At 65.3% G+C, this 57535-nt stretch carries 50 protein-coding genes and 2 riboswitches (2 of these 52 cut by a window edge); of the genes, 25 read left to right on the forward strand and 25 right to left on the reverse strand.

Features of this window, described 5'->3' with window-relative positions:
• The 4 genes in view from GVM20_RS10750 to bchF are tightly spaced (at most 3 nt apart) and all read right to left on the reverse strand, a layout consistent with a single transcriptional unit that may run on beyond the window.
• Nucleotides 1–2440, reverse strand: the 5' portion of a protein-coding gene (locus GVM20_RS10750) for a magnesium chelatase subunit H (RefSeq protein WP_166547195.1). The gene continues 1202 nt to the left of window position 1, outside the view; 2440 of the gene's 3642 nt are visible here — the first part of the coding sequence; it begins with the start codon at nucleotides 2438–2440; its stop codon lies off the left edge, out of view.
• On the reverse strand, nucleotides 2430–4001 hold the full coding sequence (bchB, locus tag GVM20_RS10755) for a ferredoxin:protochlorophyllide reductase (ATP-dependent) subunit B (RefSeq protein ID WP_166547196.1): 1572 nt from the start codon (nucleotides 3999–4001) through the stop codon (nucleotides 2430–2432). Before bchB ends, GVM20_RS10750 begins: the two co-directional genes overlap by 11 nt.
• Before the next feature lie 3 nt (nucleotides 4002–4004).
• Nucleotides 4005–5318, reverse strand: coding sequence for a ferredoxin:protochlorophyllide reductase (ATP-dependent) subunit N (locus tag GVM20_RS10760; protein ID WP_234031959.1), 1314 nt, complete (start codon nucleotides 5316–5318; stop codon nucleotides 4005–4007).
• Complete coding sequence (gene bchF, locus GVM20_RS10765; protein WP_166547197.1) at nucleotides 5315–5863, reverse strand: 2-vinyl bacteriochlorophyllide hydratase; 549 nt, start codon at nucleotides 5861–5863, stop codon at nucleotides 5315–5317. The genes GVM20_RS10760 and bchF overlap by 4 nt, the downstream gene beginning before the upstream one ends.
• Nucleotides 5864–6104: 241 nt before the next feature.
• Here bchF and GVM20_RS10770 point away from each other — a divergent pair, with 241 nt between their 5' ends.
• The 7 genes from GVM20_RS10770 (at nucleotide 6105) to GVM20_RS10800 (ending at nucleotide 13026) form a co-directional block, all read left to right on the forward strand.
• Nucleotides 6105–7001: a cobalamin B12-binding domain-containing protein gene (locus GVM20_RS10770; protein ID WP_234031960.1), complete on the forward strand. Its 897-nt coding sequence runs from the start codon at nucleotides 6105–6107 to the stop codon at nucleotides 6999–7001.
• 12 nt (nucleotides 7002–7013) lie between these two features.
• Nucleotides 7014–8435 (forward strand): transcriptional regulator PpsR, encoded by a 1422-nt coding sequence (gene ppsR, locus GVM20_RS10775; RefSeq protein WP_166547198.1) that lies wholly within the window; start codon nucleotides 7014–7016, stop codon nucleotides 8433–8435.
• Nucleotides 8436–8694: 259 nt separating this feature from the next.
• A complete protein-coding gene (gene chlG / locus GVM20_RS10780; protein WP_166547199.1) occupies nucleotides 8695–9633 on the forward strand; it encodes a chlorophyll synthase ChlG in 939 nt (312 codons plus the stop codon).
• On the forward strand, nucleotides 9633–10991 hold the full coding sequence (locus tag GVM20_RS10785) for a BCD family MFS transporter (protein ID WP_166547200.1): 1359 nt from the start codon (nucleotides 9633–9635) through the stop codon (nucleotides 10989–10991). Before chlG ends, GVM20_RS10785 begins: the two co-directional genes overlap by 1 nt.
• Complete coding sequence (locus GVM20_RS10790) at nucleotides 10988–12181, forward strand: geranylgeranyl diphosphate reductase (protein WP_166547201.1); 1194 nt, start codon at nucleotides 10988–10990, stop codon at nucleotides 12179–12181. The genes GVM20_RS10785 and GVM20_RS10790 overlap by 4 nt, the downstream gene beginning before the upstream one ends.
• Nucleotides 12182–12245: 64 nt before the next feature.
• Nucleotides 12246–12719: a TspO/MBR family protein gene (locus GVM20_RS10795; RefSeq protein ID WP_353653143.1), complete on the forward strand. Its 474-nt coding sequence runs from the start codon at nucleotides 12246–12248 to the stop codon at nucleotides 12717–12719.
• 25 nt (nucleotides 12720–12744) lie between these two features.
• Nucleotides 12745–13026, forward strand: coding sequence for a hypothetical protein (locus GVM20_RS10800; RefSeq protein WP_166547203.1), 282 nt, complete (start codon nucleotides 12745–12747; stop codon nucleotides 13024–13026).
• Nucleotides 13027–13153: 127 nt separating this feature from the next.
• On the opposite strand, the gene pufM is transcribed toward GVM20_RS10800, so the two are convergent.
• The 9 genes from pufM to GVM20_RS10845 all read right to left on the reverse strand — a co-directional run bounded on the left by pufM (nucleotide 13154) and on the right by GVM20_RS10845 (nucleotide 21866).
• Nucleotides 13154–14128 carry a photosynthetic reaction center subunit M gene (pufM, locus tag GVM20_RS10805; protein WP_166547204.1) on the reverse strand — a complete coding sequence of 325 codons (975 nt, stop codon included), beginning with the start codon at nucleotides 14126–14128 and terminating at the stop codon, nucleotides 13154–13156.
• Nucleotides 14129–14142: 14 nt separating this feature from the next.
• A complete protein-coding gene (pufL, locus tag GVM20_RS10810) occupies nucleotides 14143–14967 on the reverse strand; it encodes a photosynthetic reaction center subunit L (protein ID WP_160761935.1) in 825 nt (274 codons plus the stop codon).
• A gap of 99 nt (nucleotides 14968–15066) precedes the next feature.
• Complete coding sequence (gene pufA / locus GVM20_RS10815; RefSeq protein ID WP_160761936.1) at nucleotides 15067–15261, reverse strand: light-harvesting antenna LH1, alpha subunit; 195 nt, start codon at nucleotides 15259–15261, stop codon at nucleotides 15067–15069.
• Nucleotides 15262–15337: 76 nt separating this feature from the next.
• Entirely contained in the window at nucleotides 15338–15478 is a 141-nt protein-coding gene (pufB, locus tag GVM20_RS10820; protein WP_160761937.1) for a light-harvesting antenna LH1, beta subunit, read from the reverse strand.
• A 171-nt stretch (nucleotides 15479–15649) separates the two neighbouring features.
• Nucleotides 15650–17110 (reverse strand): chlorophyllide a reductase subunit Z, encoded by a 1461-nt coding sequence (gene bchZ, locus GVM20_RS10825; RefSeq protein ID WP_166547205.1) that lies wholly within the window; start codon nucleotides 17108–17110, stop codon nucleotides 15650–15652.
• Nucleotides 17107–18657, reverse strand: a complete 1551-nt coding sequence (gene bchY / locus GVM20_RS10830; RefSeq protein WP_166547206.1) for a chlorophyllide a reductase subunit Y — start codon at nucleotides 18655–18657, stop codon at nucleotides 17107–17109. The genes bchZ and bchY overlap by 4 nt, the downstream gene beginning before the upstream one ends.
• A 4-nt stretch (nucleotides 18658–18661) precedes the next feature.
• Nucleotides 18662–19672 carry a chlorophyllide a reductase iron protein subunit X gene (locus tag GVM20_RS10835; protein ID WP_199799560.1) on the reverse strand — a complete coding sequence of 337 codons (1011 nt, stop codon included), beginning with the start codon at nucleotides 19670–19672 and terminating at the stop codon, nucleotides 18662–18664.
• Complete coding sequence (gene bchC, locus GVM20_RS10840) at nucleotides 19666–20613, reverse strand: chlorophyll synthesis pathway protein BchC (protein WP_166547208.1); 948 nt, start codon at nucleotides 20611–20613, stop codon at nucleotides 19666–19668. Before bchC ends, GVM20_RS10835 begins: the two co-directional genes overlap by 7 nt.
• A gap of 128 nt (nucleotides 20614–20741) precedes the next feature.
• Complete coding sequence (locus GVM20_RS10845) at nucleotides 20742–21866, reverse strand: methyltransferase (RefSeq protein ID WP_166547209.1); 1125 nt, start codon at nucleotides 21864–21866, stop codon at nucleotides 20742–20744.
• A 94-nt stretch (nucleotides 21867–21960) separates the two neighbouring features.
• Here GVM20_RS10845 and crtD point away from each other — a divergent pair, with 94 nt between their 5' ends.
• Together crtD and GVM20_RS10855 are read left to right on the forward strand one after the other, a co-directional pair.
• The gene (crtD, locus tag GVM20_RS10850; RefSeq protein WP_166547210.1) at nucleotides 21961–23523 is read left to right on the forward strand and encodes a 1-hydroxycarotenoid 3,4-desaturase CrtD; all 1563 of its coding nucleotides are present in this window, start codon (nucleotides 21961–21963) and stop codon (nucleotides 23521–23523) included.
• Entirely contained in the window at nucleotides 23457–24362 is a 906-nt protein-coding gene (locus GVM20_RS10855; RefSeq protein WP_166547252.1) for a carotenoid 1,2-hydratase family protein, read from the forward strand. Before crtD ends, GVM20_RS10855 begins: the two co-directional genes overlap by 67 nt.
• A 13-nt stretch (nucleotides 24363–24375) precedes the next feature.
• Here GVM20_RS10855 and GVM20_RS10860 read toward each other — a convergent pair whose 3' ends face one another.
• From GVM20_RS10860 to GVM20_RS10885, 6 genes are all read right to left on the reverse strand, one after another.
• Nucleotides 24376–25320 (reverse strand): phosphatase PAP2 family protein, encoded by a 945-nt coding sequence (locus GVM20_RS10860; RefSeq protein ID WP_166547211.1) that lies wholly within the window; start codon nucleotides 25318–25320, stop codon nucleotides 24376–24378.
• 257 nt (nucleotides 25321–25577) lie between these two features.
• The gene (locus GVM20_RS10865) at nucleotides 25578–25745 is read right to left on the reverse strand and encodes a hypothetical protein (protein WP_166547212.1); all 168 of its coding nucleotides are present in this window, start codon (nucleotides 25743–25745) and stop codon (nucleotides 25578–25580) included.
• Complete coding sequence (bchO, locus tag GVM20_RS10870) at nucleotides 25738–26628, reverse strand: alpha/beta fold hydrolase BchO (protein WP_166547213.1); 891 nt, start codon at nucleotides 26626–26628, stop codon at nucleotides 25738–25740. The genes GVM20_RS10865 and bchO overlap by 8 nt, the downstream gene beginning before the upstream one ends.
• Complete coding sequence (locus tag GVM20_RS10875; protein ID WP_166547214.1) at nucleotides 26625–28313, reverse strand: magnesium chelatase subunit D; 1689 nt, start codon at nucleotides 28311–28313, stop codon at nucleotides 26625–26627. Before GVM20_RS10875 ends, bchO begins: the two co-directional genes overlap by 4 nt.
• Nucleotides 28310–29311 carry a magnesium chelatase ATPase subunit I gene (gene bchI / locus GVM20_RS10880; RefSeq protein WP_166547215.1) on the reverse strand — a complete coding sequence of 334 codons (1002 nt, stop codon included), beginning with the start codon at nucleotides 29309–29311 and terminating at the stop codon, nucleotides 28310–28312. The genes GVM20_RS10875 and bchI overlap by 4 nt, the downstream gene beginning before the upstream one ends.
• 67 nt (nucleotides 29312–29378) lie before the next feature.
• Nucleotides 29379–31031, reverse strand: coding sequence for an ABC transporter permease (locus GVM20_RS10885; protein ID WP_353653145.1), 1653 nt, complete (start codon nucleotides 31029–31031; stop codon nucleotides 29379–29381).
• A 47-nt stretch (nucleotides 31032–31078) separates the two neighbouring features.
• Between GVM20_RS10885 and GVM20_RS10890 the strand changes: the two genes are divergently transcribed.
• The 7 genes from GVM20_RS10890 to GVM20_RS10920 all read left to right on the forward strand — a co-directional run bounded on the left by GVM20_RS10890 (nucleotide 31079) and on the right by GVM20_RS10920 (nucleotide 39857).
• Entirely contained in the window at nucleotides 31079–32098 is a 1020-nt protein-coding gene (locus GVM20_RS10890; RefSeq protein ID WP_199799561.1) for an ABC transporter ATP-binding protein, read from the forward strand.
• A gap of 64 nt (nucleotides 32099–32162) precedes the next feature.
• Complete coding sequence (locus tag GVM20_RS10895) at nucleotides 32163–33206, forward strand: Fe(3+) ABC transporter substrate-binding protein (RefSeq protein WP_166547217.1); 1044 nt, start codon at nucleotides 32163–32165, stop codon at nucleotides 33204–33206.
• Between the two features lie 157 nt (nucleotides 33207–33363).
• Nucleotides 33364–34179, forward strand: a complete 816-nt coding sequence (locus tag GVM20_RS10900; protein ID WP_166547218.1) for a ferredoxin--NADP reductase — start codon at nucleotides 33364–33366, stop codon at nucleotides 34177–34179.
• Between the two features lie 56 nt (nucleotides 34180–34235).
• Nucleotides 34236–34634, forward strand: a complete 399-nt coding sequence (locus tag GVM20_RS10905; protein WP_166547219.1) for a hypothetical protein — start codon at nucleotides 34236–34238, stop codon at nucleotides 34632–34634.
• A gap of 202 nt (nucleotides 34635–34836) precedes the next feature.
• Entirely contained in the window at nucleotides 34837–35979 is a 1143-nt protein-coding gene (locus tag GVM20_RS10910; protein WP_166547220.1) for an acyl-CoA dehydrogenase family protein, read from the forward strand.
• A gap of 46 nt (nucleotides 35980–36025) precedes the next feature.
• Nucleotides 36026–38638, forward strand: coding sequence for a methionine synthase (gene metH / locus GVM20_RS10915; protein ID WP_166547221.1), 2613 nt, complete (start codon nucleotides 36026–36028; stop codon nucleotides 38636–38638).
• 31 nt (nucleotides 38639–38669) lie between these two features.
• Nucleotides 38670–39857 (forward strand): serine hydrolase domain-containing protein, encoded by a 1188-nt coding sequence (locus tag GVM20_RS10920; RefSeq protein ID WP_166547222.1) that lies wholly within the window; start codon nucleotides 38670–38672, stop codon nucleotides 39855–39857.
• A gap of 56 nt (nucleotides 39858–39913) precedes the next feature.
• On the opposite strand, the gene GVM20_RS10925 is transcribed toward GVM20_RS10920, so the two are convergent.
• Complete coding sequence (locus GVM20_RS10925; protein ID WP_166547223.1) at nucleotides 39914–41113, reverse strand: cation:proton antiporter; 1200 nt, start codon at nucleotides 41111–41113, stop codon at nucleotides 39914–39916.
• 139 nt (nucleotides 41114–41252) lie between these two features.
• Nucleotides 41253–41351: riboswitch (glycine riboswitch) on the forward strand.
• Nucleotides 41352–41460: riboswitch (glycine riboswitch) on the forward strand.
• Nucleotides 41461–41517: 57 nt separating this feature from the next.
• Between GVM20_RS10925 and gcvT the strand changes: the two genes are divergently transcribed.
• From gcvT to gcvPB, 4 genes are read left to right on the forward strand one after another with little or no spacing between them, the layout of a single operon-like run.
• The gene (gene gcvT, locus GVM20_RS10930; protein ID WP_166547224.1) at nucleotides 41518–42657 is read left to right on the forward strand and encodes a glycine cleavage system aminomethyltransferase GcvT; all 1140 of its coding nucleotides are present in this window, start codon (nucleotides 41518–41520) and stop codon (nucleotides 42655–42657) included.
• A gap of 3 nt (nucleotides 42658–42660) precedes the next feature.
• A complete protein-coding gene (gcvH, locus tag GVM20_RS10935) occupies nucleotides 42661–43029 on the forward strand; it encodes a glycine cleavage system protein GcvH (protein ID WP_160760217.1) in 369 nt (122 codons plus the stop codon).
• 43 nt (nucleotides 43030–43072) lie between these two features.
• Nucleotides 43073–44446: an aminomethyl-transferring glycine dehydrogenase subunit GcvPA gene (gcvPA, locus tag GVM20_RS10940; protein ID WP_166547225.1), complete on the forward strand. Its 1374-nt coding sequence runs from the start codon at nucleotides 43073–43075 to the stop codon at nucleotides 44444–44446.
• The gene (gene gcvPB, locus GVM20_RS10945) at nucleotides 44446–46002 is read left to right on the forward strand and encodes an aminomethyl-transferring glycine dehydrogenase subunit GcvPB (RefSeq protein ID WP_166547226.1); all 1557 of its coding nucleotides are present in this window, start codon (nucleotides 44446–44448) and stop codon (nucleotides 46000–46002) included. The genes gcvPA and gcvPB overlap by 1 nt, the downstream gene beginning before the upstream one ends.
• 30 nt (nucleotides 46003–46032) lie before the next feature.
• Here gcvPB and GVM20_RS10950 read toward each other — a convergent pair whose 3' ends face one another.
• The 3 genes from GVM20_RS10950 to GVM20_RS10960 form a co-directional block, all read right to left on the reverse strand.
• Nucleotides 46033–47346 (reverse strand): lipopolysaccharide biosynthesis protein, encoded by a 1314-nt coding sequence (locus GVM20_RS10950; RefSeq protein ID WP_166547227.1) that lies wholly within the window; start codon nucleotides 47344–47346, stop codon nucleotides 46033–46035.
• Between the two features lie 150 nt (nucleotides 47347–47496).
• Nucleotides 47497–47958, reverse strand: coding sequence for a hypothetical protein (locus GVM20_RS10955; RefSeq protein ID WP_166547228.1), 462 nt, complete (start codon nucleotides 47956–47958; stop codon nucleotides 47497–47499).
• Between the two features lie 5 nt (nucleotides 47959–47963).
• The gene (locus tag GVM20_RS10960; protein ID WP_166547229.1) at nucleotides 47964–49457 is read right to left on the reverse strand and encodes a CoA-acylating methylmalonate-semialdehyde dehydrogenase; all 1494 of its coding nucleotides are present in this window, start codon (nucleotides 49455–49457) and stop codon (nucleotides 47964–47966) included.
• A gap of 137 nt (nucleotides 49458–49594) precedes the next feature.
• Between GVM20_RS10960 and GVM20_RS10965 the strand changes: the two genes are divergently transcribed.
• Nucleotides 49595–50521, forward strand: a complete 927-nt coding sequence (locus tag GVM20_RS10965; RefSeq protein ID WP_166547230.1) for an SMP-30/gluconolactonase/LRE family protein — start codon at nucleotides 49595–49597, stop codon at nucleotides 50519–50521.
• A gap of 27 nt (nucleotides 50522–50548) precedes the next feature.
• On the opposite strand, the gene GVM20_RS10970 is transcribed toward GVM20_RS10965, so the two are convergent.
• Nucleotides 50549–51901 carry a M24 family metallopeptidase gene (locus GVM20_RS10970; protein ID WP_166547231.1) on the reverse strand — a complete coding sequence of 451 codons (1353 nt, stop codon included), beginning with the start codon at nucleotides 51899–51901 and terminating at the stop codon, nucleotides 50549–50551.
• A gap of 57 nt (nucleotides 51902–51958) precedes the next feature.
• Complete coding sequence (locus tag GVM20_RS10975; protein WP_166547232.1) at nucleotides 51959–52744, reverse strand: citryl-CoA lyase; 786 nt, start codon at nucleotides 52742–52744, stop codon at nucleotides 51959–51961.
• Between the two features lie 103 nt (nucleotides 52745–52847).
• Here GVM20_RS10975 and GVM20_RS10980 point away from each other — a divergent pair, with 103 nt between their 5' ends.
• The 4 genes from GVM20_RS10980 to wrbA form a co-directional block, all read left to right on the forward strand.
• The gene (locus GVM20_RS10980) at nucleotides 52848–54008 is read left to right on the forward strand and encodes a CaiB/BaiF CoA transferase family protein (protein WP_166547233.1); all 1161 of its coding nucleotides are present in this window, start codon (nucleotides 52848–52850) and stop codon (nucleotides 54006–54008) included.
• Nucleotides 53989–54819 (forward strand): IclR family transcriptional regulator domain-containing protein, encoded by an 831-nt coding sequence (locus tag GVM20_RS10985; protein ID WP_166547234.1) that lies wholly within the window; start codon nucleotides 53989–53991, stop codon nucleotides 54817–54819. Before GVM20_RS10980 ends, GVM20_RS10985 begins: the two co-directional genes overlap by 20 nt.
• A 347-nt stretch (nucleotides 54820–55166) precedes the next feature.
• Nucleotides 55167–57386, forward strand: coding sequence for a TonB-dependent receptor (locus GVM20_RS10990; protein WP_166547235.1), 2220 nt, complete (start codon nucleotides 55167–55169; stop codon nucleotides 57384–57386).
• A 13-nt stretch (nucleotides 57387–57399) separates the two neighbouring features.
• On the forward strand, nucleotides 57400–57535 hold the 5' portion of the coding sequence (gene wrbA, locus GVM20_RS10995; protein WP_166547236.1) for an NAD(P)H:quinone oxidoreductase. It continues 467 nt past the right edge of the window; 136 of the gene's 603 nt are visible here — the first part of the coding sequence; it begins with the start codon at nucleotides 57400–57402; its stop codon lies off the right edge, out of view.

Raw genomic sequence — 57535 nt, forward strand, 5'->3', positions numbered from 1 at the left:
CGTCGGGGTTCACCACCACATCGCCGCCGGGGGCGGGCTGAACATAACCGCCATCCAGCGCGTGGATCAGCGCGCCCAGTTCGTCCGAGGAATCGAGCTTGGCCGCCAGCACCGCGCGTTCAGGCGTCGGGCCATCAAGGCTCCCGGCTTCCATCATCGCATCAAGCATGTCTTCGCGCTCGATCCCCTGCGGGTTGCGGCCGAGGACATGCAGCCCATGCGGGATCAGCGCCGCTTCCATCTCGTAAAGCCGCGCGGGCAGCTCGCCGATATCGGCATAGGTGATGTCGAGCGCTTCGCACTGATCGGCGACCAGTTGGGCAAGGTCAGCACGCTCTGTGGCATGGTCAGCATCGTCAATCGTGGTGCGCCAGCGTTCGACGGTGGCCTTGAGTTCGACCAGGCCCTTGTACAGCCCGGCCTGCGCGAGCGGCGGGGTAAGATAACTCACCAGCGTCGCGCCAGAGCGGCGCTTGGCCAACATCCCTTCGGACGGGTTGTTGGCGGCGTAGAGGTAGAAATTGGGCGTGTCGCCAATCAGACGATCCGGCCAGCACTTGCCCGACATCCCGGCCTGCTTGCCCGGCATGAATTCGAGCGCGCCGTGCGTGCCGAAATGCAGGATGGCGTGAGCGCCGAAGTCTTCGCGGATCCAGCGGTAGAAGGCGCTGAAGGCGTGGGTGGGGCTGAACGTGCCCTCGAACAGCAACCGCATCGGATCGCCTTCGTAGCCGAAGCCCGGTTGCACGCCGACGAAGACATTGCCGAAATGCGCGCCCTGAATGAGGATGTTGCCGCCATCGGACAGCTGCTTGCCGGGGGCAGGGCCCCATGCGGCCTCGATTTCGGCGAGGTGCTTTTCGCGCCGCACGTGTTCATCGGCCGGGATACGGTGGGCGACGTTGGCATCGGTGCCATAGCGATCGGTATTGCCCTTCAGCAGAGCGTCCCGCATCGCATCGACGCTTTCGGGGACGTCGACCGCATAGCCATCGGCGCTGAGGCGCTGGAGCGTGGCGTAGAGCGATTCGTGCACTGCCATGAAGGCGGCGGTTCCGGTGGCTCCGGCATTGGGCGGGAAGTTGAAGACAACGATGGCGAGCTTGCGGGCCGCACGCTCGCTTTTGCGCAGCTGGATCAGTTTGACCGTGCGAGCAGCCAGCGCCTCGGCGCGTTCCGGGCAGGCCTGCATCGGGCGGGCCTTGTGCGAGGCGGGGCGGGCGCAATTGCGATCGCAGCCAGTGCAGCCCTTGTCCGAATTGCCCGCACGGCCGCCGAACACGCTCGGCACGGTCGAACCGTCAAGTTCCGGCATGGCGACCATCATCGTCGATTCGAGCGGCAGCAGGCCCTGCGGACGGTGCGCCCAATCCTCGATTGTCTGGAACTCGATCGCGTGGGCAGCGAGGTAGGGCAGATCGAGCTTGCCCAGCACGTCGCGTGCGGCCTGCGCATCGGAATAGGCGGGGCCGCCGACGAGGCTGAAGCCGGTGAGGTTCACCACCGCATCCACCGTGGGCTTGCCATCCGGGCCGACGAAGAAGGCTTCGATCGCCGGACGCGCATCGAGCCCGCTGGCGAACACCGGGACAACCTTGAGACCCGCAGCTTCAAAGGCAGCAATCGCGCCGTCATAATGCGCGCAGTCACGGCCGAGCAGGTAGGAACGCAGCAGGATCAGCCCGACCGTGCCGTGCTTGCCTTCCTCGCGCGGGAGCAGGCGCAGGCTTTCGGAAATGCGTTGCTGGGTGCGCGGGTGATAGACCCCGGTCTCAGGATATTCGAGCGGGGCTTCGGCCTTGGTGATCCCGCGGCGATAGAGCCGCTCACCGGCCGCATAGCGGTCGATCAGCGCGCGGACCATGGCGACGACGTTCTCGTCCGAACCGGCCAGCCAATATTGCAGCGTCAGGAAATAGGCGCGCACGTCCTGCGCGGTGCCGGGAATGAAGCGCAGCAGTTTGGGCAGTCGGCGCAGCATCTTCATCTGCCCCGCGCCCGAATTGCCGCCGGGCTTGCCAGCATTGCCGCGCAGCTTCTTCAGCAGTGCGAGCGGGCCCTTGGCCGGCGCGTCCATCCGGTAGGCACCCATCTTGGTCAGGCGGACGACTTCACCCGCCGACATCAGGCACACCATCGCATCGCAATCTTCGCGCCGCGCTTCGAGCGAGGGGAGGATCGCGCGGATGTGATCGTCGAGGAACAGCATCGTCGCGATGACAATGTCGGCTTCGGCGATGGCTGCCTTGCAATGCTCAAGCTCGCCCGCGTCGCTGCCCCATTCGGATGCTGCATGCAGGCTGAGATCGATACCCTCTGCCGCCAGTGCTTCCTCGGCCCGGTCCACTGCGCCTTTGAGGTGATTGTCGAGCGTGACGATCACGACCCGGACAGGCGCGCGGGGGTCCAGCGTGGAAGCGGAGGCGACATTACCGTGCATAATGCGCCTTTGCGTCATAGAGAGTTTCGAGATCGATCTGGCGGCGACCCTCGGCAGCGGCGAAGTTCTCGGTGTTGCGGCGAGCCTTGCCGCGCACGAAGAACGGGATCTTCTTCAGCTCACGCTCGGCCTCGACGGTCCAGAGCGTGCCGTCAGCATCCGCCATTGCAGATGAGGGGATGTCCTCGACCGGCGCTTCCGAGACGGCCTGCACCGATGCCTTGCGGGGTGAGTGCGCTGCGTGATGCGATGCGCCCGCTTCGTCAGAGAATTCGAAGTCCTCGCGGAACATGGTGAGCAGGTGCTCTTCAAGGCCCATCACCAGCGGGTGGACCCAGGTGTCGAAGATCACATTCGCGCCTTCAAAGCCCATCTGCGGCGAATGGCGCGCAGGGAAATCCTGCACGTGGACGGGCGAGCTTATGACCGCACAGGGGATGCCGAACCGCTTGGCGATGTGGCGTTCCATCTGCGTGCCGAGCACCAGTTCGGGCGCAGCGGCAGCGATAGCGTCTTCGACCGCGAGATGATCATCGGTGATCAGCGCCTCGATCCCGCAGCGGGCCGCTTCGGCGCGCACCTCACGGGCGAATTCGCGGCTGTAGCAACCGAGGCCGCAGACTTCGAAGCCCAGTTCCTCGCGAGCGATCCGGGCGGCGGCGACCGCGTGGGTCGCATCGCCGAAGATGAAGACGCGCTTGGAGGTCAGGTAGGTCGAATCGACCGACCGTGACCACCAGGGCATCCGGGAAGAGGTGTCGCCGAGGGCAGGCGTGGGATCTGCACCTGCCAGCTCGGCGACGTCGGCAATGAAGGAGCGGGTGGCTCCCACGCCGATAGGGACGGTCCGCACTGCTGGTTGATCGAAAGTCTTTTCGAGCCAGCGGGCGGCCTCATCTGCGATTTCGGGGTAGAGGACGATGTTGAAATCGGCGTGGCCGATCCGGGTAATGTCCTCCGGGGTGGCACCCAGCGGAGCGACGAGATTGACCTCGACACCCAGCAGGGCAAGAATCTTGCGGATCTCGACGAGATCGTCGCGGTGGCGGAAGCCCAAGGCGGTGGGGCCGAGAATGTTGACGCGGGCCGCACGGCCTTCACGCGGCTCGCGCACCACCGACTTGTCGGCGAGGGTGCGGACGATCTGGTAGAAGGTTTCCGCCGCGCCCCAGTTTTCTTTCCGCTGATAGCTCGGCAATTCGAGCGGGATGACCGGGCAGGGCAGGCCCATGGCCTCGGACAGGCCGGCCGGATCGTCCTGGATCAGTTCAGCGGTGCAGGACGCGCCGACGATGATCGCCTGCGGCTTGAACCGCGCGACCGCTTCGCGTGCGGCATCCTGGAAGATTTGCGCCGTGTCCTTGCCCAGATCGCGGGCTTCGAAGGTGGTGTAGGTGACCGGGGGGCGCTTGCCGCGCCGTTCGATCATCGTGAACAGCAGGTCCGCGTAAGTATCACCTTGCGGTGCGTGCAGCACGTAGTGGAGTTTCTCCATCGCAGTCGCGACGCGCATTGCGCCGACATGCGGGGGGCCTTCATATGTCCAGACAGCCAGTTGCATCGCCTAGACCTCCAGCATGTCCCGGCGCCGCAGCGGCCGGGCAAAGAGTTCGGCGAGATCGGCGGCTTGGTCGAAGCCGTGGATCGGCGAGAAGACGAGTTCGATGGCCCACTTGGTGGTCAGGCCTTCGCCTTCGAGCGGGTTGGCAAGGCCAAGTCCGCATACGGTAATGTCAGGGCGGTCAGCGCGCACACGATCAAGCTGGCGGTCGAGATGCTGGCCTTCGCTGAGGCGCACGTTGGGGCCGAACCTGTCCAGCTCGCGGGCGAGATGCGCGCGGTGCAGATAGGGCGTGCCGACTTCGACCAGCTCCATCCCCAATTCGTCTTGCAGGAAGCGCGCGAGCGGCACTTCGAGCTGCGAGTCGGGCAGGAAGGTGATGCGCTTGCCTTCAAGCTGCGGACGCAGATTGGCGAGCGCGCGGGCAGCGCGGGCGCGGCCGGGGGCGATGACTTGCTCGGTCAGGGCGCGGTCGATGCCGAACGCCTCAGCCGCAGCACGCAGCCAGTCACTTGTACCGTCGACGCCGAACGGGAACAGGGCCTCGATCCGCTGGGCGCCGCGACCTTCGAGCGCCATCGCGGTCTCACCCAGAAAGGGCTGAGCCAGCAGGTAGCGGGTCCCCGGGCCAACGCTCGGCAGGTCGCGGGCGTTGCGGGCGGGCAGACAGCCGACCTTGGCGATACCCATCTCGGCAAACAGGCGCAGGAACTGGTCTTCGACAATGTCGGGGAGGCTGCCGACGATCAGCAGCTCCTTGGGCGCATCGGCGGCAAGGGCAGGCATCACCGGCACCAGCGCTGACAGGCAGGCATCTTCGCCTTGCGTGAAGGTCGTTTCGATCCCGCTGCCCGAATAATTCAGAATGCGAACCCGCGGCATATGCACCGCGCCGAGGCGCTGCGCGGCCTTGGCGAGATCGAGCTTGATCACTTCCGAGGGGCACGAGCCGACGAGGAACAGGGTCTTGATGTCGGGGCGGCGTTCGAGCAGGCGGTTCACCACCCGGTCAAGCTCGTCCTGGGCATCGACCATGCCGGCCAGATCACGCTCTTCCATGATCGCGGTCGCAAAGCGCGGCTCGGCAAAGATCATCACGCCCGCCGCCGATTGCAGCAGGTGGGCGCAGGTGCGTGAGCCGACCACGAGGAAGAAGGCGTCCTGCATCTTGCGGTGCAGCCAGATGATGCCGGTGAGGCCGCAGAACACTTCACGCTGGCCGCGTTCACGCAGAACGGGGCGCGCAGGAGCGATTGCGGGGCCAGTGTCGTGGGCGAGTTCGGCCGCGCAGCCATCAAGGATGTCAGCCACGCTCATGCGGCCACCGCCGTGTTGGACAGCGAGCCCTGAAGGCGCGCCATCCGCAGCTTCCAGATGAACTGGCCAGCGTTGATCACGTAAGCGGCATAACCAGCCAGCGCGACCAGCATCCGCTGCTCCAGCGTGCCGATCTCGCCCAGCAGCAGCACCAGATAAAGGGTGTGCAGCGCCAGCACGAGCATCGAGAACACGTCTTCCCAGAAGAACGCGGGGGCAAACAGCCATTTGCCGAACACCACCTTCTCCCAGATCGAGCCGGTGATCATGATGGTGTAGAGTACCAGTGTCTTGATGACGATTGAGACGTCGGCAGCGAAGGCGCCGTCACCGGTGGTGAGCGTGCGGATCACAAGGCCGAGGCTAACGAGAAACACCAGAAACTGCACCGGGGCCAAGACGCCCTGAACAATGGTCCAGACGGATTGGTCGCGGCGCTGCCGTTCTTCGGCGGTGTAAAGTGCGCCGGTATTGCCCCTCTCGTGGCCCGCCCCCTTCACCGTGGTTCCGGGTTCGACCGGGGATGCTTGATCCGTCCGAGTCATGTGATGCGTTAGCCTTTTCTCTCAGACTCGGAGATTACCCTTTCCAACTTGAGTGTCAACTAGATTGGACGTTTAGTTTTGTTGACGATTACAGATTCCCCGGTAAGGTCATTTGCGCCATGCCGGGAAAAAGCGTATTTAGAGTCGCTGGCCCTTGGGGATCAGGGCTGCTGCCGATCGATGTTGGGTTGGTACACCTCCTGCGGAAGGTTCGTCCGCAAGACCTGGGAGGGTCTGACGAATGGGAGAGTCCAAGGCTTCGAGCATGTTTGGTGCGGGATCGGCGGTCCTGCGGGGGGTCATCTCGGCGCCGCTTGAAGCGGTGCGACGACGCGGTTCTGTTGCCAGCCCCGATCAGCCCGATTCCGTCAATGCGATCATCGAGGGTGAGATCATTCCGCGCCTGTTGATGGCGCACACCAGTTCAGACGCTCAGGCCCGGTCGAAACGATCCCGAACCATTTCTGCGGACGAGGCTTCGCGCTTCGCCGTTTTGCCCTTGCGGCTCGAAGCGGCGAGCCTCCTTGAAGAGGTCGATGCCTTCATCACCAAGGGCGCCAGTGTCGAGACAATCTGCCTCGATCTGCTCGCCCCTGCCGCCCGCAAGCTGGGCGAGATGTGGGAATCGGATGAGTGCGATTTCCTTGATGTTACAATGGGCTTGTGGCGGTTGCAGGAAGTGATGCGCGAAGTCGCAGCACGCTCGCCCGCCGTGATGGGCGGGATGAGCCTCCCTTACTCGGCGCTGTTCTCGCCGATGCCGGGAGACAACCACAATTTCGGCACGCTGATGATCGAGGAAGTCTTCGCTCGCGGCGGCTGGCGCAGCGAAGCGCTGGTCAAGCCTGAGCGGCGCGAATTGCTGGATCGCCTCGCGCGGCAACCCTTCGATCTCATCGGATTGACCCTCGCCCGCGATTGTCCTAGCGCAGCCCTTGGTAACCTCATCAAGGCGGTACGCAACGTATCGGCCAACCCTCATATCATCGTGCTTGTCGGCGGACGAATGATCAACGAAAACCCCGGAGTTGCGATCGAAGTGGGTGCCGATGGTACAGGAGCGGACGCGCTGGCCGCGCTCGAACTGGCGAACTCGCTGATGAAGACCGCTGCTACCCGCCATCTGAACCTGTTGTAGGTTCGATCAGCGATGCTCACCCGCAAACACAGCATTGAAGGCAAGCACCCGTTCGGGAAGGCTGCCGAGCTGTTCAACACCCTTGATGCCGATGCGGCGATGAAGCTGGCGATGGTCGCGGGTGACGTGACGCTGGTTCTGGACGATACGGGTACGATCCTTGATGCGGCGTTTGATCCGCGCGAGTTTCCGGCCTTTTCCGGATGGGTCGGGACCAACTGGATCGAGACGGTGACGGATGAAAGTCGCCCGAAAATCATGGAGATGCTGGCCGCCGCACGGCGCGGCGAAGTGCAGCACTGGCGACAGGTCAATCACCCGTCGCGCGACGGTGATGTGCCGATCCGCTACGCTGTGCTGAGCGTCAATGGCGGCGAGCACCGCATCGCCTTTGGCCGCGATCTGCGTGAAGCGGGCAAGTTGCAGCAGCGGTTGCTTCAAGTCCAGCAGTCGCTCGAACGCGATTACCTCAGGATGCGCCAGCTTGAGTCGCGCTACCGGATGCTGTTCGAACGCTCGACCGAGCCGGTGATGATCGTCGAGGCCGGCACGCTGCGGATCCGCGAGGCGAACCCGGCGGCGCATATGCTGGTCGGCACGCGCATTGGGGGTCTGCCCGGTAAGAAGTTGCTGACTTTCATCGATAAAAATTCGTATGATGCGGTCCAGTCGCTGGTCGGCGCGGCGCTGGTTTCGGACACGGTCAGCCCGGCCCGGATCCGCATCGCCCGCGGCGCGCGCGAAGTGATGGCGACGGTCAATGGGTTTACCCAGGATCGCGGCCAGTTCCTGTTAGTGCGGTTGGTTCCGGCGAGCGATCGTCCGCCCCTGGAATCCTCGCCGGTCCTGGCACTGGTCGACCAGATGCCCGATGCCTTTGTGGTAGCTGACAGTAATCTGGAAATCGTCACCGCAAACGCCGCATTTGTCGAGCTTTTGCAAGCCGCTAGCGTCGATCAACTGCGCGGGCGGCACCTGTCGGAATCGATCGGTCGGCCCGGGATCGACCTCGATCTGATCGAAGGCCAGATCGACCAGCATGGGGCCGCGCGCAATGTCGCGACGATCCTGCGGGTTGGTCACGACATCGAAGGCGAAGCGGTTGAATTGTCAGCGGTTCGCACCTCGGGCGAGGATGGCTATTATGCCTTCGTGATCCGCCCCGTCGGTCGCCGCTTGCGCGATCTGCCGCCCGGTGCGCAGGATATGCCGCGCTCTGTCGAGCAGCTGACCGAGTTGGTTGGGCGGATGTCGTTGAAGGATATCGTCCGCGAAAGCACTGATCTCATTGAGAGATTGTGCATCGAGGCGGCGCTGTCCTATACCTCGGACAATCGCGCATCGGCAGCGGAAATCCTCGGCCTGTCGCGCCAGAGCCTCTATTCCAAGCTGCACCGTTACGGGCTCGGTAATCTGGCTGGCGACGGCGAGTAACGGCAGGCCCGGTAGGGCTTGGCGCCGCACAACTACGCTCAGCACAATCGCCGTGTCGACGTGGCTCTGGATCAGGACAGTACGAGCCTGAGGTAGGGCAGGGCGCGCCCGCACAATCATCCATATCATCCAACCTGACACGTCCGAATTGGACATAGGCTGGACGCATTCATCTAAATGAACGAAAAAATTGGATGATGGCGGGACATAAGTGTCAAAATAATTTGACGCCTATGGTTGTCAGGCATAGCCTTCGATTATGGAGCACTCGGTACCTTCGACTCGCACAGTGCCCAACCCGGCGCCAGGTTCGGGCCTGCGCCCGCGATCGGCGCCCCGGCCGCGCGATGTGCTCGAACTGTTCAAACCCATCACCTGGTTTCCGCCGATGTGGGCCTTCATGTGCGGCGCGGTGTCGTCCGGTGCCGGACTAGATGGCCGCTTATGGTTCGTGGCGGGCGGCGTGTTGCTGGCAGGACCGCTGGTGTGCGGCACGAGCCAGGCGGTCAACGACTGGTTCGACCGCCATGTCGACGCCATCAACGAACCGCACCGCCCGATCCCCTCGGGCCGCATTCCGGGACGCTGGGGGCTGTATATCGCGATCATCGCCACGCTGATTTCGGCGGGCATCGGCTGGCTGCTCGGCCCGCTGGTGTTCATTGCCGGACTCGTGGGTCTCGCCTTTGCCTGGGCCTATTCCGCACCGCCGCTGCGCTTCAAGGCGAACGGCTGGCTTGGCCCGCTGGTGTGCGGGCTGACCTATGAAGGGTTGAGCTGGTTCACCGGCGCTGCCGTCATGCTCGGCGCGATGCCTTCGGCCCACGTCATCGCCGTGCTGGTGCTCTATTCACTCGGCGCGCACGGGATCATGGTGCTGAATGACTTCAAGGCGGTCGAGGGTGACCGCCAGACGGGCCTGACTTCGCTTCCCGTGGTGATGGGCGTGGGCCCTGCGGCAAAGCTGGCCTGCGTCACCATGGCCGCTTCGCAGATCGCGGTGATCGCGCTGCTGGCCGTCTGGGGCTACAGCCTGTCCGCGCTGATCGTGACGGGCGTTCTGGCCGCGCAGATCGCGGCGATGCCCAAACTGATCCGCGATCCGGCGAAATATGCGCCGTGGTATAACGGGGTGGGCGTGACGCTCTATGTGCTGGGGATGCTGGCAGCGGCATTGGGCCTTGGGGGCTACATCTGATGCACGCCCCGCTCGCCGCACCGATGACGAAGAAGGCCGGGTTCGGCTGGTTCGGGATCGTGCGGATTGGGCTTGTGCAGGCCTCGATCGGCGCGCTGGTGATGTTGACCACGGCGGTGCTCAACCGGTTGATGATTGTCGAGTTCCAACTGGCAGCGGCAATCCCCGCCGGGTTGGTCGCCTGGCACTATGCGGTGCAGCTGGGTCGTCCGCTGTGGGGGCACGGGTCCGACAAGGGACGCAGCCGCGTGCCCTGGATCATTGGCGGGCTGGTGGTACTGGCGGCTGGTGCGCTGCTGGCGACGCAGGCTACGCTGATGATGGCGAGCGCCTTCCCCGCCGCCTTCGCGCTGGCCGTGTTCGCCTATGCGCTGATCGGTGTCGGCGTGGGTGCAGGCGGGACTTCGGCGCTGGCGCTGCTCGCGTCCGGTGTCGCGCCGGAACGACGCGCGGCCGCCGCTGCTGTCACGTGGATCATGATGGTGGGCGGTATCGTCGCCTCGGCGATCACAGTGGGCGAATTGCTCAAGCCCTATTCGCCCGAGCGACTGCTCGAAGTGGCGGGCGGACTTGCAGCGGTGACGATTGCCGTGACCGTGCTGGCGACCTTCCGGCTGGAGCGACAGGCGGGCCAATTCCGCGATAGCGCTGAAGACGCTCCCGCGCCCGATTTCCGCGCTGCCCTTGCCGAGATCTGGCATGAGGCCGCGGCGCGGCGCTTTACCATATTCATCTTCGTCTCAATGGTCGCGTTCTCGATGCAGGATCTGATCCTCGAACCCTTCGCGGGTCTGATCTTCGGCCTGTCACCGGGAGAATCGACCAAAACCGTGGGGCAGTTCCACCAGGGCGGCATCCTGATCGGCATGATCATCGCCGGGATCGGCGGCAGTGCCTTTTCGGGCAAGCGGGCCGAGGGGCTGCGTCCCTGGGTGGTGGGCGGCTGCCTCGCGTCAGGGCTGGGGCTGGGCGCGCTCGGACTGGCAGCGGTCAACGGGCCGCCGTGGCCTTTGGGGATCAACCTTTTCGTGCTGGGCTTCGGCAATGGCGTCTTCGCGGTGGCTGCCATCGGATCGATGATGGGCCTCGCCGGTGCAGGTGAGAAGACCCGCGAAGGCGTGCGCATGGGCGTGTGGGGCGCAAGCCAAGCGATCGCCTTCGGGCTCGGCGGGCTGATTGGCGCTCTTGGCCTCGATGTCGCGCGCCGGACGCTCGCGAGTGACGGCGCGGCGTTTCAAGTTGTTTTTGCCGTGGAAGCGGCAGCCTTCGTGCTTGCTGCTCTATTGGCAGTTAAGGCCACCGGCGGGGCCGCAATGCGCGCCGCCATGATCAAGCAGAAGAGGGAGGTCTTCGCATGAACCAGACAATCTATGACGCGGTCATCATCGGCGGCGGTCCGTCCGGCTCGACTGCGGCGACCGATCTCGCGCTGGCCGGCCATTCGGTGCTGCTGATCGAGCGCGGCGGGCGGATCAAGCCGTGCGGCGGCGCGATTCCACCGCGCCTGCTCGCCGATTTCGACATTCCGCAAAGCCTGCTGGTCGCCAAGGCGCGTTCCGCCCGGATGATCGCGCCCTCGGGGCGTGCGGTCGATATGCCGGTGGGCGAGATCGGCTATGTCGGCATGGTCGACCGTGAGGAATTCGATGAAGCCTTGCGTGAACGTGCGCGCCATTCGGGAGCCGAACGCCTGACCGCCACCTTCGAGAAGATCGAGCGTGACGACAAGGCTCACCCCATCGTCACCTTCCGCCGGAGCCGCGGTGCCCCGATCGAAAGCGTGCGCGCCCGCGTGGTGATTGGCGCGGATGGCGCGCGCTCGGCCGTGGCCAAGCAATGCCTGCCGGGGGCTGAGCGCATCCCGTGCGTCTTCGCCTATCACGAGATCATCAAGTCCCCGCCGCGCAACACCGACCAGTTCGATGCCTCGCGCTGCGATGTCTATTATCAGGGCCGCCTTTCGCCCGATTTCTACGCCTGGGTGTTCCCGCATGGCGACACCGCGAGCATCGGGGTGGGCAGCGCCAACAAGGGCTTCAGCCTGCGCGGCGCGATTGCCACGATGCGCGATGATCTGGGGCTGGACCGCTGCGAGACTCTGCGCCGCGAAGGCGCGCCCATCCCCTTGAAGCCACTGAAGCGCTGGGACAATGGTGCGGACGTGATCGTTGCCGGCGATGCAGCGGGCGTCGTTGCGCCTGCTTCGGGTGAGGGCATCTATTACGCGATGGTCGGCGGGCGGTTGGTGGGCGAGGCGGCTGCGGCCTTCCTCAAGACCGGCGAGGCCAAGCACCTGCGTTCCGCGCGCAAGGCCTTCATGAAGGAACACGGCAAGGTGTTCTGGGTGCTCGGGATGATGCAGTATTTCTGGTATTCGTCCGACAAGCGCCGCGAGCGGTTCGTGACCATGTGCGATGACAAGGATGTGCAGGAACTGACCTGGCAGGCATATATGCACAAGAAGCTGGTGCGCGCCAAACCGATGGCGCACATCAAGATTTTCCTCAAAGACACCGCCCACCTGCTGGGCCTGCGTCCTGCGACCTGACCGTATCGGGGCGCTTTCCGTTGCAGGTTGGCGGGTGCGACTCTAAGCTCGTGCAATGAACCGGATGATGATCATTCCCGTGACCGTTGCGACGGGTGCGGCGCTGTGTGTCGCCGCCCTTGGCGCGACCGTGACCGATCTTGGCCCGTGGTATCAGGCGCTGGCCAAGCCCGACTGGAACCCGCCCGATGTGGTCTTCCCGATGGGCTGGACGGTCATTTATGCCTTGATCACGGTCGCCGGGATCACAGCCTGGCGCGCCGCGCCGACATCGGCAGCAGCGGAATGGGTGCTGGGGCTGTTTGCCCTGAACGGCTTTCTCAACATCAGCTGGAGCCTGATCTTCTTCCGCCTCCAGCGGCCCGACTGGGCGTTTTATGAGGTCACCTTGCTGTGGCTCTCGATCCTTGTGATCATCCTCTATTGCGGGCGCTTCTCCAAATCGGCCGCGCTGCTGCTGGTGCCATATCTTGGCTGGGTGACCTTTGCGGGTGCGCTCAATTGGGCGGTGGTGCAACTGAACGCTCCGTTCGGCTGAGGCTGAGGGCGGGGAAGGCGACAGCATGGCGGGCGGAGGCCTTACCGAGATCCTGTTCGAGAGTGGCCATGCGGCTGATGTGATCCTCGGCGTGCTGGCGATCGAGGCGGTGTGGCTGCGCGACTGGAAGCGCTGGAGCTGGAAGGCGATTGTTGGCTTGCTTGGCCCGGCGGCGCTGATCGTGCTGGGCCTGCGCGCGGCGCTCGTGGGAGCCGACTGGTGGTGGATCGCTCTGCCCTTGGCCGCATCCCTGCCGCTCCACCTGATGGATCTGCGCATGAGGTTCAAGGCGGGGCCGCCGCAGTAACGCGCGCGGCGGGCCAACTCCCGCTATCCCAAGACCCCAAATCAAAACCCGGCCGGACCGTGAGGTCCGCGCCGGGTTTGTGTTTGTGCGGTTAGTTGAGGAGCCGGGCCACCAGGGGCCCGGGCCCTTACTTCTGGCCAGCAGCAGCCTGAGCCGCCCCGGTCGGATCGTAGTTGATCGTATCCGGAGCGTAGTAATGCTCTTGCGCCCACAGGTACCAGTTATCGACCACGGTGCCGGTCAGCAGAATGCCGATGCCGCCCGTAAGCGTCGTCAGCACTGCAAACCACCATGCCCAGCGGTGGATCGATTCGAACGTGGCATTGAAGCCCATCACCCAGCGCCAGAACAATGCGCCGCGTTCAGCCGCGGTGCCGCGATCGGTGATCTGTTCGATCTCGCGCTCGCCGCCGTAACGGCCGAGTGCCAGGATCGTCGCGCCGTGCATCGCGAACAGGACGGCCGACCCATACAGGAAGACAATCGAGAGCGCGTGGAACGGGTTGTAGAACAGGTTACCGTAGACCAGCGAGAAGTTGTTGGTCCAATTGAGGTGCTCGAAGATGCCGAACGGCACCGCTTCCGACCAGCTGCCCATCAGCAACGGGCGGATGAAGCCCAGCACCAGGTAAAGCCAGATGGCCGAAGCGAAGGCCCAGGGGATATGCATCCCCATGCCCAGCGCCTTGGCGCGGTTGTAGGTGCGCACCCACCACATCAGGATCGAGACCGTCAGGCTGAAGCCCGCGAGAATCCACCAGCCACCCTTGTCCAGCGGGACGAAGGGGCTGAAGCCGTATTCCGGGCCCGGGGGCGCGAGATAGAGCCAGAAGAATTCGCGCATGAAGGTCTGCGGGCTCCATCCGGCTTGCGCCCAGAAGTTGAGCCCGATGATCATGATCGCCAGCGTACCGAAGGCGAGGCTGATCACCCCGGTGGCGCCCAGATAGACGGGGCCGATCTGGGCCTGGCCCAGCTTGCCCATCCAGTAGTTGTGGCCGACCAGGGCAATGCGCCCTTCGCTGCCGTCGAGGTGCGGGACGCCCATTTCGGGCGGCCCTTGCACCTGGACCTGTGTGAATATGTTTTGATAAGTCGCCATGGTTCAGGTGCTCCTTACGACCAGATCGGAATCTTCTTCCAGAAATCCCAGAATTCGATCCAGCTGCCGACATACAGAGTGCCGGAGATGACGATGCAGATGGCGCTCCAGAACCCGGCGCTGAGCGCCAGGAAGAGCCCCACCCGGTGGATGCCGAGCGTGCCGACCGAGTACCCGATGAAGTCCCGGAAATAGGTATCTTCATATTCAGGCGACTTGACGTCGGTGCCGCCCGAAGGATTGACCGCCGACAGCACCAGACCACCATGCAGAGCGAGGGCGAGCGCGTTCGTGAAGAAGAACGAGATCGCGAGCATGTGCACAGGGTTGTAGTGGAAGTTGCCGAAGGCATATCCGACGTTCGAGACCCACTCGAGGTGCGTCCAGATCCCGTAAGGGAAGCCGTTGCCCCACGCGCCCATCCACAAGGGACGGATGACGTTGAGCGAGACATAAGCGAACACAGCCACGCTGAAGGCGATCGGCACGTGGTAGCTCATGCCGAGCTTGCGGGAGATTTCTGCCTGCCGCAGCACCCACGAAACGAAGGCGACAACGGCGCAACAGGTGATGATCTGCCAGTATCCGCCTTGCGCCATCGGCGCGAGGCTGAGGCCATATTCGACGGGTGGCGGATTGATCGAAATCAGCCACGGGTTGAGAGTCGGACCCTGTGTAGCGGCGGCGAAGATCAGCATGGTGCCCAGAAGGGCGCTGATCGCCGTCGTCACTCCAAAGAATCCGACATAAAACGGCCCGACCCAGAAGTCGAAAAGGTCGCCGCCGATTAATGTGCCACCGCGGACGCGGTATTTCCGCTCGAAACTAAGGAGCGCCATAGGTCCATCCTCCCCGCCAGCGAGGCGGGTGCTATAGGTTTGCCAAAAAGTGTTAGGAGGCAGGCAGGCGAACCTGCCCCCTCACATTTCAAGCAGGAACTATCCCGCCGCCGGAGCTTCCGACGATTCGATAGCTGCCTGAGCCGGTGCGGGCGCGCCGGGAGCGCGCTCGAGCCAGTTGTAGCGATCCGTGCTGAGCAGGATGAAGTGGATGGTGAACGCCAACACGGCGAGACCAACATGGAGCGCGACGAGGGCGCGACGGATGTCAAAGTAGAACCAAACTCTCCACATGGGAAAATTCCTTTCGTTTACCGATCAGATATCTGCACGGCCTGCCGATTGCAGGCAGTGCGCAATCATGATGGAATTAGAGCCAGGGCTTGTAGGCCCACATCAGGGCGTGAGCCACGAGCGCGATCACCACATAAAGGGTGAAGGTGCCCATGAAGCCCTTGTGGATTTCCTGAGCCTCTTCAGGCGTCAGGTGAGTTCCGATACGTTCGTTCATCGGGTTTTCTCCGTTCAGTTGGGTTTGATTGAGAGCCCGAAAGCTCCCTTCGGCGTCCCCGCGTGATCCCCCACGTGGATTGGAGAGCCCCCTCGAAGGGGGCATGGGATTGTGCCGTCGCGGAAAGGCTCCGCATCAGCGACAAAGAGTTGGGAAGGGCGCGCATGATCATCATGCTCCCGCTCCCTCAAGCAGTGCCTCGGCGAGGCAGTCTGCGGAAACTGTGGCGTGCCCGCGGCGCCGCGCGGTCCGTTCGGCCAGATCGCGCAGGCGTTTGGCCGCGGAAATCCGGACCAGCACGGGCTGGGCTTCAACCAGCTGGTCAAGCTTGGTCTTGGCATCGTCGTCCCAGGCCAGTTGCGCTTCATTGCGCGTCGGTGTCGGGTCGACCTTGTCGAGCTCGGTACCAAGCGGGAGGATGTGGAACAGCGCGTCAAACAGCGCATTGCACACTTCCTGCACCAGATAGGTCGCGCCGGAATATCCCATGAAGGGCGTGCCGGTGTGGCGACGGATCGCCGCGCCGGGGAAGCTGGCGGGAATGAACTGCGTGCTCGGTCCGTAGCCGCTGCCTGACTTCTCAGCCAGATACATGCGTTCGTTGTAGCTGCCGAACATCACCAGCGGCGGGTTGCTGTGCAGGGATTCGCGCACAGCGTGGTTGTCGGTCTTCACCCCGGCGCAGCGTGAAGCCGCGATGGTGCAGGGCAGGCCCATGTCCCCTTCAAGGAACTGGCGGATGCCGCGCGCATAGGTGTCATTGGCGACGATGCCGAAGCTCGCGGTGCCGAAGAAGTCCTGCGTCACCGAACGCCACAGATCCCACAAGGGCTTGATCGTGGTGTGCTTCTCGCGCTCGATGAAGGGTTCGGGATCAAGTCCGAGCTCGGCGCCCAGCGCGCGCAGGAACTTGGTGGTCTGGGTGAGGCCGATCGGAGCCTGGAAGTAGGGCCGTTCGAGCGTTTCGCACAGGTTGCGGCCAAACTCGCGGTACATGCAGACGTTCGCGTCGCTCGTGGCGAGGTCGCGGATATCGGCAAGGTGGCTGCCCAAGGGGAACACCGCGCCGACTTCTGCGCCGATGCCTTCGACAAGGCGGCGGATCTCGGCCAGATCGCTTGGCATGTTGAACATGCCATAGCTGGGGCCGATGATGTTGACGCGGGGCTTTTCCCCGTCCTTGCGCACGCGCTTTTCCGGCATCTTCTTGGGGCCGAATTCGGTCCACAGCCAGGTCAGCGCGCGGTCAGCCGATTGCCACTGATCTTCATCGATGGTGCGCGGCAGGAAGCGCTTGATATTGGTGCCTTCGGGCGTGACGCCGCCGCCGATCATCTCGGCGATAGAGCCAGTGACGACCACGCAGGGCAGTTCGGTGTCGAGCGCTTTCCACGCCCGCTTCATCGCGCCTTCGGTGCCGGTCTTGCCCAGCTCTTCCTCACCCAAGCCGGTGACGACGATGGGGAGCTCATGCGGGGGCAGGGCGTCGGTGTAATGGAGGACGCTGGTGACAGGCAGGTTCTCGCAGCCCACCGGGCCGTCGATGATGACCTGTAAGCCCTTCACCGCAGTGAAGACGTAGGTAGCGCCCCAATATCCGCCCGCGCGATCATGGTCGAGGATCAGGGTCATGAGCCGATCGCCTCCGACGCCTTGCGCGCTGCTTCATTGAGGGCAGCGTATTTCTTGCGGAACTTGGGCCGGTCGACCGGGAGGTCTTCCCACACGCCGGCCGCATGTTCGGTGCCGACGCCTTCGAAGAAGTCGCGCATCGCATCGAAGCGCGCCTTGTTGCCCATCGCGGCGTTGATCACCGTGGCGAGGCTGCCAGCCCCTGCCGGACCCATCAGCGGACGGGCGGAGATGAGGTTGGTGAAATAGAGCGAAGGAATTGCGCGCGATTTGGCGTGTTGCACGACCGGCGTCGTACCAATGGCCAGATCAGGGCGGTATTCATCGACTGCCGCAATGTCCTGTTCGAGGCTGGCGCGGAATTGCACATGGGCGCCGCGCGCTTCGAGCCATTCGCGGTCGGCATCCGACCATGTGGTGCGCGGGGTTGCGGTGCCCACGTAGGGCACTTCGGCGCCGCTTTCGATCAGCAGGCGGGCGACCAGCAGCTCGGAGCCCTCATAGCCCGAAACCGTGATCCGGCCCTTGATCGGCATGGCGGACAGCGCACCGCGGCAAGCGGCGATCATGGTGTTCTTGACCGCGTCGACCTTGTCCTGCGGCAGGCCCAGCGTGTCGCCGAGCGATTGCAGCCAGGCGGCAGTGCCATCAGCACCGACCGGAGCCGAACCGATAATCGGGCGTCCGGCCGCTTCGAATTCGCGGATGCTGGCGGTGTAGAAGGGGTGAATTGCGGCGACCACTGCGCAATCGAGCGCCGCATAAAGCTCGCGCCATTCGCGGGTCGGGACAACCGGGCCAGCCGCAAGGCCGAGCGGTGCGAGCATCTGTCCGATCACCACCGGATCAGCCGGGAACATTTCGCCCAGCAACGTCACTGTCGGCAGGTCAGACCGCTCACGCGGCGCAGCGACCGGGCCAGCGGCGACTTCTTCGCGGGCGTAGTTGAGCATGGCGCCTGCCAGCACGTCTTTTGCTTCGGCGTGGGTCGGAATGCCGAAACCCGGAACGTCGATACCGATGATGCGGACGCCGTTGATCGCCTTGCCCAGCAGCCGCAGCGGCACGCCGCTGGCGGTGGGGACGCACAGGTTGGTGACAACAATCGCGTCGTAATTCTCAGGATCGGCGAGGCCTTCGACCGCTTCCTTGATGTCTTCGAACAGTTTGCCGGTGACCAGTGTTTCGCTGGAGAAGGGCACGTAGCCCACGGTCCGGCGCGCGCCGTAGAAGTGCGAGGTGAAGGTCAGGCCGTAAACACAGCAGGCCGAGCCTGACAGCACGGTCGCGGTGCGGCGCATCCGCAGGCCCACACGGAGGCTCCCGAAGGCGGGGCACATCGATTGCGGTTGATCATGCGGGCCCGCCTGCGGGTCGACCGGATAGTCGGCAGCGTAACGATCAAGCACTTCGCTCTTGCCCGCCGAGCGTGCCGCTTCGCGCATCGTCTCTTTCGACGAGCAGGCACCGCCGCTGGCGACCGCGCCGGTATCGAGCTCGATCCGGTCAGGGGCGCGTGAGGCGTTGGGGGGGAAGGCATCGCTCATCGCATCAAGCCTCGTCGTAGATCACTTCGAGGGTCGGGCGGGTTTCGTAGACACCGCCGCGCATGTCGGCCTGTGTGGCGGGGATGAGATCCACGTTGGCACCGGTCACGTCCGCGCTGAACAGGCCGAGCAGGCCGTCCTGCGTCAAAGGTGTCGGGCGCACCGGGGGCGCTTCGGCGACATTGATGGCGAGGTCTTCAAACAGGCTCGCCCATTCGCCGCCGGGGATGCCGATGATCTGGTAGTTCGCGCTCTTGCGGCGGATGTCTTCGTTCGCCGGGATCGCAGTGAGCACCGGGATGCCGACCGCTTCGGCAAACGCGTGGGCTTCGCCCGTACCGTCATCCTTGTTGATGATCATGCCGGCCACGCCGACATTGCCGCCCATCTTGCGGAAATATTCGACCGCCTGGCAGACATTGTTCGCCACGTAGAGGGATTGGAGGTCGTTCGATCCTACCACGATCACCTTCTGGCACATGTCGCGGGCGATCGGCAGGCCGAAGCCGCCGCACACCACGTCGCCGAGGAAATCGAGCAACACGTAGTCAAAGCCCCAGTCGTGGAAGCCCAGCTTTTCAAGCAGCTCGAAGCCGTGGATGATCCCGCGACCGCCGCAACCGCGCCCGACTTCAGGCCCGCCGAGCTCCATCGCGAAGACGCCGTCACGCTGGAAGCACACATCTTCGATGCGGACTTCTTCCCCGGCGGCCTTCTTCTTGGAAGAGGTTTCGATGATCGTCGGGCAGCTTTTGCCGCCAAACAGCAGGCTGGTGGTATCCGACTTGGGATCGCAACCGATCAGCAGCACGCGCTTGCCCTGCTGGGCCATCATGTAGCTGAGGTTGGAGAGCGCGAAGCTCTTGCCGCTGCCGCCCTTGCCGTAAATCGCAATGACCTGGGTTTCAGACTTCACTTCGCCGGTGTGCACCGGATCGGGTTCCATCCCCGCTTCTTCGCGCAGGGCAGCGACTTGATCTTCCAGGGTTCGGGTATCGAGCACAGACATCAGCATTCGCTCCAATCGAGAACCATCTTTAGACAATCGGGGTCGGTGAAGGCCTGCGGATAGGCGTCGAGCGCCTCGCCTGCCGGTCGCCGGTTGGTGACGAGGCCCTTCAGATCGAGCCTCCCACATTCGATCAGTGCCCGCGTTTCGGCGAGGTCGCCGGGCTGCCATTCGGCGGCGACCCGGAAGTGCGCTTCACGCATGAAGGCAGCGGGGAAGGCGAAGCTCACCCGCTCGGAATAGAAGCCGGCCAGCACGATCTCGCCGCCCTTGGCCAGACGCATGACGAGATCGTCGATCAAGCCGGCGTCGCCGCTGGCATCATAGATCGCGTGATAATCGCGGCGGTCGTCCGTCGCCGGATCGATGGCGTTGTAGCCAACCGCGCCAAGGCGGCGGGCCGGGTTGGTTTCCCACACGGTCGGCGCCGTCCCACCCAAGGCCAGCGTTAGCCGGGCGAGCAGGCGGCCCAGCACACCGTGGCCAATGATGAGGTCAGGCAGCGCCTCGCGCCGGGCAAAGCCGCCCTTGATCGCGTGGAGTGCCGTGGCGGCCAGTGCGCACAGCACACCGGATTCGCCGAGATGTTCAGGAATGGGGAGCGCGCGCGCCGAAGGCACGATCACGCGCTTGGCCGTACCGCCAAACAATCCGCGCGCGTCGGTGTAGCAATTGGCGCCGGGTACAAACACCCAGTCGCCGATCCGGGCGCGGGCTTCGGGGCCAGCATCGACGATGCGGCCGACTGATTCGTAGCCAGGCACCAGCGGATAGCCGAGGCCGGGGAAGGGCGGCATGCGACCACTCCACAGCAACTTCTCGGTGCCGGTACTGATTCCGCTGAAGGCAATTTCGATAAGAACGTCTGCGGCTTCCACCGGCTTCATCTCGAGCGACCGAAGCGCAAGGCGCTCCGGAGCTTCAAGAATGACGGCCAGGGTATTCATCGCTTCGTTCTCCCATTTTTCCGGATTCCGCAGCGCGAACGCCGACTCGAAAGTCCGAAAAAAACGTTCTCCCACCTGTTTGCTACGCCTTACAACATTGACTGTCAAACAACTTGGACAATTTATGCTCAGGCCCGGGCAATAATGATGCTTGCGTTGACCGGTTGTGCTGTCGCGACGACCCGAGCCGATGCGAACCCGGCTGCGTGCAGCATCGCGATGATCTCGGCGGGGCTGCGGGGCCGGCCTGAGCCCATCGCCCAGAGGTAGAGGCCGAAAAATGCCTCCCCCATCGGTTCTGCGCCGGGAATCTGCGCCATCGGCTCGGCAATCAGCAGCTGTGCGCCAGGGGCAAGACTGGTGCGGATATTGGCGAGCAGGCTTTGCGCGGGCGCGTCGTCGTGATCGTGCAGGATCCGGATCAGCGAGACCATGTCGTAGCCTTGGGGCATGGAATCCTTGAAAAAATTCCCCGGATGGCCTGTCACGCGGCTCGCCCCAAGCGCTTCGCCGAGCAGCTTGGCGCCGGTCTCGGCCACTTCGGGCAGATCGAACAGACCGAGTGTGAGATGCGGCCAGGCGGCGCCGATATGGCGCAGGAACGCGCCATGCCCGCCGCCGACATCGAGCAGCCGCTCGACATCGCGGAAACCGACCGAGGCCAGCACTTCGTCGGCAACGAAATGCTGCGATGCGGCCATCAGCTGCGAATACTCCGCCGTATCCGTACCGCGCTCGCTCGCCCCGTGGAGTGCGCCTGCATAGGTCCAGAAGCGTGACAGCGCGGTGGGCTCCTGCCGATCGGCGCGCAGCAGGCCCAGCGGATCCGCGAGGTCGGCATAGAGCAGGCGGTGATGGCGCACCATCGCCTGAACGCCGGGATTGCTCGCGAATACAGCACCTTGCTCGCCGAGCATCCACTGGTCAGGCGCAGGCTCCTCGGACAGCATCAACGGGCGGCCAGCGCGCAGCAGGGTCAGCGCCGCGCTTTCTGACAGGTCGATCCGCGCGGCGATCGCGGCAGCGCTGAGCGGGCCGTCCTTCAATACATCGAACAGCCCGCTTTCGACAAAGGCGCGCAAGACCTGCGAATAGGCGAAGCCGGCGAGCAGATCGAAAGCGGCATCAGCGCGGGAGCGGGCGATCCATTTGATGATCGGCAGGCGCGCGGCCCAGTGCTGGAACTTCGGCGAGGCAAACACACGGTTGCGGCGCGTGACATATCCGACCTTGAATGCGGTCCATTTGCTCACTGTCGGGATGTTTCATTGGCCATATGTCTAAATAATTGGACAGACACGCGCGTAAGGTCAATGATAATCGCCGGGTTGACGGGAGCTGAGACAGGTGGACGCGCGAGTCGTCGTGATCGGGGCAGGGATAGGCGGGCTGACCAGCGCCGCCTTGCTTGCGGCGCGCGGGGCCGATGTGACCGTCCTCGAAAAAGAGGCCTGGGTCGGCGGCAAGGCGCGCCGCGTCGCAGTCGACGGGGCCGCCATTGACGGCGGGCCGACCGTCTTCACCTATCGCGACGTGTTCGACGAGGTCTTTGCCGCCTGCGGCACAGCTTTGGAGGATCATGTCACCGTCAACCGCGCCGAAGTGATCGCGCGCCATGCGTGGGATGATAGCGGCCACCTCGATCTCTATGCCGACCGCGACCGCAGCATCGACGCCGTGGGTGCTTTCGCCGGGGCGGAGGCCGCGCGCGGCTATCGCAGCTTCACGGAAGAGGCGGCGCGCATCTTCGCAGTGCTTGAAGACCCGTTCCTGCGCGGCGACAAGGCGTCGACCCCGCTGCCGATGATGTGGCGGATCGGACCGTGGAAGCTGGGCGATATGCTCGCGATGCGGCCGTTCGACGGGATGTGGAACGCGCTGGAAGGCCATTTCAAGGACCCGCGCCTCCAGCAATTGTTCGGACGCTATGCCACCTATTGCGGATCATCCCCCTTTGCCGCGCCCGCCACACTGATGCTGATCGCGCATGTCGAGGCGCGCGGGGTGTGGCTGATTGAGGGCGGGATCCACGCTCTGGCCAAGGCGATCGCAGGCCTTGCCGAAAGACACGGCGCGCGGGTGCGGATCAATGCGGCGGTTGCTGAAGTGCTGACCGCCAACGGGCGCACCAGCGGCGTCAGGCTCGCCTCGGGCGAGGTCATTCCGGCCGATATCGTGATCTGTAACGGCGATCCGGGCGCGCTTGCCACCGGACGCTTCGGGCAAGACGCCACGTGCGCGGTGCCGGCGATTCCGCGGGCGAAGCGCTCGCTCTCCGCGCTCGTGTGGTATGCCCATGCGGAGACCAGCGGCTTCGACCTCACCCACCACAATGTCTTTTTCTCGCGCGACTACGCCCGCGAGTTCCGCGAGATCGGCCTAGGCGGCACGCCGTCAGAGCCGACCGTCTATGTCTGCGCCATCGACCGCGGCGCCAGCGAACATGCGCCGCGCCCACAGGGCCGCGAACGGATCCAGATCATCGTCAACGCCCCCGCCAACGGAGACGTCCACGACTATACCCCCGAGGAGAGAGCCCGATGCACGCAAGCCATGATGGCCACGCTGAAACGCTGCGGCCTGCAGCTGGAGGAGTCCATGCCGCATCAGCTCATGACCCCTCAGGACTGGGAGGGCCTGTTCCCGGCCACGGGCGGCGCCCTCTATGGCAGAGCGTCGCACGGCTGGGCGGCCTCTTTCCAGCGGCAGGGGCCCCGGACCCGTCTGCCCGGTCTTTATTGCACGGGCGGGGCGACCCACCCGGCAGCTGGGGTGCCCATGGCAGCCTTGTCCGGGCAGCTGGCAGCGCGGGTCATCGCGAAGGACCTCGCTTCAATGAGGACATCCCGCCCGGTGGCTATTCCTGGTGGTATGTCGACGCGATCAGTGACGACGGGCAGCACGGGCTGACGATCATCGCGTTCCTCGGGAGCGTGTTTTCACCCTATTACAAGCGCTCCGGGCGGGGCGATCCGCTTGATCACGCCTCGCTCAATGTCGCGCTCTATGGCCCGCAGCACCGCTGGGTGATGACCGAGCGTGGGCGCGGCGCGGTGGAGCGTGACGCCAGCAATCTCGTCATCGGGCCGAGCTCCGTGCGCTGGGATGGTGAGGCGCTGACGATCGACATTGTCGAGGGTGACACCCGCCTGTTCGTCCCGTGGCAGCGCCCGGTGCGCGGACGCGTGCGGGTGTTCCCCGAGGCGCTCAACCGCACCGCCTTCGCGCTCGACGGGGCCGAGAGCCACATCTGGCACTGCCTTGCTCCGCGCGCACGGATCGAAGTGGAGATGAGCTCGCCCGGCATTTCGTGGAGCGGCAAGGCCTATCTCGATCACAATCGCGGCGCAGAGCCGCTCGAGACAGGCTTCAACACCTGGCACTGGTCGCGCGCGCACCTGAACGAAGGGGCATTGGTGTGCTACGAAGGCGAGCGCGGTGATGGTTCGCTGTTTGCCAGCGCCTTGCGGTTCGGCGCGGATGGTGTGCCCGAGCCGGTCGATCTGCCGCCCATCGCCCAATTGCCGCCGAGCAAGTGGCGGGTCGATCGCCGCACCCGCTCGGACATCGGCGTCGCTGAAGTGCGCCGCACGTGGGAGGATACGCCGTTCTACGCCCGCTCCGAACTCGCGTCGCGCTTTGCGGGCGAAGAGGTGGTGGCGGTGCAGGAGAGCCTCGATATGCGGCGGTTTTCTTCGCCGCTCGTGCAGTTCATGCTGCCCTATCGGATGCCGCGGAGGGCCCGTTAAGCCGGGAGCTTGGTCAGCGCAGGCGCGCTGCCTCCTCGGCCTCCAGCGAGCGGAACACCGCCGTCGTGATGGCAATGGCCAGTGCCGTCAGCGCAAGCCCTGCGGCAACGTCGATCCAATAGTGCCAGCGCGTCGCCACAGCTTCGAAGATGATGAAGGTGAACAGCGGCAGGTAGGCGACCCCCAGCCAGCGCACATGCTTCCAAGCGAAGTAAACGAACACGGCGGATGAGGCGACGTGAAGCGAGGGCATGGCCGCCACGGCAGCGAACATGTACTGGCTGCCCTCGCTCGCGATCCACGGCCGCCCGCCTGCCGCCAGGGCCTGGTAACCGCCATACATGTGGACCTGCCGCGCGGTTTCGAGCGCATTGACGCCTGGTTCGTAAAGGAACGGGCCCACCGCCGGCATCACCAGATAGCTCAGTGCGCCGAGGACGTGCACCAGCATGGCGGTGAAGATGACCTTGCGAAACACGATGAAGCACTGCGCCGAATGGACGATGATGCTGCCCGCGAACATCGCCAGAAATGCGAACAAATACAGGTGCTCGCCGACCGGCAAGATCATGTCGGCCCCGCGGTGCACGGCGAAGGCGGCGTCAACCAATGGCCGCAAGGCTTGATCGGTTGTCCAGTAGACATCATCCCACAAGGTGGGGTTGATCAGGCTCATCCAGAGTTTCACATTGAAATGCGCAATCAGGATCACGCCGTAAGCGATTGCCGCGAGGCCATAATAGACCAGCCGCCTGACCTGCTTCGTAACGATCAGGTAGAGCCCGAGCACGCCGATCAGCGACAGCGGCACGCCGTAACTCATGCCGGTGAATTCCAGCGCATCGCTCGCCGGGAGCACGAATGGCAGGTCAAACCGCCAGGCCAGCAGCGTGGCGACCAACAGGAATGACAGCGCAAGAACCAGTTCAGGCAGGCCCGGGACGGATAGCAGATTCACGCGCCGCGAAGCCGCCGGGTTGATCAGATCGTTTGCAAGGCTTCCTGTCAGCGCGTCCATGAAAAACATCGTTTTCCAATAAAGATTTCGAAGAACGATGTTCGAGCGTTTCAGACGCGCTCGCGGGCGCGGCGGTGAACGCGGCCCATGGCCGAAAAGCTGCCGCCTGCCAAAGGAAATTCACATGGGATAGGATGCGATCGGTTCAGGCGTGCACACGTCGCGCTCGCAGCGATCTTCAATCAACGCAAGTTGCGTCAGGGGGCAGGCGGTCCGCCCTCGCGCTCGGCCGCGTCTTTTGCCGCCTTTTCGGCGCGGGTCTTCTTCAGCATGCGGTCCATCTTCACCCACTGCCAGACGCCGAACCCGATCGCGATGCCATAGAACAGCACCAGCTCGATCCATCCGAATGTGCCGCTATCCATGGCGCGCCTCCTGATTGTGCTCGGCGAGGAAGGCGGCGATCAGCGCGGCGGCTTTCTCGGGCGCTTCCTCATGGGCAAGATGGCCGAGACCGGGGAGCACGTCCAGCCGCGCGTTCGCCAGCCAGCTATGGGCGTCCTTCGCCCAGTCGAGCGGGATGGCAGGGTCGTTCGCGCCGTGGATCAGCAGCACCGGATTGCGCACCTCACCCATTCGTAACCGCAGGCCGGGCAGGTCCCAGTTCGCCATCATGGCCAGCGCGCCCCCAGCGTGCGCGGGGTGCTTCAGCAGCGTGCGGTAACAGGCGAGGCCCTCGGCATCGATGTGTGAATGGGTGGAGCGCCACAGGAACTTCTTGGCGCCGCCGACAAGGTCGATGCTCCCGGCAAAGAAACGCGGCACCAGCGGATTGACGAACAACGCTTTGGCGACCGCCGGGAAAATCTGTGCGAGCGCGCCGGGGAAGGGCCGCAGCGCGGAATTGAGGCCGATGATCGGGCCGGTGTAGCCGTGATCGAGCGCCATTTGCAGCGCAATCGCCGCCCCGGCCGAATGGCCGATGATCGCGGTGGGCTGGATGTCGAGCGCCTGCATCAGCCCCGCAATCTCGCCCGCCATTGCCGGCAGGCTCATCGCATAGGCATCATGGCCCGTGGTAAAGGCATGGCGGGGCAGATCGGGGGCGATGACGGTGTGGCTTTGGGCCAGCAGCGGCATCAGCCCGCGCCATGAATGGACCGAAGCGCCGGTGCCGTGGAGGAGGAGGAGCGGCGGGCCGCTCCCCATGCGCTGCACATGCCAGCGCTTGGCGCCAAGGCTCACGAAGTCACTTGCCTCGCGGTGCGGCCAGATCAGGCCCTCGCGGTTCCAGTCGAGGCTGCTCATGCCGCCTTGCCGATGGGCTGGACGGCGTTGATCGCAGCCGTGATCATCCGGGCATCGGCGCGGGGGAGGGCGAGGAAGCGGCCGCCCAGCGCAGCGGCCAGCGCCGCGCCCTCGGGGCCAGGGCGGGCGGAGATATCAACCACCAATGCGTCGATCCCGCGCGCGTAGATGGCCTTGGCGGCGGACTCCGCATCGGCGGCGGCCTGGGGCCTGCCGGGTGAGCCGTCTGCGGCGATGTTTGCGCGGCCATCGGTCAGGATCACCAGCGCCGCGCTGCGCCCGCGTGCGATCACGGCTTCGGCCACTTCGCGGGCAGTGTTGAGACCCATCGCGAGCGGCGTGCCCCCGCCGCCGGGCAATTCCGCCAGCGTCCGCCGCGCGCGGGTAAGCGAGCGGGTGGGCGGCAGGATCAGTTCCGCGCTCGTTCCCCGGAAGGCAACCAACGCAACTTCGGAGCGGGTGACATAGGCCTGCCCAAGCATCAGCTCGACCGCGCCTTTGGCCTCGGCGAGACGCGCCGCCGCTGCCGATCCGCTGGCATCGACGGCGAAGATCGTGACGCGGGCGGCGCGTTCCTCGAACCGGCGAATGCGCAGGTCTTCCTTGCGCATCAGGATCGCCGAGGCGTCATTGCCGCCCGCTTCGCGCCGACGCACGGCCTGCCACGGCACGGCCGCCCGCAGCGAGTCGATCAACGCCAGCTTGGCCCCGCCGCGCGGCATCCCCGGACGCGCACCCAGAGGCTTTCCGCGCGTGGCGGCCTTGCGTTTCTGCCCGGTGCCGCTGCTGGACGAGCGGCGCGGGGCTTTGCCTTGGGCGAGCTGCGCGAGCAGGTCCGCCGGGATCGCCGCCTTCGCCGCTTCGACCAGGATGTCGGAGAGGTCGAGTTCCTGCTGCTGCTGTTCGCTGTCGGACTGGTCATCCCGCTCGCCCTCAGGCGGCGGCGGCTGGTCTTCCGGCGGGGCCTCCTGTTCTTGCGACGGGAGGCGCGTGGCGCGTGGGACGAGCACCAGCCGCACGGCGCCGGTCAGATCGCCTTTTTCGGCAGCGCCGCGCCCGTCGAGCGCCGCGAGCCCGCGCGCCGCCTCTCCGGCGAAGATCAGCGCCCGCACGCTCTCCACCCCCAGCGCGTCAGCGGTCGCGGCGAGCGCGCGCAGGGCGTCGTCATCCAGCGGCGCGACCTGCGCCAAAGTGCCAACCGCAGGAGCCAGCTCCACCCCCTGCCAGCGCCGCGAGGTGGACAGGTCACAGGCGAAGGCCAGCCGTTCGGTCAGGCTGGCGGGCGGCGCTTCCTCGGGCTCGGTCGCATCGTCGAGCAGCACCAGCGCGGCCTGCCCCTCGTCCAGTGCTTGCGCCAACCGTCCGGCAATGCTGCCATCCATCCGCTCGGCCATCCCAGCGAGCAGAGCGCCGCCGCGCGCTTCCTCGATCAGACCCGTCTGACGGATCGGGCGACCGGCCGAGAGGCTGGCGGCGAGATCGATCCCGCCCAGCAGCCGCTCATCATCAATATGTCCCGGCATCCGCCTGAGCGTCACCGCTGCGCCCAAGGCCGCCACAAGCGCCTCGCGTGCGGGGCTGTTGCCGCGCAGGACCATGCCTTTGAAGATGGCCGGAGCCAGAGCAAACAGCCGCGCCGCCAGAACCGCATCATCGAGCGGGTCAGCGGTGTCGTCGAGGGTCATCCGAACAGCTCGGCAATCGCCCGGGTGATGCGCACGGTGGAGCCGGTTTCGTCCAGCACATCGCGCCGCAGCCGGTGGCGCAGTGCGAGGGGGGCAATGGCGATCATATGCTTGCGGGTGACGCTCTTGGCCCCCTCCAGCGCCGCCAGCGCACGGGCGGCGCGCATCAGGGTAAGCTCGCCGCGCAGCCCGTCCGCGCCCACGGCGAGGCACAGGTTGGCAGCATCGCGCAGCACATCATCGCCCGCTTCCAGCTTGGGCAGCCGCGCCTTGCCCTTGGCGACCCGCTTGAGGATCGCCTCGTCCTCACCCGCCCAACGCGCCGCGAAGCTTTCAGGATCACGCTCGTTCTCGGCGACGAGGCGCATGATCGCGATGCGGACCTCGATATCCTTGGGGCTGCGCACTTCGACCGACAGGCCGAAGCGGTCGAGCAATTGCGGGCGCAATTCGCCCTCTTCCGGGTTGCCGCTGCCGATCAGCACGAACTTGGCCGGGTGGCGGACGGACAGGCCTTCCCGCTCGACCACGTTCTCGCCCGAAGCCGCCACGTCCAGCAGCAGGTCGACGAGGTGATCTTCGAGCAGGTTGATCTCGTCGATGTAAAGGAACCCGCGATGCGCCTTGGCCAGCAGACCGGGCTCGAACGCCTTTTCGCCCGAGCGCAGCGCGCGTTCCAGATCGAGCGAGCCGATCACCCGGTCCTCGGTCGCGCCCAAGGGCATATCGACGAAGGGCACCGCGCGCTTGACCATCTTGCCGGTGCCGCAGACGCCGGGATAACGCGCCTGATCCTCTTTCGAGGCGCCATAGGGGCAGCCATCTGCGGCCATGATCGGCGGCAGCAGGCTGGCGAGCGCGCGCGCGGCAGTGGACTTGCCCGTGCCGCGATCGCCGAACACCATCACCCCGCCAATGCTGGGGTCGACGGCGGCGATCAGAAGCGCCTGTTTCATCTCGTCCTGACCGACGATTGCAGAGAAGGGGAAGCGTGCCATGTGGAGCGTCTTGTGAACGCTTGTCGCGCGTCGGACAAGCCGTGTGACAGGCTGGCTGGACAGTTTTCTACCGCTTCCCGAGCCGGTTCAGCACCAGCACCGGCAGCAACCCTGCCGCCAGCAGGATCAGCGCGGGGATCGCAGCTTCCACCAGCCGTTCGTCACTGGCGAGCCGATAGGTGCGGGTGGCCAGCGTTTCGAGGTTGAACGGGCGCAGGATCAGCGTCGCGGGCAGTTCGCGCACAGTATCGATGAACACCAGCGCCGCCGCGCCCGTCAGGCTCGGGGCGAGAAGCGGCGCATAGATCCGGGCGAGCACGCGGGACGGCGCAGCGCCAAGACTCCGCGCGGCGGCATCAAGGCCGGGAGGGATGCGCGCCAGCCCGCCGCTGACGCTGTTGTAAGCGACCGTCATGAACCGCACCGACAGCGCATAGATCAGCAGCGCGCTGGTGCCGGTCAGCAACAACCCGCCGCTCCAGCCGAGATTGTCGCGGGCGAAGCGGGTCAGGCTCTGATCGAAGGCGCCGAGCGGCGCGAGCAGGCCGACCGCGAGCAAGGCGCCCGGCAGCGCATAGCCCAGCGTCGCCAGCCGGATCGCGCTGGCCGTGACGCGCGAGGCCGAGCGCGCGCGGGCAAAGGCGAGCACAAGCGCGGCGACAAGGCACAGGCTTGCCGCAGCAAGGCCCAGCCACAGGCTCCCGCGGATATAGGTAGGGAGGTCGCCTGCTGCGGCCTGCGCGATCGGGGTCAGCGCAAGGGTGGCGAGGTATCCGGCGGGCAGCACGAAGCCGAGCAGCACCGGCACGGCGCAGGCGAGGCAGGCCAGCCCCTTGCCCAGCGGCGTCAGAGCCACCAGCGGTTCCTCGCCCCGCCGCGCGGCGAGGCCATCGCGACTGTCACTGCGTCCGCGCCGGCTCTGCGCCTCCCACGCCACCAGCGCGATGACGAAGACCAGCATGATCGCGGCGAGCTTCAAAGCGGCGGCTTTGTCGCCCATCGCCAGCCAGCTGCGGAAGATCCCGGTCGAGAAGGTGGGGATCGCGAAATATTCGGCCACGCCGAAATCGGCGAGCACCTCCATCAGCACCAGCGCCAGCCCCCCCGCAATGGCAGGGCGGGCGGCGGGCAGCGCCACGCGCCAGAACGCCCGCGCAGGCGCGGCGCCAAGGCTGCGGGCGGCGCGGAATTGCGTGAGGCTCTGAGTTGCAAAGGCGGTGCGGGCCAGCAGATAGACGTAAGGATAGAGCACAAAGCCCAGCACAAAGGCCCCGCCGCCCAGCGAGCGGATATCGGGGAAGGCGTAATCCTCCGCCCCCCAGCCCATGCTCGCGCGCAAGGCGCTTTGCAGTGGTCCGGCGAAATCGAGCAGGTCGGCATAGATATAGGCGGCCAGATAGGCGGGCAGGGCGAGGGGCAGCACCAGCGCCCAACTCAGCACACGGCGCCCCGGAAAGCGGGTCGCGGCGACAAGCCACGCGCAGCCGGTCCCCACCACCGCCGCGATGCCGCCCGCCAGCAGCATCAAGAGCGCGGTGTTGGCGACATAGGTCGGCAGTACGGTCGCAGCGAGATCGGCAATCGCCTCTCCGCCTCCTGCGAGCGAGGCCCAGGCGATCGCGGCAATCGGCAATCCGGCCAGCGCGGCGATGGCCAACGCCGCCGCGCTCCAACCGCCACCGCTTGCACCATGGCCTGCAATTTGCCTAAGGCGGCTCACCGGGAGTTTCCCCCGAAACCCACGCGCCGTGAGGGCAGGATCAGCCATTGAGCCTCGAATTTCGTCATATTGCCCATGCATACGGTGAGGTGCGGGCGCTGGAGGATATCAGCTTTACCGCGCCCGCGGGGGAAATCACGTGCCTGCTTGGCGCGTCGGGTTGCGGGAAGTCAACACTGCTTGGCCTAGCGGCAGGCTTGCTGCGCGTGCAGCAGGGCGAGGTTGCGCTGGCGGGCGAGGTGCTGGCCGACGCGCAGCGCAGCCCGCCGCCCGAAGCACGGCCGGTGGGGCTGGTGTTTCAGGACGGCGCGCTGTTTCCGCACATGACGCTGGCCGCCAATGTCGCCTTCGGTTTGCCCAAGGCGCGGCGCGATGAGGCGGATAGCTGGCTCGCCAAGGTCGGGCTTGCGGGCATGGGCGCGCGCTATCCCCACGAGCTTTCGGGCGGGCAGCAACAGCGCGCCGCGCTCGCCCGCGCCATGGCGCCCGAGCCGCGGGTGCTGCTGATGGACGAGCCCTTTGCAAGCGTCGACATTGTGCTGCGCCGCAAGCTCCGCCGCGAATGTCGCATCCTGCTGCGCGAGGCGGGGGCGACGGTGGTGCTGGTGACGCATGACCCCGCCGAAGCGCTCGATATCGCGGACCGGATCGCGGTGATGGAAGGCGGGCGGATCATACAGTTTGGCACCCCGCAGGAGTTGCACAACGCGCCCTCGACCGCCTCGGTCGGAGCGATTTTCAGCGGCGCGCAGATCATCCCGGGCACGCGCGGGGCGGAGGGCCTCGACACGCCGTTCGGCTTGTGGCCGCTGGAGAGCCTGATCGGCGAGGTGCCCGATGCCCCCGCCTTCGATCTGCTGGTGCAGGCTGACCGGCTGGTGCCGGTGGCCGATATGCGCGGCTGCACCGTGCGGGATGTCCATCCGATGGGCGCGCGCAATCGGGTGCTGCTCCAAGGGGCAGACGGGGCGGCGATCACCGTCGAAACCGCGCTGCCGGTTGACCTGGGCAAGACCTACAGCGTGCTGCCGGACCCGGACAGCGTGCGGGCCTTCGCGCGCAGTTAGGGCTTGCGCAGCCTTGGATTATATTGCAAGTCATTCGCAATTAGTCACAGAAAGCCTCTCTCCCATGAAGAACCTCGTCCTTGCCGCCTGCGCTCTCGTCAGCCTTGGTGCGCTGTCCGGCTGCGCTGATGACGCAGGCGACGCGGCGGTACCGATCACGGGTGAGGTCAACATCTATTCCTCGCGCCACTATGACACCGATCTCGCGCTCTATGAGGATTTCACCCGTGAAACCGGGATCAAGGTCAACCGGATCGAGGCCGATGCCGATGCGCTGATCGAACGGATCGGGGCCGAGGGCGAGTTCAGCCCGGCCGACCTGCTCATCACGGTCGATGCCGGGCGGCTGTGGCGTGCGGAAGAGGCAGGCATTCTCGCTCCGGTCGATTCGCCGGTGCTGAAGGAACGCCTGCCCGCCAACCTGCGCCACCCCGATGGGCTGTGGTTCGGTCTGTCGACCCGCGCGCGGATCATCATCTACAACAAGGCCGAAGGTGCGCCGCAGGGCCTTGCCAATTATGCCGATCTCGCCAGCCCGGCGCTGAAGGGCGCGATCTGTATGCGGTCGTCCTCGAACATCTACAACATCTCGCTCCTCTCCAGCATCATCGCCCACAAGGGCGCTGCCGCAGCCGAGGCGTGGACCAAGGGCGTGGTCGCCAATTTCAAGCAAGCCCCGCAAGGCAATGACACTTCGATGATCGAAGCGGTCGCCACCGGGCAGTGCCGTGTGTCTGTGGTCAACACCTACTATCTCGCCCGCTATGCCGGGGGCGATGCCGCCGCCAAGGCGATCTTTGACAAGGTCGGCGTGATCTTCCCCGATCAGGGCGGGGTCGGCACCCACGTCAACGTCAGCGGCGCGGGCCTCGTCAAGACCGCACCCAATCGCGACAATGCGGTGAAGTTCCTCGAATACCTGACCTCGGAAAGCGCCCAGCGGTACTTCGCGGACGGCAACAACGAATACCCGGCGAGCATCGGGCTGAAGGCCAATTCCTCCGTCGAGGCGCTCGGCGCATTCAAAGCCGATACGCTGAGTGTCGCCGATATCGGCAAGGGTCAGGCCGAAGCGGTGAAAATCTTTGACCGCGCTGGCTGGAACTGACGCGGGACAGGCAAAGGGCAGGCGAATTGCGGCAGATCAAGGCCCGCTTTCACCCCTTAACACTAAACTGTCTTGATGGGGGCGCGCTACTCGTCCATTTGCGCCCGCATTCCGGCTGCCCGTGGGGGCGGCGCTGACCTGACATCCGAGGCCCGTTTTGAACCAGCCCACCATCGACCGCGACCAGTTTACCGAAAGCGCGGCGCTCTCTGTCGAGACCATCACCTACGTCCACCACTGGTGCGAGGGGCTGTTCACGCTGAAGATGACCCGCCCGCCGAGCTTCCGCTTCCGCTCGGGCGAGTTCGTGATGATCGGCCTGCCGGGTGACAACGGCAAGCCGCTGCTGCGCGCCTATTCGGTGGCGTCGCCCAGCTATGACGAGGAGTTGGAATTCCTCTCGATCAAGGTGCAGGACGGCCCGCTGACCTCGCGGCTCCAGCACATCAAGGTCGGCGATCCGATCTATCTCGGCAAGAAGCCGACCGGCACGTTGGTGACCGACGCGCTGCTGCCGGGCAAGCGGCTGTTCATGCTTTCGACCGGTACCGGGCTTGCGCCGTTCATGAGCCTCGTGCGCGATCCCGAAGTCTACCAGATGTTCGAGGAAGTGATCGTGGTGCATTCGGTGCGCAACGTGAACGAGCTGGCCTATCGCGAGCTGCTGGAATCGAAGCTCGAAGGCGACCCGTTGCTCGAAGACGAAGACCGCGCCAAGATGATCTACGTCCCCACTGTGACCCGCGAACCCTTCCGCACGCAGGGCCGCATCCAGGCGCTGATCGACGATGGCCGGCTGTTCGAGCAGTCGAAGGGCCCGCAGCGGTTCGTGCCGGACGAGGACCGCGTGATGTTGTGCGGGAGCATGGCGATGATCAAGGACCACGCCGCCGATCTGGAACGCCGCGGGTTCGAGGAAGGCGCGAACAACAAGCCGGGGCAGTTCGTGATCGAACGGGCGTTTGTGGGTTGAATTCGCAGGGCAAATAGCCTTGTATTCATGGGACGTTCAGCAATTCAGGCGCAGCTTTGGCCAAGCTGAAGGAGTGCGCGATGCCCATTCGCCTTGCCCTGTGCGCCACTGCGCTGACTATGGTCCTCGCTCCCACCGCCGTTTCCGCCCAGGTGGCAGTGGAAAATCTGTCGATGTCGAACAATTATCGCCTGTTGCAGGTGTCGCTACCGGCCGCCAGCATATCGCCTGCGGATTTCAAGGCACAGACCCAAGCGATCCAGTCCTGCGGCGATGCAAGGAAACTCGCGCGCGATTTGGGTGCCCGCCTTACCCGCAGCACCTATGTTGGGACGACCAACGTCCCGCGCCAATTGCTCCCGGTCCTCGCCGAAACGCCCACAGGCCGCGCCACGCCCGTGCTGGTCGATAACAGCAATGGGTTGCATGTACTGGTGGTGTGCAGCCGCACCTAATGCGTCACCGTCGCCCCGTGCTTGACACGGGGCTCGGCTGCCTTCTGGTTTGACACCGCAAAGAAGCCTAGCCCCGGACCAAGTCCGGGGTGACGAATTTGGGAGGGGTCGAAAGGCTCCCCACTTTCGCACTTGACCCCTGCCCGCGCGGGCTGTTCAATCGTGGCAAATCAAAACCCATTCCCTGGAGAGACACCCCGCCATGCTCGCGACCTCATACCGCACCGCCTATAACGAAGACCATGAGGCCTTCCGCGACACCGTCCGAAAGGTCTTCGCCGAGCATCTGACCCCGCACATGGACGAGCACGAGGCCAACGGCATCGTCCCGCGCGACGTGTGGAAGAAGATGGGCGACGCCGGAATGCTGTGCATGACGGTGAAGGAGGAGAACGGCGGCCTCGGCCTCGATTTCGGCTTCAACTGCGTGCTGACCGAAGAGCTGTCCTACCTCGGTTCCTCGGCGGGCTTCACGCTCCAGAATGACATCACCGCGAACTATTTCGAGCGCCTCGGCAACCCCGAACAGCGCGCCAAATATCTCCCCGGCATGGTCAGCGGCGACATCATCACCGCGATCGCCATGACCGAACCGGGCGCAGGCTCCGATCTTCAGGGCATCCGCACCACCGCCAAGAAGGACGGCAATCACCTCGTCATCAACGGCTCGAAGACCTACATTACCAATGGCCAGAACGCCGATTGCGTGATCGTGGTCGCCAAGACCGATCCCGAGCGCGGCGCAAAGGGCATCAGCCTTGTGCTGGTCGACGCCGACACCCCCGGCTTCGAGCGCGGGCGCAATCTCGACAAGATCGGCCAGCACGCCGCCGATACCTCCGAGCTGTTCTTCAACGACTGCCGCGTGCCGATGACCAACATCCTCGGCGCTGAGGGCATGGGGTTTGTGCACCTGATGGAGGAGCTGCCGCAAGAACGCCTCGGCATCGCGGTCGGCGCGCAGGCGGCGGCGCAGCGGGCGTTTGACGAGGCGGTGACCTTCACCAAGGACCGCAAGGCTTTCGGGAAGACGGTGTTCGAATTCCAGAACACCAAGTTCACCCTCGCCGACCTCAAGGCCAAGCTCCAAGTCGGCTGGGCGCACCTCGACTGGGCGATCAAGAAGCATCTCGCAGGCGAACTCACCACCGCCGAAGCGAGCGCGGCCAAGCTGTGGCACACCGATCTGCAATGGGAACTGTGCGATGCGTCGCTGCAACTCCATGGCGGGGCAGGCTACATGAACGAATACGCCATCGCCCGCCTGTGGCGCGATGCGCGCGTGACGCGCATCTTCGGCGGGACGAACGAGATCATGAAGGAAGTGATCTCGCGGAGTATTTGACCTTACGTCTCCCCTCCCCTCAAGGGGAGGGGCTTGAGAGACAAAAATGACCCAACCCTCCTCCGCCCGCTTCATCAACATCGGTGAACGCACCAACGTCACCGGCTCGGCCGCGTTCAAGAAGCTGATCATGGCAGGCGATTACCCGGCCGCCGTCGAAGTCGCGCGCCAGCAGGTCGAAAACGGCGCGCAGGTGATCGACGTCAACATGGACGAAGGGCTGCTCGATGCGGTCCACGCGATGACGACCTTCCTCAAGCTGATCGCCGCCGAACCCGATATCGCCCGCGTGCCGGTGATGATCGACAGCTCGAAATTCCACGTGATCGAGGCCGGGCTGAAATGCGTTTCCGGCAAGCCGATCGTGAACTCGATCTCGATGAAGGAGGGCGAAGCCGCCTTCCTCGAACACGCGCGCATCTGCATGGATTACGGCGCAGCGGTGGTGGTCATGGCCTTCGATGAGACGGGGCAGGCCGACACCAAGCAACGCAAGGTCGAAATCTGCAAGCGCGCCTATGATCTGCTGGTGGCCGAGGGCTTCCCGCCCGAAGACATCATCTTCGACCCCAACATCTTCGCGGTCGCGACGGGGATCGAGGAGCACAACAATTATGGCGTCGACTTCATCGAGGCGGTGAAGGAACTGCGCGAATTGTGCCCGCATGCGCATTACTCGGGCGGCCTCTCCAACCTCAGCTTCTCGTTCCGCGGCAATGAACCCGTGCGCCGCGCGATGCACTCGGTGTTCCTCTACCACGCGATCCCGGCGGGCCTCGACATGGCCATCGTCAACGCGGGGCAATTGGACGTCTATGACCAGATCGACCCTGCGCTGCGTGACGCCTGCGAGGACGTGATCCTCAACCGCGATCCCGACGCCACCGAGCGCCTCATAACCCTCGCCGAGAGCTTCAAGGGCAAGAACGTCGCCGACGAAAAGGCCGCCGAGGAATGGCGCGGCTGGGCGGTGGAAAAGCGGCTCGAACACGCGCTGGTCAAGGGCATCGACGCGCATATCGTCGACGATACCGAGATCATGCGCGCCGCCATCGCCGAAGCCGGTGGCCGCCCGATCGAAGTGATCGAAGGCCCGCTGATGGACGGCATGAACGTCGTCGGTGACCTGTTCGGCTCAGGCAAGATGTTCCTGCCGCAGGTGGTGAAGTCAGCCCGCGTGATGAAGAAGGCGGTCGCGCACCTCATCCCCTATATCGAGGCGGAAAAGGACTTGCTCCCCGAAGAGGAACGCAAGGCCAAGGGCAAGATCATCATGGCCACCGTAAAGGGTGACGTCCACGACATCGGCAAGAACATCGTCGGCGTCGTGCTCCAGTGCAACGGCTATGATGTGATCGACCTTGGCGTGATGGTGCCTTGGCCGACGATCCTCGCTGCCGCCAACGACAACAAGGCCGACATGATCGGCCTCTCTGGCCTCATCACCCCCTCATTGGACGAGATGGTGACGGTGGCCGAAGAAATGCAGCGCGCGGGCATGACCATGCCGCTGCTGATCGGCGGGGCGACCACCTCCAAGGTGCACACCGCGCTCAAGATCGACCCGGCTTATGAAGGCCCGGTTATCCACGTGCTCGACGCGAGCCGTGCGGTCGGGGTTGCCTCCAAGCTGCTGTCCGACACCCAGCGCGATGAATATGTCGCGCAGGTTGAGGATGAATATATCGCTGTGCGCGATGCCCGCGCCGGCAAGACGGTGAGCGCGCTGCTCAGCCTTGCCGATGCGCGCGCCAATGCCTTTCCCGCCGACATGGCCGCCAAGCCGGCTGCGCCCGCACAGCCGGGTCTTCACGTGTTCGATGACTGGTCATTGTCACATCTTCGCGGGTTCATTGACTGGACGCCGTTCTTCCGCGCGTGGGAACTCCACGGCACCTACCCTGCGATTCTCTCCGACGAGGTGGTGGGCGAAACCGCGACGCAATTGTTCGCTGATGCCAACGCGATGCTCGATCAGATCATCGCCGAAAAGTGGCTGACCGCACGCGGCGTGGCGGGCCTGTGGCCGTGCGGGCGCGACGGGGATGACATCGTGCTCGACAACGGCGCGCGCCTCCCGATGCTGCGCCAGCAGGTGAAGAAATCGCGCGAGCGGGCCAACATGTGCCTCGCCGACTTTATCGACCCGAGCGGCGACTGGATCGGCGGCTTTGCAGTCGGCATCCACGGGATCGACGATCACTCTGCGCGCTTTCAGGCCGACAAGGACGATTATTCCGACATCCTGCTGAAGGCGCTGGCTGACCGCTTTGCCGAAGCCTTTGCCGAAGCGCTGCACCAGCATGTCCGCACGACCTTGTGGGGCTATGCACCGGGCGAGCAGCTGACGTGCGAGGCGCTGATCAAGGAAGAATATCGCGGCATCCGCCCGGCTCCCGGCTATCCCGCGTGCCCGGATCACTCGCTGAAGCCGATCCTGTTCGACCTGCTTGATGCGCCTGCCAACACCGGTCTGACGCTGACCGAAAGCTTCGCGATGTGGCCGACGGCGGCGGTGAGCGGGTTCTATTTCGGTCACCCCGAAGCGCAGTATTTCGGCGTTGCCCGCGTGGGGCCGGATCAGGTCGAGGAATATGCCGCACGGCGCGGGGTCGATCTGGCGACCGCGGAACGCTGGCTCAGGCCGAATCTCGATTGACGCCGCGCACGGGCGAGCGATGATGCGCGGCATGATCCGCCGCCTTGTCGCCGCCCTTGCGCTGCTTGCCCCGCCGCCCGCGCTCGCCGCCCCGCCTCCTGCGACGGTGGTGGTGGCGTTTGATCGCGACAGCATCACCCCGCTGATCGTCGAGGGGCTGGCGAACAAGCAGACGGGCCGCGCGCTCGAAGCCAATGATCCGGTGCGGATTGCCAGCATCTCCAAGCTGATCATGGCGCTGACGGCACTGCGGCTGATGGACGAGGGCAAGGTCGATCTGACCCGCGATGTTTCGGACTATCTCGGCTGGAAGCTGCGCTCACCGTACCATCCCGACGTGGCCGTTACGCTTTCGCACCTCTTGTCCCACCGCGCGGGGCTTTCTGACAAGGCAGGCTACATTATCCCTCTGGGGGAGAGCCTTGAGGCAAAACTCGGCGATCCCGCCGCGTGGCGCGATACCGGCCCGCCGGGGGACGCGGCGTTCGAATATGCCAACCTCGGCTCGCCGTTGGTCGCGACCGCACTCGAAGCGGCCTCGGGCGAGCGGTATGACCGGCTGGTGGAGCGGCTGGTGTTTGCGCCGCTGGGGGTGAAGGCGTGCTTGAACTGGCTCGGGTGCGGGCCGGACATGGAGGCCCGCGCCGTGACGCTCTACCGCGATACCGGCGAAGTGGCCCGCGATGCGCCGGAGGACTTGCCGCCCGCTTGCACGATCCCGGTGGCCGAGGGTCAGCCCTGCGATTTGGCCAGCTATGTGCCGGGCACCAATGCCTCGATCTTTTCGCCGCAAGGGGGCGTTCGGATCGGGATGATGGACCTCGCCAAGATCGGACAGGCGTTGCTGCGGATGGAGCGCAATGGCTTTCTGTCCGACAAGGCGGCGGAGCTATGGATTTATGCGCTGATCGGGTCGGCGAATGATGATGCATCGGGCGCGGCGGCGGCGGGCTTCTGCGGCTATGGTCTCGGAGCCTATGGGTTGCTGGCGTTTGACCCGTGCAAGGACGACCTGTTCCAAGATGGCCGCGAACGCCTCGGCCACGGGGGTGAGGCCTATGGCCTGCGGTCCGGCCTGTGGTTCTCGATCGCGGATGATCAGGGCTTTGCCTATTTCACCACCGAAGTGCCGCCGCCGTCTGGCGAGGTGGAAACCGCCGCTGCCGACCCGCGCGAAACGGCGCTGATGGTGCGGGCGCTGGAGATGGTGGGGGAGTAGCCTTCAGATCCCTCCACCTCTCGAAGCGATGGGGAGGGACTTCGCGGATGGCGCTGTTACGCCTCGGCCTTGATCCGCTCGCCCAGTTTCGCGATCAGGGGTGTAGCGAAAGGCTTGGTCAGCATCGTGCTGCCCACCGCCATCAGCAGCAGCGCGGTGAAAGTCGTGGGCGTGATCACCTGCTTGTCGAGCAGGATGTTGGCGAAGATGATCATGATCAGCGCCTTGGTCTGGAGCAGCCAGCCGATCAGGCTCGCCTCGGTGCGGCTCCAGCCGAGCATCCGTCCGGCGATGTGGACGCCGATGAGCTTGCCCCCGACGGCCGCCACCAGCAGCAATGCGGCAACACCGAACACGGCGAGCCCGCCGCCCTCCCACTGGGTTCTGAGGCCGGTCGAGAGGAAGAACACCGGCATCACGGTGAGCAGTACCACGTTGCGGAACCGGTCCATCGCCTCGTGGCCGAACCATTTGGCATCGAGCACCACGCCCGCCAGAAACGCGCCGACCATGTAGTGCAGGCCCGACCAATCGCCCGCCAGCCCGCAGATCGCCAGCCAGATCAGCCCCACCGGCCAGCGGTCATTCTCCGACAGGCGCGCCATCAGCCACCGCACCGCCCACGCCGCCAGCGTGAACCCGACGAGAAACACCGCCTGCCGCCCGATCCGCTCCCAATCGAGCAGAATGATCGCCAAGACGCCCCAGATCGCGATGTCATCGAGGCTGGCATAGCGCAGGATGCGTTGGCCGAGCTGCTCGCGCAGGATTCCGAGCTTCTCCATCAGCAGCACGAGGATCGGCAGCGCGGTGACCGCGCAGGCCATGCCGATGCCCAGCAACGCCTGCCAGTATTGGCCGTTCGGCCCGCGCCAGCCCGGGAATTGCAGGATCACCGCCGCCGCCAGCGTCCCGGCGATCAGCGGCGCGCCGAGCGCCAGTCCCGCCGTCAGCCCGGTCTCGCCCCGATGCTTCCATGCCTGCGACAGATCGAGCTCGATCCCCGCGATCCACACGAACAGCATCACCGCCCACCACGCCACGCCGTTGAGCGCGATGATCACATCGGGCCGGAACACGAAGGCGTAGTAATCCGGGAACACCGCGCCCAGCACGCCGGGGCCGAGCAGAATGCCGCCCACGATCTGCACCACGACCAGCGGCGCCCAGTAATCGGTGCGCAGCACGCGCCACACCAGCCACGGCACGGCGAAGATGATCGTTAGCGCGATCAGATAGATTTCAGTGAGGTTCATCCCGCCCCCGTGTCTATTCAGCCTCGCAAGGAAGCGCAAATGCGTTTTCCCCCAAGCCTGCGCGTTTCGCCCGATTGACGCGGTGCAGCAAATCAAGCAGGGCGAGAACGTCTTCCGCCGCAGGAGCGATTCTGTGGCGGGCAGGCGAGCGGGAGAGCCCGATGCGCACGCTGTGCGCAAAGGCGCCGAAGGAGCAACCGCCCCGGAAACTCTCAGGCCACCGGACCGCTCGGCTGCGTGACACTCTGGAAAGCGTCCCGGATTCGTCCGGGGCCACCGAAGGGGAGGCGTCCCGCCGCGTTGGCGGATGCGCCGAAGCTCTCAGGTCACCCGACAGAGGGGGCAGTGACGAAGCAGTGCCGCGTGCGCTGCCGGACTGCCGTATTCTGCCGGGGATTTTCCGAGTGACCGACCACGATAGCGAAGACCATCTCGAAGATATCCCCTTGGACGCGCTGCCGCTCGATGCCTGGCACCGTGCACGCGGAGCGCGGATGGTGCCTTTCGCGGGCTACGAAATGCCGATCCAGTATGAGGGCATCGTTGCCGAGCACAATTGGACGCGTGAGAGCGCGGGGCTGTTCGATGTGTCGCACATGGGCCAGCTGCTGCTGTCCGGCCCCGATCTCGATGCGGCGGTCGAGGCCGTCCTGCCAATCGATCTGTCGACGCTGAAGCTCGGCCAGCAGCGCTATTCGCTGTTGCTGGATGAAGAGGGCGGGGTGCTGGATGACCTGATGGTCTCGCGCTGGCCGGATGCGCTCTATCTGGTGGTGAACGGCGCGACCAAGTGGGACGACATGGGCACCCTGCGCGAGGCGCTGCCGGACGACATTACGCTGAACTACCTTGACGACCGCGCGCTGCTCGCCTTGCAGGGCCCCAAGGCGGCGGACGCTCTGGCGCGCCATGCGACCGGCGAATATCCGCTGAGCGCACTGACCTTCATGAAGTTCGGCCGCTTCCAGCTCGCAGGCCATGATGTCACCATCGCGCGGGCGGGCTACACGGGCGAGGACGGGTTCGAAATTTCGCTCCCCGCCGATGCCGCCGCCGAGATCGCCGACTTGCTGTGCGCCGAACCGGAAGTGAAGCCCATCGGCCTTGGCGCGCGGGACTCGCTGCGCCTCGAAGCCGGGCTGCCGCTTTACGGGCACGACATGTCCCCCGAGACCAGCCCCATCGAAGCGGGCCTGATCTTTGGCATCAACAAGCGTCGCCGCACCGAAGGCGGTTTCCCCGGCGCTGACCGCATCATCCGCGAGATCGCAGAGGGCACAGCGCGCAAGTGGGTCGGCCTCACCATCGACGGCCGCCTGCCTGCCCGCGAGGGCGCGGAAGTTTTCGCAGGCGCGGCGCATGTCGGAATCGTCACCAGTGGCGGCTTCTCGCCCACCTTGGGCGCGCCGATCGCCATGGCCTATGTCGCTGCCGAACACGCTGCCATCGGCACTGCGCTCGAAGTTGAAGTCCGCGGCAAGCGTCTCGCTGCCGCCGTTTCGCCCACGCCTTTCGTACCCCACCGCTATTACCGAGGGAGCTGACCCATGCGTTACTACACCGACGAACACGAATGGATCGATGTCGAAGGCGATATCGCCACCGTTGGCATCACCGAATATGCGCAGGGCCAGCTGGGCGACATCGTCTTTGTCGAACTGCCCGAAGTCGGCGCGCTGATCGAGCAGGGCAAGGACGCCGCCGTGGTCGAAAGCGTCAAGGCAGCATCGGACGTCTACGCCCCGATCACCGGCGAGATCACCGAAGTGAACCCAGCGCTGGAAGAAGACCCCGCGCTGGTCAACACCTCGCCCGAAGACGGCGGCTGGTTCTTCAAGATGACCATTGCCGACGAAGGCGAGCTCGACGGACTGATGGACGAAGATGGCTACAAAGCCTTCGTCGAAGGCCTCTGACCACACACTCAACCTCTCCCCTCTCCACACGAGGCTGAACACCATGCGCTACCTCCCCCTCACCGATACCGACCGGCAGGCGATGCTGGCGACCATCGGCGCCGCCACGGTCGATGACCTGTTCGTGGACGTGCCCGAAGTTGCCCGGCTCGACGGCCCGATCCACGGCCTGCCGATGCACGCGAGCGAGATGGCGGTCGAACGCCATATGAAGGCGCTGGCGGCCAAGAACCTTGTGGCGGGCGAAGTGCCGTTCTTCCTCGGCGCGGGGGCCTATCGTCACCATGTTCCCGCCAGCGTCGACACCATCATCCAGCGCGGCGAATTCCTGACCGCCTACACGCCCTACCAGCCGGAAATCGCGCAAGGCACATTGCAGGTGCTGTTCGAATTCCAGACGCAGGTCGCGCGGCTCTATGGCTGCGCTGTGGCCAACGCCTCGCTCTATGACGGGTCGACCGCGTGCTGGGAGGCGGTGGCGATGGCGACCCGCGTGACCAAGCGCAAGCGCGCGGTGTTGTCAGGCGCGTTGCACCCGCATTATGCGCAGGTCGTCAAGACGATGGCGCACTTCACCGGCGACACCATCGCCGATGCCATGCCCGCGATCACGGCTGAGCCCGATCTGGACGGACTTATCGCCCGGATCGACGAGGACACTGCCTGCGTCGTGGTGCAATATCCCGACATCCTCGGCCGCATCAGCGATCTGACGCCGGTGGCCGAAGCCGCCCACGCCAAGGGCGCGCTGCTGGTGGTGGTGAACACCGAACCTGTGGCGCTCGGCGCGATCACGTCGCCCGGCGAGATGGGCGCGGATATCGTGGTGGGCGAGGGGCAATCGCTGGGCGTCGGCCTGCAATTCGGCGGGCCCTACCTCGGCCTTTTCGCCGTGCGCGATCCCAAGCACGTGCGCCAGATGCCGGGCCGGTTGTGCGGCGAGACCACGGATGCCGAAGGCAAGCGCGCCTTCGTGCTCACCCTCTCGACCCGCGAGCAACATATCCGCCGCGAGAAGGCGACGAGCAACATCTGCACCAATTCCGGCCTGTGTGCGCTGGCCTTTACCGTCCACATGACGCTGCTAGGCGAAAAGGGTCTGCGCGAACTGGCGGCGGAGAACCACCGCTTGGCCTGCCTCGCCGCTGATCGCCTTGCCAAGGTGCCGGGCGTCGAAGTGCTCAACACTGCCTTCTTCAACGAGTTCACCCTGATGCTTGGCGGGAAGCCCGCGCGGGAGATCGTTCGCGATCTGGCCGACCGGGGCGTGCTGGGCGGGGTGTCGCTCGGGCGGCTCTATCCGGGGGTCGCTGCGCTCGAACACGCGCTGCTGGTCGCTGTGACCGAGACGACCACTGAAGAGGATATCGAGCGCCTCGCGCAGGAGCTGGAAGCCAGCATCAAGGAGACCGTGTGATGAACGCCCCCAACCAATCCGGCTGGAAGCCCGCCATGGAACTCTCCGAAGACGGGATGCACAACGGCCCCGCCACCACGACCGGCAACCGCGCGCTGATGCTGGAAGAGCCGCTGCTGTTCGAAATCGGCCGCGTCGATGTAACCGGCGTCGATCTGCCCGCAATCGATCCCGCTGCCCCGACCCGCCTCGGCGGGCTGGCGCGCAGCGAACCCATTGGGCTCGTCGGCCTGACCGAACCTGAAACGGTGCGCCATTACACGCGCCTCAGCCGCCAGAACTACGGGATCGATCTTGGGTTCTTCCCGCTCGGCAGTTGCACGATGAAGCACAACCCGCGCCTGAACGAGAAGATGGCGCGGCTTCCCGGCTTTGCCGATATCCACCCACTCGCCCCGCAATCGACGGTGCAGGGCGCGCTGGAGGTGATTCACCAGCTCGGCGGCTGGCTCTGCACGCTTACGGGCATGCCCGCTGTCGCCATGAGCCCCAAGGCCGGCGCGCATGGCGAGCTGTGCGGCATCCTCGCGATCCGCGCGGCGCATGAAGCCCGCGGCGATGCGCGTGAAGTGGTGCTGGTGCCCGAAAGCGCCCACGGCACCAACCCCGCCACCGCCGCCTTCGCCAATTACCGCGTCGAGGATATCCCCGCGACGCCGGAAGGGCGGGTCGATGTGGCGGCACTCAAGGCCCGCCTCGGGCCGGATGTTGCGGCGGTGATGATCACCAACCCCAATACTTGCGGGTTGTTCGAGAAGGACTTCCGCGAAATCGCCGATGCGGTTCATGCGGTCGGCGGCTATGTCTATTGCGACGGGGCGAATTTCAACGCCATCGTCGGCAAGGTGCGCCCAGGCGATCTCGGCGTCGATGCCATGCACATCAACCTCCACAAGACCTTCTCCACCCCGCACGGCGGCGGCGGGCCGGGTTCGGGGCCGGTGGTGCTGTCCGAAGCGCTCGCGCCCTATGCGCCGCTGCCCTTCGTGCGCAAGGATGACGCAGGCACGTTCTACCTCGTTGAGGAAGAAGACCGTGAGGAGCGCGGGCCGACCTTTGGCCGCATGACCGCGTTCCACGGCCAGATGGGGATGTTCACCCGCGCGCTCACCTACATGCTCAGCCACGGTGCGGACGGGCTGAAGCAGGTGGCCGAAGATGCGGTGCTCAACGCCAACTACATCCTGCGCAGCATGGAAGACATCCTCCACGCGCCCTTCGCCGCCAGCGGCCCGTGCATGCATGAAGCGCTGTTCGGCGATAAGGACTTTGGTGGCGGGCTCTCGACGCTCGATGTCGCCAAGGGCCTGATCGACGAGGGCTATCACCCGATGACGGTCTATTTCCCGCTGGTGGTCCACGGCGCGATGCTGGTCGAGCCGACCGAGACCGAGAGCAAGGCCGCGATCGACCAGTTCATCACCGCCTTCCGCGCGGTGGTCGAACGGGCGCTGGCAGGTGACGAGGCGCTGAAGCAGGCCCCTTACTATGCACCCCGCCGCCGTCTTGACGAAACCGGCGCGGCGCGGAAGCCCAAGCTCGCTTACGAGGGGTGACTTAGAACCTCTCGTTTACACCGAGATGCTCTATGACTTCGGAGGGGCGGGCGGATTGTCCGCCCCTTCAGCCTCAGGCTCGTCCACCACCAGCCGGAACTGTTTGAGATTCACGATCGCAAGGTAGAACCCGACCACGGTCAGCACGCTCGACCCGAGCACGGCAAAGCCCGCGCCCTGCGCACCCTTCCACCCGATCGCCAGCTCCAGCATCACCAGCGCAAGGATCGTCGGGAACAGCCGGACGAGGAAGGCGACGTGCGCCTTGCCCGCCGAGATCAGCAGCGATTCAAGGCTCGCGCCCACCAGCTCGACCGCGCCCGCAATGCTGAGGATGATCATCGCCCAGTAGAAGCCGGTGAACTGCTCACCCGCGATCAGGGCAAGGCCCGGGCGGCCGAACAGGATCGCTGTCACCACGGCCGTCACCCCGGCAATCGCCGCGATGTTGGCCATCCGCCGCGCAATCTCGACCGCGCCGTCACGCGATTGCACAAGTTCGGGCAGGATCGCCTTGGAGATCGTCTGCGCCAGCGCGATCAACGCGACGCCAAGCTGGTTGGCGATGCGGAAGCCGCCCGCAAGGTACGCCCCGCCGAAGGTGCCGACCAGCAGGATCATCACCTGCTTGCCCGCCACCGCGAGGCTGCCCGACATGTTGGTCGACAGCACGAACCGCCATGCGTCCTTGTGCCGCGCGGGGATCGCCCGCAGGCTGATCGAGGACAGCGGCACAGGTTGCACCCGCGCAGCGACGATCCACAGCGCAATCGCCGTGCCCACTTCGGACAGGGCAAAGGCGAGGATGAAGCCGGTCACATCGGGCATCGCCCACCACGCCAGCACTGCGCCGCCCGCGCGGATCACCGGCTGCACCGCTTCGGCCCAGGTCGCGCGGCCATATTCGGAATGCAGCCGGAGCATTCCGGTCGGTGTGGTGCGGATCGTCAGCAGCGAGATGACGCAATAGGCAAAGGTCAGCCACATCAGCTCCGCCGGCACATCGAGCCAGAGCGGCGCGGTCAGCACCAGCACCGCTGACGCCAGTGTGCCGACCACCACCGACACCCCGTCCAGCGCGACCGCAAACCCCGTCGCCTCACGTGCGCGTTGGAGATCGACGCCCGGCTCGTCCGGGTTGGCCCCCCAGCGCACGATGAACTGCCAGGTCTGGAAGCTGGAAAAGCCGGTGATCGCCTGCCCCAGCGCGATGATCAGCGCGAAATGGCCAAAGCCCTCCGTGCCCAGCGTGCGTGCGGCAATGGCGAGGTAGACGAGGCTCAGGACCGCGTTGAACCCGCGTCCGCCCAAGAGCCAGCCCATGTTGGCGAAGACCTGCTTCATGCGTGTCCGGCTCGGGCCTTAACGTATCGCCGGGAAGGGCAGGGGTCGGTTTACCATAGCGCGGCGGTGCTTAGCCGCAAATGACGCATCACGCCAAGCATGGATGGCGCACGGGGCGCAACTAATGTGGCAGCGTGAGGACGCGCCGACCTAGGCCGGGCAGCGTTTGCGGAGCGGATCGTCCGGGCTCTCGGGCTTGAGTGCGTCGGAAATCCGCAGCCGCTCGCCGTCCGGCATGGCTTCGAGCGAGAGGCGCGTGGGTTGCACCCAGGTCTCGCCCTCACCTTCCATCACAAGGTCTGCGATTGCATCGTCCCCCTCGTTCCCCATGCCGGAAACGTCACCAACGCTCTCGTAATACTCGATCCGCCGCGCCGTGATTTCGACCCGCATGTCCGAGGCGGGATCGCAAGTGCCCGTCACTGCGTCCCACACGCCGTGGAAGCGCGCAGGGATCTCGCCAGCGGCAATCGCCGGATCGAGCCGCGGGCCTGCGCCGTCGCTCATGCTGCCGGACTCAGTCGGGACCGGGGTTTCGGCGGGTGCAGGATCGGCCCCGCTGTCGCAGGCCGCCAGCAAGAGGGCGAGGGCGATCAAGGGAAGGCGGCGCATCTCCATCACCCCATCGTCGGAATCACGAAGGCGTTGGAGCCGTCCTGCGACCCATCGGGCCAGCGCTGGGTGATCTTCTTGTTCTTGGTCCAGAACCTGAGGCCCTCGGTCCCATATTGGTCGATATCGCCAAAGCCCGAACGCTTCCACCCGCCGAAGGAGTGGTAGGCGACCGGCACCGGGATCGGCACATTGATGCCGACCATGCCGACATTGACCCGCGCGGCAAATTCACGCGCGGCGTGGCCGTTGCGGGTGAAGATCGCGACGCCGTTGCCATACTGGTGCTCGGAGGGGAGCCGCACGGCTTCCTCGAAATCGGCGGCGCGCACGATCTGGAGCACGGGGCCGAAGATTTCCTCTTGGTACGACTTCATCTGCGGAGTGACATGGTCGATCAGCGTCGGGCCGACGAAGAAGCCCTTCTCGTGGCCTTGCAGCGAGAAACCGCGCCCGTCGACGACGATCTCGGCGCCCTCTTCCTCGGCGGTGGTGATCCACTGCTCGATCCGCGCCTTGTGCTCGGGCGTGACCACCGGGCCATAATCCGCCTCGGGATCGTTGGAGACACCGATGCGGAGGCCCGCGATGGACTTGAGGAGCTTTTCCTTGAGGCGCTCGGCGGTCTCTTCGCCCACCGGCACCACCACGGGCAGCGCCATGCAGCGCTCGCCTGCCGAGCCGAAGGCCGCGCCGGTCAGATCGGTGACGACCTGATCCAAGTCGGCATCAGGCAGCACGATCCCGTGGTTCTTCGCCCCTCCGAAGGCCTGCACGCGCTTGTTGTTGGCCGAGCCGCGCGCGTAGATATATTGCGCGATATCAGATGAGCCGACGAAGCTGATCGCGGCGATATCGGGGTGATCGATGATCGCGTCGACCATCTCCTTGTCGCCGTGGACGACCTGGAGCAGCCCCTCGGGCGCGCCTGCTTCGAGGAACAGCTCGGCCAGCCGCACCGGCACCGAAGGGTCACGTTCCGAAGGCTTGAGAATGAAAGCATTGCCCGCCGCGCAGGCCATGCCGAACATCCACATCGGGATCATCGCCGGGAAGTTGAACGGGGTGATCCCTGCGCCGATGCCGAGCGGCTGGCGCATCGAATAGACATCGATCCCCGGCCCTGCGCCGTGGGTATATTCACCCTTCATGATCTGCGGCAGGCCGCAGGCATATTCGATCACTTCCAGCCCGCGCTGCACATCGCCCTTGGCATCAGGCACGGTCTTGCCATGCTCTGACGAGAGCATCTCGGCGAGGCTCTGCATGTTCGCTTCGACCAGCGCCTTGAAAGCGAACATCACCCGCGCGCGGCGCTGCGGGTTGGTGGCGGCCCAGGCGGGCTGGACGCGCTTCGCGGTCTCCACCGCGCGGGCGAGCAACGCGGCATCGCCCAGCGCGACTTCGGCCTGCACTTCGCCGGTCGAAGGGTTCCAGATGGCGTGCTTGCGGGTCGGGGCCGGGCTGTCGCCGACGATGAAATGGTCGATCTGACGCATGGGTGGGGTCTCCTGTCTGGCCTCCCCAATGCCCCCCAAGCGCTGCCCATGCAACCCTCGCGGCTCCCCTCAAAAGTGCTGGCGCGGCGGGGCGCGGCAGGGCAGGTTGTGCGTGCGACGAGACGAGAGAGGGACAGATGATGGGCAGGCTTCGGGCAGGACTGGCAGCGCTGGCTGCAATGACAATGGGCAGCGGCGCGCTGGCCGAGGACACGCCCGGCCTTGTCATCCCCGAAACCCTCGAACTCGCCGCCACCGGCTACACCTTCACCGAGGGCCCGGCGTGGGACGGGGCGCGGATCATCTTCAGCGATATTCCGGGCGATGCGGTGCATGTGCTGGTGCGGGGGGAGAGCGCGGCGCGGGTGCTCTATGCCCCGTCCGCCAATGCCAACGGCCACACCTTCGATCTTCAGGGCCGCCTTATCAACGCTGAACACGGCAGCGGCGCGATCACCCGCTGGACGCCGGAGGGTGGCCGGGAGGTGATCGTCGCGGCGTATCAGGGCAAGCGCCTCAACAGCCCCAATGATGTGGTCGTTCGCAGCGACGGGCTGATGCTGTTCACCGATCCGCCCTACGGCCTCGGCCAGCGGACCAGCGAAGTCGGCTTCTCGGGCGTCTACGCCTTCGACGAGGCGAGCGGGCGGATGGTGCTGATCGACGATGGGCTGAGCCGTCCCAACGGCCTCGCGCTCTCGCCTGACGAGAGGGTGCTCTATGTCGGCGACACTGCAACGCAGACCGTGTGGGCCTATGACCTTGCCGCCGACGGCACGGCCTCGGGCAAGCGGTTGGTGGTCGATGTGACCGATGACACCAAGCCGGGGCGCGTGGACGGCCTGCGGGTCGATACGGCGGGGCGCGTGTGGTTCACCTGCCCCGGCGGGGTGTGCGTGGTCGATCCGGCCAGCGGCGCAGTGATCGAGCGCCTCGCCACACCCAAGCGGGCGACCAATCTGGCATGGGGCGGAGCTGACTTGTCCGAGTTGTACATCACCGCACAGACCGACGTGTACCGGGTGAAGACCCGGGCAAAGGGCATCGGATCGTCGTCGCGCTAAAGCCCCCTCCCCTGGGGACGGGAGAAGCTATCCCGAAGGGATCAGCGTGATCTCGGTCTGGCGCCCGTCGATATAGCGCACGGCTGTGCCGTCGAAGAAGGCATCCTCCTCGGTGCGGAAATCGACCCGCTGGCCGCCCCATTCGGGCACGTTGGCGTAAGAGGTCAACTCGATCGACCAGGCGGTGTTCGCCCTGATCGGCCCGCTGCCGCGAGGGTCGGCCTTCTGATTGTCCCAGAACCCGATGCTCGGCCCCGCGCCGTGGCCGTGGTGGCCGATGGGGTGGGTGTAGATCGACGGGTCCAGTCCCGCTGCAATGCTATCGGCGCGCGCCTGTGCCAGCGCGTCATTGCCCGAACGGCCCACGGCAAAGGCGCGGGTGAGGAAGTCCTGTACACGGTTGCTGTTCGCCAGACCCGCCCGCAGCCCCGCCGGTGCTGCGGTCTCGCCCGGCTTCAGGACGTAGGCCAGATGCTGGGTGTCGGTATTGAGCCTGAGATAGGTGATGCCGAAATCGGTCCACAAGAGATCACCCGGCTGGATCACCTCAGCGCCTTCGATCATGCCCTTGGCCCCCTGCCGCTGGATCGCGACCGAGGGGTGGAACCACGGGTCGAGACCCAGCGCCATCAGCCGGTCACGATACCACCATTGCACCTGCTCCGCCGTGGTGACGCCGGGGGTGATGACTTTCCTCGAAAACGCCTCGCCGATCACCGAGTGGGCGATGCGGACGACCGTGGGATAAAGCGCCATCTCCGCAGGGGTGCGCGTTTCGAGCCAGCGGATCGCGAGGTTCTCGCCGCTGACGACCCGGTCATGCAGTGCAGGCGGCAGGGCCCGCATGAACTTCTCATACTGGCTCAGCGTCATGCCGTCGGCGAACTGGTAGAGGTCTGACGCGTTGATCGCGATTTTCGCGGGGTCTTTCGCCGCGATCAGATCGGCGACGGCCTGCCACTGGTTGGGCTGTGTGTCGGGATCCCACGTCGGCGCGAACAGCCCGCCGAGGCCATAGCGGCTGACGGTCAGGCGCTCGACAGGCTTGCCCTCGCCCGGATCGTGGAACACGAGGATCGTGCGGCGGCGGGCGTGCATGTTCTCGGCATCGAGCATGGTGGCGACCACCGGCTCTTCGAAATATTCGCGCGCGACCAGCAGCCACAGGTCGATCCCCTCTTCGCGCATGATCTGCGGGATGATGGTATCGAGCCGTTCGGCAAGGATGCGGTTCTCAAGCTCGGCGCGCTCGCGCGGGGCGAGGATGCGGGGCAGGGCGGGTGCGGGCTGCTCGGTCTCGCTCAGGGCGAGCGGCGTGTCGGCGAGCACAGGCGTTGCCGCCAGCAGCGCTGCCCAAGAAATCAAATGCCGCGCGATCATGCTCGTCCCCTGTCCGTTGCCGCGCCGGTTCTGGCGCGGAGAGGGCCGGGGATCAAGCTAATCCCCGTCTGCGCTCCCATCATCGAACCCGATCCGCTCGGCCGCTGCACCGCTCATGATGAAGCCGATGGGCCGCTCGGTCTCCTCCTGCAAATGCGCGATCAGGCTGGCGGTGCGGGCGAGGAGCGAGATGCCCTTCAGTGCCGCGAGCGGGAAGCCCGCGTCGAGCATGACGGCCGGGATCGCGCCGTTGACGTTGATGGGAAGCGCGCGGCCGATCGCCTCGGGCAGCACGGCTTCGATGGTGCGCAGCATGGCGATGTGCTTGCCTTCCATCCCGTGCTCCTTGGCGAGCGCCAACAAGCGGTGCGCGCGCGGGTCGCCGCCGGAATGCTGGGGGTGGCCGAAGCCGGGGATCGCCTTCTTCTCGGCCCGCAACGCCCTGATCGCAGCGGTCGCTGCGGCGGCGGGATCGCCACCCTCGGCGACGACTTGCGCATAGAACTTGCCCGCGACCTCGGCGCTGCCCAGCACCACGGAACCGCAGCCGAGCAGTCCCGCAGCGACCGCGCCATGGAAGGCTTCGGGCGCGGCGGCGTAGGTCATGCGGGTGGCGACCACGCTCGGCACCAGCCCATGTTCGGCAATCGCGCACAGCACCGCATCAGCGAGCGCCTTCTGCTTCGGCGAGGGCATGGTGCCCGTCACCAGCAGCCAGAAATAGCTCGTGAAGTCGACATGTCCGATGACCTCGCTACACAGATCCATCCCCCGCACCGTGATGCTCGTCGCATCCGAGGTGCAGATCGAGGTGACGGCGTTATCCTGCTTGCCGATGCGCATGGGGCATTCCTTTTCGATATTCGAAGTTGATTTCGGTATGCGAAGAATATAGTGTCACATCGAACCCAAGGCAAGCTTGGGACAAGCAGATGGGATTTGTTGGATGACAGCTCGGCCATTAGCAGGCGTTACCGTGCTCGAAATGGGCACCTTCATCACGGGCCCTGCCGCCGGGATGCTGCTGGCCGACCTGGGCGCGGATGTCATCAAGGTCGAACAGCCGGGCACGGGCGATCCGTTCCGCAGCTTCAAGGGCGAACTCTACTCGCCGCATTTCCAGACATACAACCGCAACAAGCGTTCCATCACAATTGACCCCAAGAAGGAAAGCGATCTTTTGGTGCTCGACCGTCTGGTCGCAGACGCGGACGTCTTCATCCAGAACTTCCGCCCAGGCGTGGCAGCGCGGCTGAATGTCGATGCCGAGCGGCTCCAAGGGATCAATCCCGCGCTGGTCTATGCCTCGATCTCCGGCTTCGGCAGCGAGGGGCCGGAGCGTGATCGCCCTGCGTTCGACACGGTCGCCCAGGCCGCGTCCGGCTTCCTCAGGCTGCTGGTCAACCCCGAACACCCCCGCGTCGTCGGCCCCGCCATTGCTGACGCCATGACCGGCTTCTACACCGCCTTGGGCATCCTCGCCGCGCTGAACGAGCGGCACCTGACCGGCAAGGGCCGTGTGGTCGAAACCTCGATGTTCGAGGCGATGTGCCACTTCAACCTCGACGATTTCACCCACCTGCTCTCCGCCGATCAGGTGATGGGGCCCTACAGCCGCCCGCATGTGTCGCAGAGTTACGTGTTCCAGTGCGCTGACGGCAAGTGGCTGGCGCTCCACATGTCCTCCCCGCCCAAGTTCTGGGAGAACCTCGCGGTCGCCGTGGGCCAGCCCGATATGCTGAGCCTCCCCGCTTTTGAAAGCCGCGATGCGCGCATTGCCCATTATGAAGACGTGGTCGCCTTCCTCGCCCCGATCTTCGCGACACAGACCCGCGATCACTGGACCGCGGAGCTGACCCGCCTCGAAGTCCCCAATTCGCGCGTTTACGACAGCGCCGAAGTGCTGGCGACCGAGCAGGCCAAGGTGCTCGGTATCGAAGTCAGTGACCCCAACGGGCCGATGGGCACCTTCCGCACGATCCGTTTCCCGCTCAGTTTCGATGGCGAGCGGATGGACAGCGTCACCGCGCCGCCCCTATTGGGAGCCGACGACGCGGCTGTCCGCCGCTCCATCGAAAGGCCAGTGCATGGGATCCGCAGGGGCTGAACCCGCAGACAAGGTTGCCGGGGGGAAAGACCCGGAATTTCTCTCGACGCTGGAGCGGGGCCTGCGCGTCCTCAAGGCGTTTGACGAGGACCACCCCGAAATGACGCTCTCCGAGGTGGCGGCCAAGACGGCGTTGCCCCCGGCGGTGGCGCGGCGGTGCCTCATCACGCTGGTGGAGCTGGGCTATGTCGGCCAGCACGAGCGCAAGTTCCTGCTGCGCCCCGCGGTGCTGACGATCGGTTCGGCCTTCCTTGCCTCGATGCAGATCGAACAGGTGGTGCTGCCGCCGCTCCAAGGCCTGCGCGATCAGACCGGCGACAGCGCGAGCCTCGCCGTGCTGTCGGGCGCGGAGATCCTCTATGTCGCCCACGTTTCCACCGACCGGCGGTTCCGGGTAGCGGCAGGGGTGGGCACGCGTTTCCCGTTCCATGCGACCTCGCTCGGCAAGGCGCTGGCCGCCTATCTGCCCGAAGGCGAGCGGGCCGCGTTGATGGCAGGCGCACCCTTCCAGCGCTTTACCGAGCGCACTGTCACCGACGGTGCAGCCCTCGCCGAACGGCTCAATCTGATCACGCAGCGCGGTTATGATTCGGCGCTGGACGAGCTCGATTACGGGATCGTCTCGGTCGCGGTGCCGATCTTCGGGCGCGACAAGCGGGTGATCGCGGCGATCAACTGCTCCACCTCAACCACCCGCATCTCGCAGGACGAGTTGGTGCGCACCCGCCTGCCATTGCTGCGCGCGGCGGCTGGGGAGATTGAGGCCTCGCTCAAGCGCTGGCCCGCGCTGGAGGCCAGCCTGCGACCGTGATGCCTGCCTCGGCTCGGGCCGGGGACATGGGGTTTCGCTTTTTTCATCACCCCCGCAAAAGCGGAGCCTAGGGCCGGTAGCGCTGCGCTTGCCGCTCTGCGAGCGCGCCGCCAAGTGCACGTCAACGACCCGGCAATGAAACAACAACCAGTCCGCCACCAGTTCGATACGACACCTCCCTGAGTCATTTTTGGCGCGGCCGGCAAGCGAGCCCGGCGTGGCCCTCTTGCCACACATTCCGATTTTCGCATATCGAAGTTGACTTCGCATTGCGAATTTCATAACTCACTTTAAGGGAGGGATCGCCAATAGAGCGACGCGATGACGCGCGCACAGGGGAGAGAGATATGACGACTTCGGGCATCAGCCGCGCCACGCGCAGGCTTATCAGCACCACGGCTCTGACGGCTGCCGCGCTGGCGGCAACGCCGCTCGCCGCGCAAGAGACTGCTCCCACTGAAGAGGCGATCGACGATCAGGGCATCGTCGTCACCGGCCTGCGCCGCAGCGAAACGCTTCAGGACACCCCTGCTGCCGTCACCGCGTTCGATTCGCAGGCGATCAGCAATGCCGGGATCGAGCGTCCGGCGGACTTCATCGCGCTGACCCCCAACGTCACGTTGGTCGAAACACAAAACGCGGGCAACGCCTTCGTCATCATCCGCGGGATCACCCAGAACCGCAATTCCGAGCCTTCGGTCGCAGTGATTGTTGACGGGGTGCAGCAAGTAAACCCCGCGCAATTCAACCAGGATCTGTTCGATATCGAGCAGATCGAAGTGCTCAAGGGCCCGCAAGGGGGCCTGTATGGTCGTAACGCCATCGGCGGTGCGATCATCATCACCACCAAGGCGCCGACCGACGAATTCGCGGGCAACATCACCGCGGGCGTCGACAATGGCTTCGGCTATTTCCTGCGTGGCGGGATCAGCGGGCCGCTGGCGGAAAACGTCAAGTTCCGCGTCGCGGGCTCATACTACAACACCGACGGCTTCATCGAGAACACCTTCCTCAACGACGAAGCCGATCCGGTCGAGGATTTCAGCCTGCGCGCCAACCTCTTGATCGAGGCCACCGACAAGCTGACCTTCGATCTGCGCGGGTCGATGAATCAGCTGCGCACGCAGGGGCTCTATTACAACATCGTCAATGACGTGAACACGGTTGCGCCGGTGCGGGTGAACAACCCCGGCCAGAACGACCGCGATATCTACAATGCCGCGCTGAAGATCGAATACGCCGGTGACAACGCGGTGTTCACCTCAATCTCGTCCTACGACACGGTCAAGGAAGTGCTGACCGGCGATGCCTTCGACTTCCTGCCGATCCCGGACAGCTTCTTCTTCAACCTGTTCGAAGCGATCCTTGGTGCGGGCAACGGGTTCGACCTCAACCAGAGCCAGTACCTGAACGTCAAGGCCTTCAGCCAGGAAGTGCGCCTCGCCTCGCCCGAGGATGGCCGCGCCTTTAACTGGATGGCTGGCGGCTATCTGATCGACACCACGCGCTTCATTTCGACCGGCAACATGATCGATACGAACAACGGCGTGTTCCCGGTGTTTCGCTCGCCCTCGACCAATCCGCTCAACCCGCAATTCTCCTATCTGGCCGATGGTCAGGAGAACTTCGCCTGGGCGCTGTTCGCCAATGCGGGCTATGAATTCTCCGATCAGTTCCGCGTCGACGCCTCGCTGCGGTACGACCGTGACAAGCGCCGCCAGACGACGCTGACCCCGCAGGGCTTCCTGCCCGTGGTGCCCGGCGTGCCGCAGGCGCAGAGCGGCGAAGTCCGCACCGCGGTGTTTGACGATTGGCAGCCCAAGCTGACCCTGACCTATGAGCCGACCCCTGATCTGACGATCTATGGCGGTTACAGCCGTGGCTTCCGTTCGGGCGGGTTCAACCAGACCGGCGTCGGCGCCGAAGCCGCCGCTGCGGCCATCGTCGGCGTGGGTGACATCTTCCGCGCGGAAACCGCCGACACCTTCGAGATCGGCGCCAAGGCGCAGCTTGGCCCGGTGCGGCTCGCAGGCGCGGTCTACACCACGCTGTCGAAGAACTCGTACTTCTTCGTCTTCCTCGCCCAGTCCTCGACCCAGAATCTCGGCAATATCCCCGAAACCCGCCTCAACGGCTTCGAGCTGGAAGCGACCGCGGAAATCCTCCCCGATTTCGACATCAACGCCGCGATCGGCGTGACCGATAGCGAGATTAAGGACTTTCCCGATGCGAGCGTGATCGGCAACAAGGCGCCGCAGATCTCGAACTATACGCTCAACCTCGGCGCGCAATATGCCGGTGCGATCAGCGACACGGTCGATGCGCTGGTGCGGGTCGATTACCGCCGCACGGGCAAGACCTGGTGGGAGCCGTTCAACACCACGGTGCGTCAGCCGGTCGATGTTGTTGACGCGCGCGCGGGCGTGACGCTGGCCAATGGCGTCTCGCTCACCGCCTTCGCGCAGAACCTGTTCGACGAGACCTACAACGCCGAATTCTCGCCCGGCGGCTTCGTATTCCGCGCCCGTCCGGCGCGCTACGGCTTTGAAGTCGGCTACAAATTCTAAAGGAAACGCGCGCATGACCAAGGTGCTGGTGCTCTACTATTCGAGCTATGGCCATATCGAGGCGATGGCCGCTGCGGTTGCCGAAGGCGCTGCCAGCGTCCCCGGCACCGAGGTATTCGTGAAGCGCGTCCCCGAATTGGTGCCCGATG

Origin of the sequence: Porphyrobacter sp. SLTP, assembly GCF_009905735.1 — a bacterium.
Classification (GTDB): domain Bacteria; phylum Pseudomonadota; class Alphaproteobacteria; order Sphingomonadales; family Sphingomonadaceae; genus Erythrobacter.

Excerpts from the sequence above, each read along its gene's own strand:
- bchB (WP_166547196.1), bottom strand. The coding sequence starts at position 4,001 with ATGCAACTGGCTGTCTGGACATATGAAGGCCCCCCGCATGTCGGCGCA.
- GVM20_RS10760 (WP_234031959.1), bottom strand. The coding sequence starts at position 5,318 with ATGAGCGTGGCTGACATCCTTGATGGCTGCGCGGCCGAACTCGCCCAC.
- bchF (WP_166547197.1), bottom strand. The coding sequence starts at position 5,863 with ATGACTCGGACGGATCAAGCATCCCCGGTCGAACCCGGAACCACGGTG.
- GVM20_RS10770 (WP_234031960.1), top strand. The coding sequence starts at position 6,105 with ATGGGAGAGTCCAAGGCTTCGAGCATGTTTGGTGCGGGATCGGCGGTC.
- ppsR (WP_166547198.1), top strand. The coding sequence starts at position 7,014 with ATGCTCACCCGCAAACACAGCATTGAAGGCAAGCACCCGTTCGGGAAG.
- chlG (WP_166547199.1), top strand. The coding sequence starts at position 8,695 with ATGGAGCACTCGGTACCTTCGACTCGCACAGTGCCCAACCCGGCGCCA.
- GVM20_RS10785 (WP_166547200.1), top strand. The coding sequence starts at position 9,633 with ATGCACGCCCCGCTCGCCGCACCGATGACGAAGAAGGCCGGGTTCGGC.
- GVM20_RS10790 (WP_166547201.1), top strand. The coding sequence starts at position 10,988 with ATGAACCAGACAATCTATGACGCGGTCATCATCGGCGGCGGTCCGTCC.
- GVM20_RS10795 (WP_353653143.1), top strand. The coding sequence starts at position 12,246 with ATGATGATCATTCCCGTGACCGTTGCGACGGGTGCGGCGCTGTGTGTC.
- GVM20_RS10800 (WP_166547203.1), top strand. The coding sequence starts at position 12,745 with ATGGCGGGCGGAGGCCTTACCGAGATCCTGTTCGAGAGTGGCCATGCG.
- pufM (WP_166547204.1), bottom strand. The coding sequence starts at position 14,128 with ATGGCGACTTATCAAAACATATTCACACAGGTCCAGGTGCAAGGGCCG.
- pufL (WP_160761935.1), bottom strand. The coding sequence starts at position 14,967 with ATGGCGCTCCTTAGTTTCGAGCGGAAATACCGCGTCCGCGGTGGCACA.
- pufA (WP_160761936.1), bottom strand. The coding sequence starts at position 15,261 with ATGTGGAGAGTTTGGTTCTACTTTGACATCCGTCGCGCCCTCGTCGCG.
- pufB (WP_160761937.1), bottom strand. The coding sequence starts at position 15,478 with ATGAACGAACGTATCGGAACTCACCTGACGCCTGAAGAGGCTCAGGAA.
- bchZ (WP_166547205.1), bottom strand. The coding sequence starts at position 17,110 with ATGACCCTGATCCTCGACCATGATCGCGCGGGCGGATATTGGGGCGCT.
- bchY (WP_166547206.1), bottom strand. The coding sequence starts at position 18,657 with ATGAGCGATGCCTTCCCCCCCAACGCCTCACGCGCCCCTGACCGGATC.
- GVM20_RS10835 (WP_199799560.1), bottom strand. The coding sequence starts at position 19,672 with ATGCTGATGTCTGTGCTCGATACCCGAACCCTGGAAGATCAAGTCGCT.
- bchC (WP_166547208.1), bottom strand. The coding sequence starts at position 20,613 with ATGAATACCCTGGCCGTCATTCTTGAAGCTCCGGAGCGCCTTGCGCTT.
- GVM20_RS10865 (WP_166547212.1), bottom strand. The coding sequence starts at position 25,745 with ATGGATAGCGGCACATTCGGATGGATCGAGCTGGTGCTGTTCTATGGC.
- bchO (WP_166547213.1), bottom strand. The coding sequence starts at position 26,628 with ATGAGCAGCCTCGACTGGAACCGCGAGGGCCTGATCTGGCCGCACCGC.
- GVM20_RS10875 (WP_166547214.1), bottom strand. The coding sequence starts at position 28,313 with ATGACCCTCGACGACACCGCTGACCCGCTCGATGATGCGGTTCTGGCG.
- bchI (WP_166547215.1), bottom strand. The coding sequence starts at position 29,311 with ATGGCACGCTTCCCCTTCTCTGCAATCGTCGGTCAGGACGAGATGAAA.
- GVM20_RS10895 (WP_166547217.1), top strand. The coding sequence starts at position 32,163 with ATGAAGAACCTCGTCCTTGCCGCCTGCGCTCTCGTCAGCCTTGGTGCG.
- GVM20_RS10910 (WP_166547220.1), top strand. The coding sequence starts at position 34,837 with ATGCTCGCGACCTCATACCGCACCGCCTATAACGAAGACCATGAGGCC.
- metH (WP_166547221.1), top strand. The coding sequence starts at position 36,026 with ATGACCCAACCCTCCTCCGCCCGCTTCATCAACATCGGTGAACGCACC.
- GVM20_RS10920 (WP_166547222.1), top strand. The coding sequence starts at position 38,670 with ATGATCCGCCGCCTTGTCGCCGCCCTTGCGCTGCTTGCCCCGCCGCCC.
- GVM20_RS10925 (WP_166547223.1), bottom strand. The coding sequence starts at position 41,113 with ATGAACCTCACTGAAATCTATCTGATCGCGCTAACGATCATCTTCGCC.
- gcvH (WP_160760217.1), top strand. The coding sequence starts at position 42,661 with ATGCGTTACTACACCGACGAACACGAATGGATCGATGTCGAAGGCGAT.
- gcvPA (WP_166547225.1), top strand. The coding sequence starts at position 43,073 with ATGCGCTACCTCCCCCTCACCGATACCGACCGGCAGGCGATGCTGGCG.
- gcvPB (WP_166547226.1), top strand. The coding sequence starts at position 44,446 with ATGAACGCCCCCAACCAATCCGGCTGGAAGCCCGCCATGGAACTCTCC.
- GVM20_RS10950 (WP_166547227.1), bottom strand. The coding sequence starts at position 47,346 with ATGAAGCAGGTCTTCGCCAACATGGGCTGGCTCTTGGGCGGACGCGGG.
- GVM20_RS10955 (WP_166547228.1), bottom strand. The coding sequence starts at position 47,958 with ATGCGCCGCCTTCCCTTGATCGCCCTCGCCCTCTTGCTGGCGGCCTGC.
- GVM20_RS10960 (WP_166547229.1), bottom strand. The coding sequence starts at position 49,457 with ATGCGTCAGATCGACCATTTCATCGTCGGCGACAGCCCGGCCCCGACC.
- GVM20_RS10965 (WP_166547230.1), top strand. The coding sequence starts at position 49,595 with ATGATGGGCAGGCTTCGGGCAGGACTGGCAGCGCTGGCTGCAATGACA.
- GVM20_RS10970 (WP_166547231.1), bottom strand. The coding sequence starts at position 51,901 with ATGATCGCGCGGCATTTGATTTCTTGGGCAGCGCTGCTGGCGGCAACG.
- GVM20_RS10975 (WP_166547232.1), bottom strand. The coding sequence starts at position 52,744 with ATGCGCATCGGCAAGCAGGATAACGCCGTCACCTCGATCTGCACCTCG.
- GVM20_RS10980 (WP_166547233.1), top strand. The coding sequence starts at position 52,848 with ATGACAGCTCGGCCATTAGCAGGCGTTACCGTGCTCGAAATGGGCACC.
- GVM20_RS10985 (WP_166547234.1), top strand. The coding sequence starts at position 53,989 with ATGGGATCCGCAGGGGCTGAACCCGCAGACAAGGTTGCCGGGGGGAAA.
- GVM20_RS10990 (WP_166547235.1), top strand. The coding sequence starts at position 55,167 with ATGACGACTTCGGGCATCAGCCGCGCCACGCGCAGGCTTATCAGCACC.